Genomic DNA, 57671 nt, shown 5'->3' on the forward strand with positions numbered 1-57671 from the left:
AACTTGAGGTCGCGCGGCCTACCGCTCTCGTGCTGCACCTGAGGCCGGCCGCCGGACGCCGTGGACAGCAGGCGGTGCCGCTCCACCCGCTCTTCCTCCTCGTAGGCGTCGATGGCGGCAGCGGCCAGCGCGATGGTGGAGTGGCGGTGCGACACGAGACGGCCTTCGCCGCGAACACGGTCGATCCAGCCGGTGTCCGCGCTGGCATCGAGTACCTCGGGCTGGATCAGCAGATCGAGCACGAAGCTCTTGTTGGTCACGCCACCCTCGATGACGACCCTGGTCTCCGTCAGTGCCCGGCGCAGCCTGCCCAGCGCTTCGTCACGATCGCGGCCGTAGGCGATGATCTTCGCGATCATCGAGTCGAAGTCGGCGGGAATCGTGTCGCCCTCGCTGACTCCGGTGTCGACGCGGATGCCCGGCCCGGCAGGCAGATCCAGCCGCGCGATGCGGCCAGGGGCGGGCGCGAAATCGCGGTCGGGGTCTTCGGCGTTGAGCCGGGCCTCGATGGCGTGCCCGCGTTCCGCCGGAGGTTCGCCCTCGAGCCGGCCTCCGGACGCGACCAGCAGCTGGGCCCGGACCAGGTCGAAACCGGTGGTGGACTCGGTGATCGGATGCTCGACCTGCAGGCGGGTGTTGACCTCGAGGAAGGCGAACTGCTTGTCACCGGGGTGGTAGAGGAACTCCACGGTCGCGGCGCCGCGGTAGCCGACGGCGATCGCCAGCCGCTCGGCCGACGCCTTGAGCTCGGCGGTCTGCTCGGGGAGCAGCACCGGCGACGCCGACTCCTCGATGATCTTCTGGTTGCGCCGCTGCACCGAGCAGTCGCGGACGCCGAGTGCCCAGGCGGTACCCTGGCCGTCCGCGATGACTTGAACCTCGACGTGCCGGGCGCCGGTCACCAGCCGCTCCAGGAAGACCACGCCGCTGCCGAAGGCACGGGCAGCTTCCTGACGGGTGCGCTCGTAGGCGTCGACGAGTTCGGCTTCGTTCGTGATCACACGGATACCGCGGCCACCGCCGCCCGCGGTCGCCTTCAGCATCAGCGGGTAGCCGATCTCGGCCGCGGCCGCCAAGGCGTCTTCCACGCTCTCGACCGCACCGCGGCTCCATGGCGCGACCGGCACGCCGACATCCTCGGCGATCAGCTTCGCGCCGATCTTGTCGCCGAGTTTGCGCATCGCCTCCGGGCTCGGGCCGATGAAGGTGACTCCGATCTGCTCGCACAACTCCGCGAACGCCGGGTCCTCCGCGACGAAACCCCAGCCGACCCATGCGGAGTCGGCCTTGGTGGCGACCAGCGCGCGCTCGAGTGCCTTGAGATCCAGGTACGGGCGCGCGGACGCCGGACCGAGGTCGTAAGCGATGTCGGCTTCGCGCACGAACGTCGCGTTCCGGTCGACGTCGGTGTACAGGGCGACGGTTTCGATCGGTAGCCCGGTTTCCGCGGCCAGATCTCGGGCGGCATGGATGAGGCGCATGGCGGCCTCTCCCCTGTTCACGATGGCGATGCGGTTGAACACTCGCCGGCTCCTTTCCCAGCACTGGCCCGGTCGGGCGGGTTGCGACTACCGGTCCCGCGTAGTGTGCACCTCCATTTCCGCAGGTGCACAGCGTGCGGCTGTTACCCACGCGTATCGTGGGCAATGTCTCCCCTGAGGTTATGACAGCAGTCGAGGAATTCCTCGGCGCGCGGCCGACGGAACTGTTCGAATGCGTCGGTATACGTCATAGGTATCGCCTCTCGATGTCGTAGCGTTCCAGGTCTTCGAGACCCACCGAGCAGACTCGAGTCCACCACTTGCCAGATGTGTTGACCTACAATGCTTCTCTCGCGAAGGTTTCTCTGGTTTTCCGGGGCCACGCGACAGCGGGCCGTCTACGATCGTCGGAAGTGCGCCCGAGAAGCTCTGGAACGCTCCACCGCAGTGTGGGAGGTGATCTGTGTGCCCGACATCCTCGATGTACTGCACGCTCGCTGTGCCGAGATCGCGGGTGAGGCGATCCTCTCGGGCGAGGAACATCCCCACCTCACCCTCACCACACGCGAGGTAGAGGACCTGCTCGACCACATCGCTGACCTGCACCGTCGCTACCGAAACATCGACCTCGCTTACCGCGAGCTCGACCACCGGTACACCGTGCTACGCCGAGCGGCCCGCGAAGCCACCGAATCGTTGGAGAGGATCCGTGCCGCGCTGGAACAGCGCACCGCGCACCCAGAGGCCCATGCGCGCCAGGCATGCACCATCGCCGGTTTCGCCGCCCGGAATCTCGCCGCGGCGAGCCTGAACACGGACAGAACAGCGAGCTGACGCTCCGCGGATAGATGGTCGAGGCCCTGGTCGCGCCTGCCAGGACATCCGGACGAGCGGCATACCCATCCGCCGTGCGAGTGCCCATTTCGCTGCTTCGGGAACGAAGGGGTTCAGGACTCGACACTGCGCCGACTCCGTGAGCGTCGCTGGTATCGGTAGTCAGTCGTCGACGACAGCGTCTTCCAGGCTGAGCTCGTAGTCGTCGAGTTCAGGGTCGTAGGAGTCGGGTGCAGAGAGGTCGCTGGCGATCGCGCCGGACTGTCGGGCAGCTGCGGCGTATGCGATCCGGTCGTCCTCCGACCCGACCAGCGAGCGCCACGGCGCGATCAGCTGGTCCAGGTGCGCGCTGATTGATGTGTCCGGGGTGGTCGGCGAGGATAGCGGAATGTCTGGTGTGAAGTTCGTGCGACGCGTCGATGGGTTGACCTATGAGTTCGACCGTGACGGGGAAGCGCATGGCTTCCCGTCGTATAAGCGGGTCGACCTCGATATTTGGTGTCGCCGACTGCCCGGCTTCGGTTGGGTGGTGTGCGACGCGGCCGATGAGGTGTCGAGCCGCCCGTTCGACGAGGCCGGGCAAGGCGAGCTTCCGCCAGAGGGCGTGTGGGTGAGTCGCAAGGGTGAACGATCCTATGTCTATGACCTCGTGCGCACCGATGCTCGAGCGGCGACCGATCTTGGATCGCGGTAGGGCTGTTCGGTTTTCAGCAGGGCGTAGAGAACGTCGCAGCTCGGGTCACGGCGGCGGCGAACGTTCGCGGGCTCTCCAGTGGAATGAAGTGCCCCGCATCGTCGACGTGGCAGACCCGTAGGTTGGCGAAGTAATCGGTCAGCCGATCGGCCCAACTCCTGGGGAACAACACGTCGTTCTCCGGCCAGAGCACAGTGGTGGGTACGGCGAGGCGCTGGGTCGGCTCGGGCGCGCGTTCGGCGGCGATGCGGGCGACTCCTCCTGCGCCGACTCGGTACCAGGCCAGGGATGCTGTGAAGGCACCCGGCCGGGAGTACACGGCGACAAGGTGATCGAGATGATCTTCGGCAAGGACGAAGTCGGGTCCGGACCAGTGCGACCAGAAGTGGAGCAGAAAGGCGCGTACGGCGTCGGCCTTGCCGTCGATGAGTTCGTCGGCAAGCCGGAGCTGGTTGAACGACACGTACCAGAACTCTTGTTGCGCTTCGACGGAGAGGATCCGTTCACCGATGCCCGGCAGCGGCGGCGTGAGCACCAGTTCCCGTATCAGATCTGGACGCTGGCGCGCCACGGCGAGCGCGATCCTGCTGCCGATGTCGTGCCCGCCGAGGACTGGCCTGTCCAGCTGCAGTTCCTCGATGAGTCCGATGACGCTGCGTGCTTGCGCGTCGGCGCTGTACTGAGTCGAAGGGTCCTCGAGGTGCTTGTCGGATGCGCCGAAGCCGCGCAGGTCCGGCACGACGACGTCGTGCATCGGCAAGAGCGGGACCACGTCGCGGTATTCGGTCCTGTCGCTGGGCCACCCGTGCAGCAAAACCACCGGGGTTCCAGCCCCCATTCGGTCGTAAGCCAGCCGGAACCCGTCGATCGCAGACGTCCGCTCGACGTGCTGACTACCTGGGCGAGACGACACCCGAATCCGCCATTTCCGCGAGCAGGGCAAGACCTGCGCCGCTGGTTGTCATTCGTGTAAGACAACGGCTGAGGCCCTGATGAGTACGAGCGTCAGTGTCGCACAAGGTTATCGGGAGCAGATGGCCTCGAGCTTCAGTGGGCAGCGGAAGCCGACTATGGCGGCTGTGAACATGCCGATGGTTGTCATCCTGGCGTCCCGATTCCGGGCGAGCAGACGACTCGGTCGGGGTTCGCTCGCAAGTATTTGAGGCCCTGTTTCATGTAGACGCGGGGGTTGGTGTCGAGGTGCTTGGCCCACAGCGGTCTGGGATCGCCGCGCATCACGCTCCAGCAGGCGAGCGCGTAGCCGAACATCGGCTGCGACAGATAGCCCAGCCGCTGGGATCGCCAGCCGTGGCGGCTCTGGGAGAACTGGAACGCCGCATTGGCGTTGAAGACGCCGAGCCCCAGGTACACGGTGACCAGATCGGTGAGCTGCTCGCCATCATGCCGCTCGGGCACGATGCGGTCCTCGCCGAGCAGCCGTTCGTGCGCCAGCTCATGGGCGACGGTCGCTATCAACGCGACCGGCGAGCGCATCTGGGACATCGAGAGCGACACCACCGCGCGGCCGCGCTCCAGGCGGTAGTGTCCCGCCTCCCCGTGCGAGGAACCCTCCAGAAACGCGACATCGTCGGGCAGCACATCGCCGTCCGCGTCGACCTCTACGACGATGCGATCCCGACGGACACCCATGTACCCGCTCACGCGCTCGACCAAGGAACGGACCTCCGGCTCGGTGCCGGAGTACGCGTCCGGAAAGAAGTCCGAAGTCGGCAGGATCACCGGTGTTCGCAGCGTCCTTGGTCCGAATTGCGCTGCGCACCAGCTCAACATCTCCTCGACCCACAGCCGCTCGATCTCCCCCACCGGGCATGTCGGCTTGAAAAATCCCATGCGGCATTATCTCTGGCGACTCGAAGCACCGCGCCGCTGCGCTATCCGTTCCGGATCCGTGACGGGCCGTCGGTGGTGCACCGCTGGGCCATCACCGATGACCGTCGTCGAATACGTCGACGGCAGCGTGATCCGACATCAGACCGAACTGACCGCCTTCAGCACGACATCTGAGCACTCCACCGGGGAATATCCGGCAACCATGAACCCCTGACGACGGAGAATCGGTCGGCCAGAGCTCCGGCAATGTCGTGAAGCGAGCGTGTGACCTGGGGTTATGGCGTTCTGTTCGAAGCGGGCACAGCGACAGCGCGCAATGATCGTGGAACGCCCGACAGTGCCATCTACTCGAGATACCCCCGCTACCCGCGGTGTCATCGTGGGGCGCAGAGTCGGGCGTTGCCCGGAGGTTCTCCATGAGAGGAAGATCGATGGGGTGGATGCGGGGCGTTGGCTCCGCTGTAGCAGGGCTCTGATGATCGCTGACACCATGGGGTGATATTGATGCGAACGGACGGAGACAGCTGGGACATCGTGACGAGCGTGGGTCTCACCGCCCTGGGCGTCGCCACGTTTCGCGCACTCGAGACGATCGATCGCGAGCCGATGATCCACGACGACTATGCGGCGTGGTTTGTCGAGGCCGCGGGTGAACCGCACTTCCTGGAGATGCTGAAGGACCCTGCGTCGGTGGGCGCAATCGGTCTGTTCGGGCGGTTCATGGGGGTCCGGACAAAGTTCTTCGACGAGTTCTTCGCCGCGGCGTGGCAGCGGGGTGTGCGGCAGGCAGTGATCCTGGCATCCGGTCTGGACGCACGAGCGTATCGGCTGGATTGGCCCGCGGGCACGGTCGTCTTCGAGATCGATCAGCCACGTGTGTTGGAGTTCAAGGACCGGGTGCTCGCCGATCACGGTGCGGTTGCCACGGCCGATCGGCGTGCGCTGGCGGTCGATCTGCGCGACGACTGGCCCGCCGCGCTCACTACCGCGGATTTCGATCCGGGACAGCCGGCAGCGTGGTCGGCCGAGGGGCTGTTGCCGTTCCTGCCGGGTCCGGCACACGACGCATTGTTCGAACGCATCGACGCTCTGTCCGCGCCCGGCAGCTGCGTGGCCATCGACGACTTCGGCCGCGGCGTGGACCAGCGCCACTTCGACATGGAGGAAAAGTTCTTCGGCAGCAACAGCAACCCGTTCGGCAATCTGAACGTGCGTGACCTGTGGTACGACGACGCCCGCGCCGAACCCGGGGATTGGCTGTCGCGGCACGGTTGGTCGGTCGACCGCGCCACCCCCTTCGACCTGGCCGCCGCCTACGGCCGCCCGATCACCGATTTGCCCGACGACCTGCCCGCCGAGTTGCTCGACCGGATGCGGGAGGCGCGCTACGTATCCGCCGAGAAGCACCGGTGAACCCACAGGACAGGCACCTCGAAACGCCCTGAGATCGGTGACGGTGACGGCTGAATGGCCCGTGCGGGATGTCGAGTACGGTTCGCAATACCTCCATCGCGGATCGCCGAACCTAGATCGGGAACCGATCTGACGCCAACCACCCGGAAATGCCGCACAGTGGTTCGAAACGGCCACCGCAGCCAGCCGATCACTTATGAGCCGGAGGTCAACGGTGAGCGATTCCCGGCCGTAGGCTGACCCATCGTGAACTACCTTGGATCTATCCGAAATCCCGTGCACAACGGGCTTTTCCTGGTGCTGTGTGATGCGGGGGCCCGGTTCGGCGGCTGGGACGTCCACGGCGACGAGCTCGCCACCGAGGGCAGCACGCAACTGGTGCTCGACGGGTTACGCGTCTACGTCGAGGAAGCCCACGGTGACGGCCACCACGAGGTGCGTCGCAGCGATGACGGAACCCTCTGGATCTCACCACCGGTCGAGCCGGGCGTCCGCCCGATTCCAGACGACGACCTCGAACACGAGCCACGTACCGAAACCCAACCAATGGGGCTCGTCGATGTGCCGAGTGGCACGCTGGTTCTCGCCCTCGCCTATCCGCCGCTCAATATGACGACCGCCGGTGACCACGCAGGCGTTACCCATGGGGAAGGCGAACGCCTCGACGTCGTGGTCGGCCCCGGTGTTCTGGCGATCACACGCGAGCGCACCTCCGTGGGCCAGACGGTGGCCCTGCGGTTCGCGCCGACGCAGGATGCCTGGCGCGACATTTGTATTTCTTTATCCCCCGGCTGTAGTCACCGCTGAAACAAACGGCGGATGCGCCCGCGGATGCCGACGACGTCCCGAGTCACTGGCGCGGCGATTTCGGCGGCCGCTTCGGACGAGGCCACCTGGGCGAATCGCCTGTGCAGTTGTTCTCGGACCTGGTCCGGAGTGTAGGCACGGCGACGGCGCTCGGCGCGCACGACCACCACACCGGTCGCGACCACACCGGCCGCACCCGCCAATCCCACTGCCTTCCACCACCTCATACCGCATAGGCTACGTCCATGACGGGTACGAGCATCAGTCTCGATCGAGCGCTCGAGATCACCAGAACTGGCGACATCTGGCTGTTCCGTGGCCACTCGGCAGCCGACCGTGCGATTCGGATGACGACGAACAGTCCGGTGAACCATGTCGGCATGTCGGTCGTGCTCGACGATCTGCCCGCGCTGATCTGGCACGCGGAACTCGGCCGATCACTGCCCGACATGTGGACGGGAGTCGCGCACCGCGGCGTTCAGTTACACAACCTGCGCGACGCGGTACTGGTGTGGGCACACCGCTACGGTCAGCAGGCCTGGTTGCGCCAATTGAACCGTCCGGCAACCCAAGAGATGGAAGACAGCTTGCTGCGCACCATCGCCCGACTCGACGGAACCCCCTTCCCTTCCACTGCCGGTCTCGCCGGACGCTGGCTACGCGGCCGAGTACGGCTCCCGCGTCGCCGATCGAGCCGAGCGGCCGCCCAGGAGCTGGAAAGCGCGTACTGCGCGGAAATCGTGGCCGCGACCTACCAGTCGATGGGACTGCTGCCGCAACACCGAAGCCCCAACTGGTATGACCCCGGACGGTTCTGGAGCGGTGACGGACTACAACTGAGCGGCGGCTACGGACTGGGTGGCGAAATAGCCGTGCAAACACCCGCCGGGCCGAACTCCTGACGACCGCGGCCGATGGTGTGCACGCGGTGGCCGTGTTCTTCGCCGATGTCATCGACATCGGACTTGCAGGCTTCGACTGGCCCTGCGGGTTACGGGAGTGGCCCCGGCTCGCGATCGGCGGATATTCGCTGGCGGTAACCCGCCTGGACGCGGGATCATTGCTCACCTGTATCGCTCGTTGATTCGAGACGTGAGGGGGGAGCATGAGTTCACGCGCAACGGCGGTCAAGCTGGTGCTGCGCTTTTATGGCCGGGAGATGGCCTCTCGCAAGGCCCTGACGATTCCGGCGCTGCTGGCACCGGCACTCGGCAATATCTGCAACCTGTACATCGCACCGCTGATCGTCGCCATGGTGGTCGGCCGGGTCGCGGTGACCGGGGATACGAGTTTCGGGGCCCTGGCTTCGTACATCCTCGCCTTCGGTGGCGCCCTGCTGCTCGCGGAACTGCTGTGGCGCATCGGGATTCACTGCCTGAACCGAGTCGACGCCTACGGCATCGAGCACTTGTACATACTCGCCATGGACGAGCTGCTCGCCAAGGACGCGGCGTTCTTCCACAACAACTTCGCCGGTTCGCTGACGAAGCGCTCGCTCAGCTTCGCGGCTCGGTTCGAACAGTTCGTGGACACCCTCGCCTTCGAGGTTCTGGCGGCACTGGTGCCGCTGGTGTTCGCCTCGGTCGTGTTGTGGCGCTACAACCCCGTGCTGGTCGTCGTGCTGGTGGGGATGATCGTGGCGACCTCGCTGGTCATGATTCCTTTGATTCAGCGCCGTCAGAAGCTCGTGGACGACCGAGAGGCCGCCATTGCGCAGGTCTCCGGGCATGTGGCCGACAGCCTGGCCAATATGCAGGTGGTGCGCGCCTTCGCTGCCGAACCGCAGGAGGCCGCCGAGCATCGGCGGCGGGTCGCCTCGTCGCGGCGAAAGTCGTTGCGCTCCTGGGATTACGCGAACCTGCGGATAGACACGCTGGTGGCGCCGCTGGTGGTGCTCACCAACGTGATCGGCCTGCTGATCGCGCTGAGCCTCAGCGGCAGAAATGCCGGGGTGGAGGCCATTGTCGTGGCATTCACCTACTACTTCAACGCCACCGGGATCATGTTCCGGTTCAACCAGATCTACCGGCGGTTGGAAACCGTGCTCACCGAGGCGGCCCAGTTCACCGAACTACTGCTGGACGAACCGAAGGTGCTCGATACCGAACGCCCGGAAGCACTGCGGCCCAGGGACTTCGACGTGCGGTTCGAGAGAGTGAACTTCACGCACGGGGGTGCGCGGCAGCTGTTCCACGGATTGGATCTACACGTGCCCAGTGGCGCCAGGGTAGGCCTGGTCGGACGATCCGGCGGCGGCAAGACCACCATCACCCAACTGCTACTGCGATTGATGGATATCCAATCCGGAACCATACGCATAGGCGGGCAGGACATCACCCGGCTGCGGCAGGCGGATCTGCGCAGTCTGATCGCCTACGTGCCACAGGATCCGGCCATGTTTCACCGGACCCTGAGCGAGAACATCCGGTTCGCGCGCCCGGACGCCACGGACGAGGAGATCCTGCGGGCCGCCGAGGCCGCGCATGTCACCGAGTTCGCCGACGCGCTGCCACAGGGTATGGGAACACTCATCGGCGAGCGCGGCGTGAAACTGTCCGGCGGCCAGCGCCAGCGGGTCGCGCTGGCCAGGGCCATCCTGCGGGACGCGCCCATCCTGCTCCTGGACGAGGCCACCAGCGCCCTCGACTCGGAAAGCGAATTGCTTGTGCAGCAAGCGCTCTGGGAGTTGATGGAAGGGCGTACGGCGCTGGTCGTCGCGCACCGGCTGAGTACGGTGGCCGGGATGGACCGGCTGGTGGTGCTCGACCACGGGCGAGTCGTCGAGGAGGGGACACACGAGGAGCTGCTCTGTGCGCAAGGAACATACGCGCAGCTGTGGCGGCACCAGTCGGGTGGATTCCTCGGCGAGGACGTGGTCGCCCGTTGATCGGAGTTCGTTGGAGCTGGATCCCGCCGTAAGCACGTGGGAACTTCGAGACGGTTCGCCGGAGCTCGATAGCCTGTTCATCCACGCTGCGCGCGCCGCAGGGTTTCCGATGAGCGAATATTCAGCTAATAGATTTGATGTCGCTGATCCGAGTAAGAATGGATGCGTCCGTCAGGGCAGTGTGGTCGTGTCACGAGCATCAGCAATCGGCGGCCGGTCAGCGCGGGCCGCGACCACAGGGTCTCGCCGTGGTTGGTATTGATCTCGCTCGTCTGCGCATCTGACGGCCGGCTCGGTACGTGATGCCCCGCGGACGGGTGCGGTCCATGATCCGTCGAACGTGCCGTCGTCGACCAGGCACCTACTACAACACCGATCACCGACTCGGATTGCACACGCCTTCAACGGTTTACATTGTACAGTCCACGCGATTCCGCGCCGCGCGCCGCGTCGGATCTCGGGCAGGTCACGACTGTCTGAAGCATTCGTGGTTTGTCTCGCCGACTTCGTGCACGACCGTTACAGTACCGACGTTCGGGCTGGTTGGAGACCTGGGATGTGGTGTGGCAGTGATGGCTTCGTTGGAGAGGCCCATGCTCGGCGGACGGTTCGGGTTGTGGAGTTTCGCGAGATGGGCCGCGCAACGCCTTCGTGGAGTGCCGCGACCGGGTGAAGCCGCTCGAGACATGCCGACGGTTGGTGATCAGGGCTCCCAGGCACCGAACAATGTCCATGCGCTTCCGCTGAATTCCACACCGGCACCGCAGGATTCGGACAGCGACAACCTCGGTTCGGTACGAAGGCATGGCCGCCGGGATGGCGAGCCGGGAATCGATCACAACTTTTCGAAAGGCCAGACAGATATGACAACTCCCGACGTCCGGGTGACGATCACGGACGACGCGGCCTCCGCCGAGGAGACGACGACAGCTACCGCGGGCGAGGGGGCGGTAGCCGAGCAGCGGACCGCTACCGCGGCCGAGGTCGAAGCGTCTGTCGCAGCGGGCGACGCGGTGTCGGCTGAGGGCGAACCGACGGCTGAGGAAGACGTGACGGTTGCTGAAGGTGAAGCGGCGAAGGAGGTTGCGGAAGCGGTGGCCGAGGACGACACCGTTGCCGAAGGTGGGGAGGAGACCGCAAACGTAGCACCCGAGGCAACTGCATCCTCGGTTGCCGAGAACGAGCCGGTTGCCGAGGCCGAAGCCACGGTAGTCGAGGGTGAGTCCGCCGCCGAGGAGCCGGCTGTCGAAGCAACTGCCGCTGAGGCCGAAGTTGCCGCCGAGGCCGAAGTAGAAGGGGACACAGCCGAACTGGAGGCGGCAGCCGCCGATTCCGAGCCTGCGGGCGAAGGTCACGTGCCGCAGGCCGATTCGGCTGCCGAAGCCGAAGCCGAAGCCGAAGCCGAGATCGTGGACGCGGCCGAGGAATCGGAGGTGGTGGCTGCGGACGGCGGAGCTGCCACCGAGACCGAGGTTGCGGCAGAGGATGCCGGTGATGTTGCCGTCGACGCTGAAGCGGAAACAGCAGCCGAGGGTGAGGCGTCGGACGCCGGGTCGGCTGTTGAGACCGAAGAGATTGCCGAGGAATCGGAGGTAGCGGCTGCTGAAGGCGAGGGTGAAGCCGATCCCGAGGCCGCGGTCGAGACCGAAGCGGTCGCCGAGGTGGAGGCTGCCGAAAGCGAGGAAGCAGCTGAAGGCGAGGAGGTGGCCGTGGCGGCTGCGGCTGAGTCACCCGTTGCCGAGGGTGAGCAGGTCGTCGAAGCCGAGTCGGTGCTCGACGAGGAGCAGGTCGTGATCGAAGTCGAGCCGGCCGAGGCCGAGTCGGTGGTAGTGGTGGTGGAGGCGGTCGTCGCCGAGGAAGAAGCAGCTGAGGTCGAGGCAGCTGCGGCGACGGAGTCACCTATTGCCGAGGTGGCTGCCGAAAGCGAGGCGCCCGCTGTGGACGAGACCGAGGCCGAGGTGGATGCCGTTGAGGTAGCGGAAGAAGAGGGTGGGACCCAACCCCTCGAGTGGGAAGTGGCCGAAGTAGAGGCGACCGCCGTGGAAGCGCCTGCGGTCGAGGAGGCTTCGAATGCGGGGCCGGTGGCTGAGGCAGAGCTGACGGAGCCGCCTCTTGCCGAAGGTGAAGAGGTCGCCGAAGCCGAGTCCGTGGTTGACGAGGAACAGGTGGTGACCGAAGCCGAACCGGTCGAGACCGAAACCACTACCGAGTCTGCGGTGATGGGCGTCGAGGCTGTCACCGACCAAGAAGTAGCAGCTGAAGCCGAGGAAGGCGCCGAGACCGAAGCGGTCGCCGCGGTGGAGGCTGCCGAAAGCGAAGAAGCTGCCGAAAGCGAAGAAGCGGCTGAAGGCGAGGAGGTGGCCGAGGCCGTAGCGGCTGCGGCCGAGTCGTCCGTTGCCGAGGGTGAGCAGGTCATCGAAGCCGAGTCGCTGCTCGACGAGGAGCAGGTCGTGATCGAAGTCGAGCCGGCCGAAGCCGAGTCGGAGTCGGCGGTAGTGGTGGTGGTGGAGGCGGTCGTCGCCGAGGAAGAAGCGACAGCCGACGCCGCGGAGGATGCCGAGACCGAAGCGGTCGCCGCGGTGGAGGCGGTCGAAAGCGAGACGTTCGCTGCGGACGAGACCGTGGCCGCGGTGAGTGCGGTCGATGTAGCCGAAGAAGTGGATGAGGCCGAGCCCTTCGAGGCGGAAGTGGCCGAAGTGCCCGCGGCAGTTGAGGAAGTGCCCGCGGTTGAGGACACGGCGGAGCCGGAGGAAGAGCCGGTGGCCGTGGCAGAGGTAGCGATTGTGGAAAGTGAGAAGGTAATCGAGGGTGAAGCCGTCGGTGAGACCGAGCACATGGCCGACGACGAGGCCGATCCCTCCGAGAGTGAAGTAGCCGAAGTAGCAGCAGTCGCCGAAGACGTCTCGGCTCTCGAGTCCGAGAAGGAAGTGGGTTTGGTGCCGAACGGAACCGGGGACCTGGTGAGGTATTCGAGTCCAGTCGTACTGGCCGACGGGAACGCTCCCGCCGCCGGTGAGAGCGCGGCGGCGGTCATCCGCGACCAAGCGACGACGATCAGCGACCAGGCGCGGATGATCGCGAAACTTCGGCGGAAGGTGATGGTCCTCGAAACCATCATCAAGACGCAGGAATCCCAGTCCGCCTCGATGGTCGGCGTCATTTCGACCTACAAGAACGAATTGACCAGTCTTGCAATAGATCTCATAGATCTCTGATCCGCCGACCGCGGAACGCCGGGAAGTGCCTGCACGCTGATAAGCCTGGGCGCTTCCGGGCGGTTCCCGGCTCTACGAAGTCATGGTGTCGGTCGACCTGTCCGACTGCCACTTCTCATAGACGCCACTACGCCCAACGCAGCGAGGACCGCGAACGCCGCGAACAACCAGCGTGCGGGCGTCGCTCCCCCTGTGTCGGTCGCGTTGACGACCACCCCGGCCAAGCCCGCGCCGAAGGCGCCGCAGATCAGCTGAACGGTGTTGATCGCCGCGGCGGCGCGGCCACCTTCACTGGGGTCGTCGACACAGCCCATCGCCCACGCCGAAAGGTGCGGCCACGCCATACCGATGCCGACGCCGGTGATCAGCAGTGCCACCACCCAGAGGGCGATGATCCCCACCGACGCGTCGTCGACCTGGCCGAACGCCGCCAACACCAGGCCGCCCGCCATGACCAGCGGTGCGACGGCGACGGTCCGCACGATCGCGCGCGACCTCGTCAGCGATGCGCTCACGATCTCACTGATCGTCCAACCGATGGCCAGTGCCACCCCGAGGAAGCCCGCCGCCACCGGCACCAGATGCGCGAGCCGCTGACCGAAGTAGGGCACGTACATGTCGACCATCGTGGCGGCCATGAGCATGCCGAGCGTGAGGTAGATCCACTTCAGTGGGCCGGGCCGAAATGCCGTGGGCGGCAACACCGCCGCCGTCATCCGGCGATCGACGACGATGAACGTGCCAACAAGGCCTGCCCCGATTACGAGCAGGGCCGCGGTCCAGCCGACATTGCGCGGGATGGCTGCAACGCTGATCGCCAACGCCGCCGAACCGAGCAGGAGCAACGACCACACCGGGATTCGGTCCGGTGTCCGCGGTAGCTCACCCGTGCGCGCGGGCAGCGCGAACGGCACCAGCGCTGCGATGATTGCGGTCAGGACCACCAGCGCACCGAAAGCCCAACGCCACGAACCGAACTGCGCGAACAAACCTCCGGCGGCCGGGCCCAGCAGCGTACCGACTCCCCACATCGCCGAGACGAGCGCGGAGGCCTTCGTCCACAAGGACTGTGGAAGAGCCGAATTGATGACCGCATAACCGAGACCCGCGATCATGCCGCCAGCCGCGCCCTGCACTGTCCGTCCCGCCAACAGGAACTCCATCGTTGGCGCCACCGCACACATCAGGCTGCCGAGACCGAACACGGTCAGCCCCGCCAGATACGACCACCGCGGCCCGAGTCGGGCCAGAGTCGCACTCACCGTGGTGGCCGCAATGACGGACGCAACCAGATACACCGTGGTCACCCAGGCGTAGAGGCGCTGGCCACCGATCTCGGCAACGGTGCTCGGCAGCAGACTGATCGTCAAGAATTCGTTGGTGGCGTACAGCGCGACGCCACCGGCCAGCACCGTGGACGCCCCGAGGTTCTTCGGGCCCAGCAGCTCCCGCCAGGTGCTGCTGGTAGTCGTCGCTGTATCCGTCACGCCGCTCACGCTACGAGCTCAACCATCGTTGAGGTCAAGCATCGCGTTCACTGAACCACGCGAACACGCCGAGGCGATCTGGTTCCTCTGACACGGCAGCGCCCTGCCCAGTCGATGCGACAGACTGGACAGGGCCTCCCGGTACACCGGGCCGAGTATCCCGCTCGGGAACTACTTCGCCGGAGCGGCCGGCGGCGGTTGGTTGATCGTGGTGAAGTACTGCACGGCCGCCATGATGGCGACCGGGGCCGTTATCAGCAGCTGACCGGCGATCGTCCCGAGGGTGCCGAGGGCAGCAATGCCACCGAGACATCCGATCGCCGCGGCCGGAATGAACGCGCCGAACAATCCGATGATCGCCGCGGAGGCAACGGTGGCCCCGGCGATACCGCCCAGCACACAACCGACCGCGGCGCCACCGATGCCGCCGACGGTCGTGCCGATCGTCGCGCCCATCAGGATCGTCGATGACAGCCGCGCCCAGGCGGCCTGTTCACGGTCGTACTGCGTCTTCCACGGCGCCTGATCCTCGTACGGCAGAGCCACGGGCTTGTAGGCCGCGTGCTCGAGATCCAGTTGCGGGGTCAGCGTGGCCGTGCGGTCGCGGATTTCCGCGGCAATGGGGAACACGAAATCATCGACCCGGAACGACAATTCCGACCCGCCCAACACCGAACCATTGGGGGCTTTGACTTTCAGCGCCCCCTCCTCCACCACCAGCGAACCGGCGTCGGCACTGATCACCATGGACCGATCGACCACCGACGCGGTGTAGTTCACCGCACCGCTGCGATCGAGCGGCGCGGCCGAACCCGTGCCTGCCGTGACACCCAGTGCGGCGGCAAGCAGCGCGGAGGCCGCGATAGTTTTCCTCATAGGATTCCTTCTTCTCGATACCTCGAACCGACCGTTCGAGAGATCCATATGCGCACCAGCGCAACGCAGTCGACGCCGACAGCGGAATCGGCAACTGCGGTCTTTCCGGGCCTACAGGCCCATCACTAAGCGCTCATTAAGTGGTATGGGCACTAAAGATGCAGCAGGCCGCACGGCGGCGTCAACCCCATCGGGCAAATTTCTACACAGCGCGGTTTTCTTCCGGCAAACACTTGAACTTGACGCCTGATTCAGGTATCAATGGCTTGACCTGCGTCACGTCCGCCCTCGACCGAACCTTCGGCCGTTGGGGCGAAAACCCGACTGCCAGAAGCACTTCGGAATGCCAGATGGCACGTTGCCGATAGCCGCCTGCAATCAATCGGATCGGTGGAGCACTACCCGAACCCAGCCCCAGACCGGTCGCCTCCCGCTGCGTGCAGCACAGTCCAATGAATCTTCCCGGCACGGCCACAGGTGCTGGCATCAATGCCGGCAAACGAGCTCATCGAGGAGAACTCTGCATCCCGCCTCCCGCGATCGGCCGCGCGTCCACACGCCCGCCCACCGTCGCCCGCCCTGGACAGCTGACCCACTTCCACCCCTGATGGGAACGGTAAACAACAGCCGCGAAACCCATTGAATTTGACGCCATATTCAAGTACGGTTCGACCACCGACAGTGACGGCAGTCACATCGGTTCCTTCACCCCACCCTTGGAGATAGCGATGACGCCGACCCCGGTCTCCGCCGCCCCGGACCAGAAGAAATTGCGCAGACTCATGGCCGCCGGCCTGATCGGCAGTTCCATCGAGTGGTACGACTTCTTCATCTACGGCACCGCCGCGGCCTTGGTCTTCGGCAAGCTGTTCTTTCCCAACGCCTCACCGCTGATGGGAACGCTGCTGTCGTTCAGCACCTTCTGGGCCGGCTTCATCGCCCGGCCCCTGGGCGGACTCGTCTTCGGGCATGTGGGCGACAAGTTCGGCCGCAAACCCGCGCTCGTCGCATGCCTGATCCTGGTCGCGCTATCGACCTGCGCGATCGGCCTACTACCGACCGCTGCGTCGATCGGGGTGGCCGCACCGATCCTGTTGGTAGCCCTGCGATTCCTGCAGGGCATCGCGGTCGGCGGCCAGTGGGGCGGGGTCACCCTGCTGCTCACCGAAACCTCCCGTCCGAACCGCAAGGGCCGGGCGGGCACATTCGGCCAGATGGGTGTGCCATTCGGTCTGCTGCTCGGCACGGGCGCATTCCTGCTGGTGGCCCGCCTCGTCAAAGGCGCGGACTTCCTGTCGTGGGGTTGGCGCATCCCGTTCCTTGCGAGCGCCCTGCTGTTCCCGGTCGTGCTGTTCATCCAACTGCGCATCGAGGACTCCCCGGAGTTCCGCCGCCTCCAGGCTCGCGCAGGCGAGGCCTCGGCCGCGATCGCGCAAGCACCGATTCTCGAGGTGCTGCGCAAGCATTCGAAGAAGGTGCTGCTCGGCTCCGGTCTGCTCTTCGGTAGCAACTCCATCTTCTACATCAGCGTGGCCGGCGTGCTCGACTACGGTGTCCGCGAACTCGGACTGGACCGCAACGGCTTGCTGACGGTGTCTCTGCTGTCGTCCGCGGTGGGCATCCCGGTCATCTACATCGCCGGCTCGCTGTCCGACCGCTTCGGGCGCCGTCCGCTCATGCTCACCGGCGCGGCAATCTTGACGGTGTGGGCGTTCCCATTCTTCTGGCTGGTGAACACCGGCTCGCTCACCGCCATCCTGATCGCCACCGCGGTCGGCAGCGGCATCGGCTCCGGCTTGGTATACGGGCCGCTCGCGGCATATCTGGCCGAACTGTTCGAACCCCGGATCCGTTACTCGGGTATCACGCTGGCCTACCAGCTGGCCGCGATCCTGGTCAGCGGCGGCACGCCTTTCCTGATGACCGCATTGCTGGCCGCGACCGGATCGACGGCGGCCGTCTCGGCCTTCATGATGGTCATGGCCGTGTGCACGCTCGCCAGTGCGTGGGCTCTACCGGAAACCGTGCCGCACGCAGCATCGGCTACCGTCGGCGAACCCGCCACCGCCCACCCCTGACCCTCCGAACCGGGTAGGCAGCGCCAATCCCCTCATCAGGGCGCTCGAAAATTCGGAAGGGTTATCCATCGGCGTCGCCGCGGAATTCGCGAACCTACCCGCCGCGGCGACGCCTCCCGGGCGAACCGACACCGGCGAAGAGCCGACGATCGGATCCGCTGAGAGCGATGTGGCGAAAACCCCTCCCTCACAATGCTATTCGATCATCAAGACCGGAGTTGCTGTGCACCCGCTAGTTCCGCGCGTGCCACAGCCACCAGCGACGCGATCGCCGGAGCCAGTGCCTGCCCGGGCGTCGGGGCGAACGGCTTATGGACATCCGAGAAGGCAGCCTGCCTCACCGGGCAGCAGTTCCTGATAGGCCGGGGTGAACCCTGGCAGGGTCAGCACCACCGAGGCGCCAGAACACCGACGGACAATCCGCCGCCGTGCCGAGCAATCCGAAATCCTCACTACCGGTGACCGGATTCGACAGCGGGAGCACCGAGCACACCCATGGCGGCACGCAGCTCGCCCGTGCTCACCGCACCCGTGACCAAGGGCCGATCCGGATTGTGCACCCGGTCGTAGTCCAGGTCTGCAAGTCCGCCGGCGGCGAGCTCGGCCATGACCCGCTCTGTGTGGGCGACCGCGCGGCGAGCGCATCGGTCTGGGAGTCGTCCTTCTGACCATGCGTGGACGCCCGGGCGTGCGGGATCGGCCAGTTCCGGGCGCCGCCGCGTTTTACGGTGCGGCGGTGATGAGCTCGCCAGCCGCCCACCGCGCTGTTCCGATCGGATAGGGCGCAGGCAGGCCGAAGACGATATGTCCGAAGGGGGCGTTGATCGTCTCGTCGATCAACGCCACGCGATCAGCTCATCGGACTCGACGCCGGTCGACCCGAATTCCTGTGGCGCCTGCGCGCGGCATCGATCGCCAGAAGCTATATCCGCCCTGATTCGCTCGAGGTCGATCCGACGAGATCGAACCCGAAGGTCGATACCCGTGGCAGCCACGCGAAGGGCGTTGGGTGGCAGGCAGATCGAGAAAGTAGCCGAACGGGCAGACTGCCGTAGTCCAGAATTTCCGATGCGAAATGGATGTCATCAGAACGGCTTCCGTGCTTCCCCCCGACCGGAACCGTTTCCAGGTCCACACCGTTGTGAACCACCCGACGTCGTCGTCGGGACGGTGAGAGTGTCACACACTCTCACCTGGAGGCGAATCCGCCTGGGGTCGGTCCGGCTACCACAGGCTCGGCGTCCACGGGGGCCGCGGGCCCACCCGCTTCCTCACTCTCGCCGCAGTCCCGAGGGGTGAGAAAATTGCCACGGCAATGTCAACGACATGAGACGCGACCTAGGTGGCTGGTGTCGAACGGGCCTCCGGCGGGCCGCGGTGTTGCGGGGTCGGTCGGGAGTGATCGGTTGGTCCATGCTGGCGGTGGTGCCAACTATCGACCGTTTCGGGTTGTGCCCGTGGCAATTTGGCCTGAGGGCGCCGGATGCCCGGCGCCCTCAGGCACCTGCTGCGGTCCAGCCACTGGTGGTGTAACTGATTCCGAGGACGGCGAGGCGGGCGAGGTTGTGCGCGGCGGCGAGCAAGCCGAAGTCGGCGCCGATCTTGACTCGGCCGCGCAGACGGGCGCGGCGTCCGCCGTGGCGGCGGCGCATCAGGTGACCGATCTTGCGTTCCACCTTGGGCCGGGTAGCACGGTAGTCGGCCTTCCAAGCCGGGTCGCGCTGCCGGTCACGGGCTGTGGCCAGGTATTCCTCGTGGGCGCCGATGGTGATTGTGCGTCCACCGGCCGCCGCGGTGCACTGCGACCGCAGCGGGCAGTCGGTGCAGGCGGCACCGAAGTAGGCGATGCCGGTGTGGCGGCCGGTGCGAGCAGCGAAAGCCGCGGTGACCCCGGCCGGGCAGGTCACCGTCCCAGCGTTCAGGTCGATCGCGAAGCGATCCTTGGAGAAATGCCCTTTCACCGACGGTGAGGGCTGCACCTTGATCAGGTTACGAATCCCGTTGTCGTCCAACCGTTTCAACAACTCTCCCGCCCCATAGGCGGCATCGCCGAACACCGCCGGCCCACCGGCTTCGGCTTCGGCTTCGGCTTCGGCTTCGGCTTCGGCTTCGGCTTCGGCTTCGGCTTCGGCTTCGGCTTCGGCTTCGGCTTCGGCTTCGGCTTCGGCTTCGGAGGGCAGGATGTCGGCGAGCAGCTCTTCGGCGGTGTCGGCGTCGCCGGCATTGCCGGGGGTGACCGTGGTGGCGGTGATGATCTCGCTGTCGGGATCGACGGCGAGATGGCCCTTGTAGCCATCGAACCCACGGGCCGAGGTTTTGTGCCCGTGCCGGGTTTCGGGGTCGACGGTGGAGATCACACGGTCGGCCGCGGTGCCACGCACGATCACGAAATGCCCGTCGGCGTCTGCGGTGACGTCCTGACCCAGCACGGTGGCCAGCAGCTGCGCGGCCTTGCCGGTCGCCTCGTCGAGGTCGAGGCCATCCAGCAGTACCAGCATCGCCGACCCGTCGCGGGCACGAGAGTCGATCAGCTGGGCGCGAGCCGCCTCATCGTCCCAATCGATGCTTGGCTTCGCGGCGGTAGCGTAGTCGTCGCCACTGGTGACTCGCGCCCGCAACGCCGCGGCCAGCTCGGCGTTGGCTGCGCCCAGCAGGCCGCGGATCGCCGACCGGACCAAGGTGATGGTGTCCATCGTGGCCACTGCGTCATACAACGGAGTCGAATCCAGCACCCGACGACGCCCCACCAGCCCGGCCTGACGTGCCACCTCGAGCACGGCATCGAAGATACGATTCGGCCGCTGTGAGCGGGCCAACCGCGCCCGCATATCCACCAAAACGGTGTGCACGAACCCCGGATAGTCGAAATCCAGGCCACCAGCCGCATACTTCCACCGAGCGTCGAACGCGAACCGTTCCACCGCCTCCCGGTCCGACAAACCCTCGACCCGCTGCAGCACCATCACCACCGCCACGATCATCGGCGGCACCGACCGGCGCCCCACATCGGTGAACAGGTCGGCGAACATCTCGTCCGGGAACAACCGCCCGCATTCCCGATGCAGCACACCGTAAATCGAGTCCTCACCCACCCGGCCAGCACAGAACTCCACCGTCGACCGCAACAGATCACCCTGAGCCGGCACACGCCCCAACGTCACCCCGGCATTCTGCTCGACCCGGGCCGGTCACCGCACGAAAAACACCAGCCACCTAGGATCCCCCAATTTCTGCTCTCGGGTGGGTATCGAGATACGGGCGGGGATTGAGCCACGGAGCCAGAGCTTCCAAGTCTTCGGAATTCAGCTTGGCATTCTCACACTCGCGATGACGGCCATTTCTGTAGTCGGACTCCGTACGCATGCGGGTGTTACACACTGGGCAACGCCACGTAGTCATCGCCGTGTCCGTCCTTGTTGCTCTCCAGCCTCATGAAGTAAGACAGCTTCACGAGCTTCGCCCGGCCGTGGAAGCTCCTGGTGGAGCGTGGAACCAAGATTCTGAGTAAGATAGGTCCGCTTTGCCCATTCATACGCGTAGAGCGCTCTTCGCAGCCATCGTGAGGGGCAATCCCGAAAGTAATCACTGGGGTCTTCGAAGTAATCACTGGGATGGGGATCGTCCATCATCAGGGCTTCCATAGCGGCATGAAACCCGGCTCTGTTGACAGCTATTTCGTGAGAATTCATGATCAATCCTTGGTTCAAGTTTAGTGTGAGACACCTCCGGCGATGGCAGTAATAGCAAGAGGCAGCAACATATGGATCGCTTTTACCTGTCTGCTGCGAACGACGACGGCAACCCGCGGCCCGCCGCAAGTCAGAGGACTGGATCGACGTGTTCGCCGTTCTGAAGCCGGTGGTGCGCGAACCGGCGAATGATAGCGAAGGTCTCGTCGCGACAGTCCCGTGCGAAGAGGGTTGGATCGCCAGTCGTACGCGCCGGGAGACACGGCGGAAGTGGGTTCCGCAGCAGGCTGGGCCTGCTGCGGCGCACATCTCACGGGCTCTCCGTCAGTCTCGAGCCTGGAAAGTATGGCGACAGCCCCCAGATGCGACTGGGAACAAGATTCCCTCGTCCCGCCGAGGCGCGAACAGGTCCGTGTGGGTATGTCCGGGCGTACTGACGCGTTGACCACTGGGCCGATGACCTCCGACGCGGTCGCGCGAGCGGTGAGCAGCGGACCACTAGGGGCCGGAGTCTCAGCCATCGCGCATCCTTCCATTCACCAGGAGAGCTGAACACTCACCGGACGTTCGATAGATAGCTGTTCAGGTAGTGACTATGGTCACCGCACCCTGCGAGGATGTCAAGCGATCCGCCGGTACTTCCGCAATCCGAATGGACAAGAGCGATGTATTATGTTCAGCGTGTCTGAACAGACGATCGTGAGTGAGGGTCCCGGCGACACCGGTGCGGGTCAGCTGGTGCGCCGGGCTCGGACGGCGGCCGGAGTCTCGCTCCGCGAACTGGCGCGCAATATCGGAGTCAGCCCCGGAACCCTCAGCGCCATCGAGAACGGCAAAACACCACTGACCGTCGGCCGGCTCGACCGGATCGCTGCCGAACTCGGCGTCGCCACCGTCGACATTCTCGCCACCCGGCTACCGTCAGTCGCCGACGCCGCCGGCTCATCAGCCGCCCGGTCGACAGGCGACGGGCAAACATGGCGCGCCTTCGATCCTCTGGTTCTCGATCCAGCTCTGCACGCGGCGATCGCAGCATTCCTGCAGACCGGTTACCACGGCGCGACGATGAGGAGTATCGCGGCCAACGCCGGTATGAGTGTCGCCGGTATCTACCACTACTACCCGAGCAAACAAGACCTGCTCGTCGCCGTATTCGACCTTGGAATGTCCGAACTGCACTGGCGAATCCCGGCAGCCCGCGACGACGGCGTCACCGCGGTCGAACGATTCGCCAACATGGTCGAAGCCCTCGCGTTGTTCCACACGCACCGCAGTGACCTCGCGTTCATCGGGGCCAGCGAAATGCGCAGCTTCGACGAACCCAGCCGCTCCCGAATCGCCGCTCTGCGCAGCGACATCCAGCGAATGATCGACGACCAAGTTGCCGCCGGAATCCAGGCAGGCGAGTTCACCACCCGCTACCCGCGCGAAGCCGCCCGCGCTGTCGCCACCATGTGCACGTCCCTCCCGCAATGGTTCCGCCCTGGCGGCCCCGTCTCTCAACAACAAATCGCCATCGAATACGCGCAATTCGCCGTCGACATCATGCGCGGAAACACACGGCCCGAGCCGACATGGCCCAGGCTCCATCGGAGGGAGCATCGGGATACCGGTGGATCCCGATCTCACTCCGAGTAGCCGAACCTGAACGGTCGGTGGAAGGACCGACGGCGCTCTTGCCGCCCGGCCGCAATGACTTTACGCAACGCCGCGCTCTTCCATGCGGTGCGCGCGGAGTCCGACTACGGCGGTGACGGGAGTGAGGCCGTCAGCCGGTCGCGGAGTGTGGGCCAGTCCAGGTGGGCCTGTTCGGCCCCGGGTACCGCCAGGAGTGCGGTACCGCGCAACGTGGCGAGAGTGGTGAGCAACCATTCGTGGAAGCCGTCTCGCGCCGCGACCTCAGGAACAAGCTCACCCGCCAGATCTCCGACGGCGGTAGTCGCGAGGTTCGCCATCATGGCCGCAACGTCGGCGACATCCACATCGTTGTGGGCGACGGCGTACAGCTGGAGCAGGGCACGGTTTATCGGCAGGTTGTGGACCTCCCACAGCAAGTCGAGCAGTGCCTCGAACCTCCCGGCACCCGGCGGCAACGGGCCGACCTCGGCCCGCACATCGGCCACGTAACGTTCGACGATGCGCTCGAGAGCTGCCTTCACCAACGCGGCCTTCGTCGGGTAGTAGTGCTGCATCGCGCCCTGGCTGACTCCGGCACGAGCGGCCACCGCCGCGGCGCTCAACGCGACGAACCCCTGCTCGACGAGCATCGCTACCGTCGCCTTCAGCAGCCGATCCTGGGTCTCTGCTCGTCGTTCGGCTTGGCTTCGCCGTGGCTTCGTCTGGACTCTGGTCACAATCCGAAGACTAGTACCGCGCCACTTGCAAGTTGCCAACTTATATCTTACCGTGTGCGCATGCCGTCCCCATCGAGCAATGCGCGAGGACTAGCGAACCGCGCCCTCCCGTCCCTCGCTTCCCTGGTCGTCCTCGGCGCCATGCTCACCGAGTCAGCGCTGCGGGATTTCCTGCTGGTGAACCTCGGCGTCCAGTTCGTCATCTTCGTGGGCGCTGCCTGCATCCCGGGGTGGCGCACTCTCCGGATGTCCTATGTCGACATCGCATGGCCCTGGGGACTCTTTGCCCTCGGTGTCCTGACGCTCGCGATGAGCGACAGATCCCCGCTTGCCATAGCTGTGGCCGTCGTCTTCCTGGTGATGGGCGGACGCATGGGTATCGCCGCGCTCGCCCTCTGGCGCCACGGCGAACTCGACCATGAGCTGCCGCGCTACCGGTTCCAGCGAAAGCGGTGGGCAAAGGCCACCCTGGGCGGCGAGCGGCTCGATCTAGTGGCCGAGATCCTGGTCCAGGCAGTCTCGAACATCACCGTCATGGCGGTACCGGCAGCGCTGGTGATCGCGATCGACGGTGCCGGAATAGGCGCAGTCGCAGCGGCAGGCATCGTCGTGTGGGCGGTGTCGTGGGTGCTGGAGTCGGTCGCCGACCTTCAGAAGATCCGTTTCGTCCGGTCGATGTCGGCGACGAATACGCGGGGGCATTGCGACGTCGGACTCTGGAACTACAGCCGACACCCCAACTACTTCTTCCAGTGGATGCAGTGGAACGCGATCATCGTCCTGTGCTTGCCGGTGCTGCGCCGAGCATTCGACGAATTCACGCCCGCCGCGTCGATCGGCGCCGCCATCGGACTGTTCGCGCTGTCGGCGATCATGTACTGGTGTCTCGTGTTCTACACCGGCGCTGTCCCGGCCGAATACTACAGCGCGCAGAAGAGGCCGGGCTACCGCGACTACCAGGCACAGACCAACCGATTCATGCCCGGATTCCGTCGCCACAAGCCATCCGCCAGCCACACCGTGAGCTGAGGGCGCCGACTTCCGGCTCCGCGGCGGCGGGACTCGGCGCCCAGAACTGCAGGGCAGGCTCGTCCCGGTACGCGCAGTACGGCGACCGCCCGACGGGCCACGGAGGCCGGCTCTAGATCGGCGTCGACCGTCTGCCGAAATCGTTTGATGGCCGACCAGTTGAGCCTCGAGGCCGTTGGTCGGCCGTCATGGGACTGCGGTCGAACGGCCTGGCCCTTATGACAATTCGTATCAGGATGCTCTGTCGATAAACCCATCCCGGACGGGTGATTGTCGATGCGGTCATCATGAGCCGGCGAGTCACCGGACCGCGCCCGCATCGTCGACGACACGTAGACAACTGCGGGCTTGCGGTCGTTGAGGGCTCGGTGGGGTCGGGGTGAGTTCGTGGAGGATGCGAAATCAGTGGGCTTCTCTGTCGAGTGCATCACCGTCCGGCCGCATCAGGCGCCCCCGGTGACCGAACACCAGCGGAAGCTGCCTTCGGCCCGATCCTCGGTATCAACGATGTGCCTGCCGAGGCGTCCGCGCAGGAGGCCGCCGATCTGATCCGCGCACAGCCGGGCGGTGTTTCGCTGATCGACGCAGGCACCATCGAGCGGATCGCCCGGTCGTACAGCGCGGCGGCGCAGACCAGAATGGGATACCAGCGTCCCGTATTCGACGGCGACTTGGCGTATTTCAGCGCGACCGTCGATACCTCCGACGGCCCCGGTCCAGCCGGTCGGCGGCCCTATGTGACCGGCGAAATCATCAGCCACGGCGTCGAAGTCACCCACGACGAACCGACCGCGCCACACATGCTGCCGATCATCGCGCATGCACTCGACGAACAGTTGCGAGGTCGAGGATGACCTCCGGACCCGGAGTCGTCTTCGAAGAAGTCGAGGAGCCGTAGTCCCGGCTGAGGTGAGTTGGTAGCTGCCACAAAGATTCTCGGCGAAGCTCCAGAAGGTGCTTCATTCTGCTACAAAGTTGTAATCATTCGCGTTCCCTACTTGAACGCGAGCGTACCCTACTCCATGTTCATGATCGGATCAGAGAGACTTGATGAAGACAAGCACATCTGCCGCGGCGGCCCGCGCCGTCGCCATGACGGCCCTAGTCGCGGGCAGCACAGTCGGATTCTCCGGAGCGGCCTACGCCGACAACGCGCCTGGTGGAGATTCTCCAGGAGTGATCACAGTGAACTCCACAGCAGACGAGGTCGCGGCCGACCCCCGAAGCGGGCAATGCCGCACGGTCTCCAACACCTGCACGTTGCGCGCCGCGGTGCAGACGGCCAATGCCCGTCCAGGCAGTACGATCGTGGTGCCCGCCGGACGGTACATCCTGGCGATACCCCCCGACCCGAGCAAAGTGCAGGGCCGCAACGCCGATCCGACCACGGGAGACCTGAACCTCACCGCGCCGACGGTGCTGCGGGGCGCCAGCCGCGACCGGACGGTGCTGGACGCCAACGGGATCGACAGGGTGTTCAGTATCGCCTCGCCCGTAACGCTGGCGGGATTGACTGTGACCGGCGGAGTCACCGCCCAACACGAAATCCCGTTCTACGACACCGGCGGGGGCGGCATAGCCAATTCGTCGAACCTGGTACTCGATGACGTTGTGGTTCAAGGTAACAGCGCCGGGTACGGCGGCGGGATCTTCAACGTGCCGGGGTCGGACTTGCAGACGAAGAATACGACTATCACCGGCAATACATCCGGCGAGGCGGGCGGTGTGCGGTGCGATAACACCTGCACCTTCACCGACTCGACGATCTCCAACAACCGCGTGGTCAATCCCGAAAAGTGGTCCCGTCCCGGTGGATTCGCCGGTCGCGGCGGCGGGGTAGATGTCCGAGGCCGGGGCGTGGTGACTTTCGATCGTTCGACGATCACCGGAAACTCTGCCACGGACGCCGGCGGCGGCATCAACGTGGCGCCGGCCTACCTCGACACCCTCCCCCACCAGGTGACCGATCGGGTCAACGTTCCGCTGGGCACCGTGGTATTGCGGAACTCGACTATTACGGCGAATACCTCCGGTACCGCTCTTGCCAACTGCGCGAAGGTGTTCGCGAAGATCGTCTCCGAAGGTGGCAATACCAGCGACGATACTTCCTGCGACCTCACCGGTCCCGGGGACAAAACCAAGTCCTAGTCGACAGGCAAATCCGGCCCGAGCAGCGCGCGGTGGATGTACATCACCGTGTCCTCGAGTTCGAGCAAGTCACCTCCGGCACGCAGGGTTCGACGGACGGCCTCGTTGGTCGCATCGGTCACCGCCAGATAGGCATGATCGGGAACCGACGGATCGACGGGGCCTGCCGTTTCACGCCACGCTCGGATGTATCCGGCAAACCAGTGTTGGCAACGCTCGAACGACTCGATCGCGCGTGATCCGGCCACGGCGGTTTCCAGGTAGAACGAGCGCGCGAACGATGGTTCGTCACGCAACAGAGTGAGATACTCGCGAATGCCGCGTCGGAGAGTCTCGAGGGGCCCCAGCTGTTCGGACAACACCTGCGTCATCGCCCGCTCGAGATGATCGATCATCAGATCGCGACCCGTCTCGGCCGCGGCAAGGAAGCACGCTTCCTTGTCCGGGAAGTGCTGATAGAACGTACGACGCGAAACCTTCGCTGCCGCAGCAATATTCGCGACCGTCACAGTGAGATAGCCGCGTTCCGCGACGACGACCGTCACCGCGAACAGGAGCCGCTGACGCTGCGACCCCGTCACCAGATCACGAGCGAGACCGTGCGGCCCGTGCGGTAAGGCCGTCAGGGTCGGTTCCAGCAACTGCTTATGTTCCACCCACACCTTCATATCAGGTCCAGCGCCACGAGAGTGAATATCGCGTGACAGGTGGCGCCGACCAGGCTCACCGACCACCATCGACTCCATCTGCCCGCTGGGTCCGCCGCCGGATCGGCATCGAGCCCGATGTTTGCCATGGTGATCGGTTGCGGCGCCTGATCGCTCCTCGAAAGTGGTTCGGCGCCATCGGCGTCCGTCCGGTCCGCGGAAACGGTGTCTCGCCTCGGCTCACCGCTGCTCGCGGAACCGCTCGATGACCGGCGCGAGTTCCGCGGCATTGATGATGAGGTCGACATGGCCGCCGGGGTGAAGGTGAACGACAGCATGCGGCAGCAGTCGCCGCATGATGCGGGGATTCGCGAGAGGAATGATCGGATCGTCGGTACCCGCGATGATCAACGTGGGCTGGCGGATGAGCGGAAGAGCGAACAGACTCGTCCACACCGAGCCGGCGAGCAATTGGTGGACGTATCCGACACCGGATCCAGCCATGAGTTGACGATCGAGCAGCCGCTGGACGACCCGTGCCGACGTTGGCTTCGACGCTGGCACCGAGCAACTCGCCGGTGCGAGGATCACCCCGCAGTTCGACGATGCCCTCCTCGAGGAAGGTGCGAATTGTCGCGCTGACCTCGATCGCCCGTTCGTTCATCCGAGCGGCAACCGCCGCGATGTAGCCACCGGCGTCGACGTCATCGTGACGCATGTTCGGGTCTCCTCCCTCCGTGCCCGCCGACCGCGCGGCGGGCTCTCGATCCCTTGTCTCCACGAACAGAACCGGCGGAGACTTCGTCGCCACCGAGCCGGTGTCCCGATGTCCCTCGCCTGTTCGATGGCGCACAAGCATGAGGGTCGGCAAGACACTTCAAGTCGACATCAAGTTCATGCGAGGTGGGGTGAGGAAGCCTCGAGAGTGGCGGCCCCGCAGCCCTTTTCGCCGAGCAGCACCTCGGCCGCGTCGAGGATGGCTCGCATGCGCTCGATCCCGGGACGCCGCACAGGTGCCGGGCGAGCGGTCGCTCTGGGCGCCGGCCAGTAGTCGAACACGATTCGAAATCGTAACGGCTCGGCCGACCAACGCGGGCAGCGAGCGGGGTCAGTCCTTCGGCGCGTAGGTCTCGAGATAGGCAGCGACAAGCCGTCGCGCTTCGGCGATCGTGGCCTGGTCGCCGGTCGGCGACCGCCGGAACGCGACGTCGAACAGCCTGTTGCCCGCTTCGAAAGCAAGCTCGAGGGCGAGTCGAGGCGTGTCGGCGTCGATGAAATCTCGGTCTATCAGGTAGCGCCACAACCGCTCGGCCTGCGCGTCGTCGAAGACCTGGGCCACTTCGGCAATCGCAGGAGTACGCCCCACGTACCAGAGTTCGATGAAGCTCGGGAACTCCCGGTAGTACGCGAGTAGCAGGTCGATGATCACATCGATGGCCTGGCGCAAGTTCTGCGACGCTCGACGTTCCAGCGCCGCCGCGATACGCGCATCCAGCTCTCGGACGTGGCGATGCGCCAGCTCGACGTCGACCTGGTTGCGATCGGCGAAGTAGTGATAGATCGACGCCAGCGGAATGCCGGTCCGTTCACCGATCGCTTTCAGCGTGGCAGCCTCGTAGCCCTGCTCACGCAGCAATCCGTCGGCGGCTTCGAGAATCGCGAGCACGCGCTCGATTCCGCGGCGCTGCACCGGGGCAGGCCGAGCAGAGGTCTGCGGAACCGTCTTGTTCTCGAACACGACTTGGGATCGTAACAGCCGGTTCGGCACCTCTACAGGAGCTCGCCAACCGCCTCGTCACCGATGACGTCGACCTGTTCTGAGCCGGCACCGGTCCAGCCCACCCGCCACGTCTTGAATAGTGTTGCAGCGCAGGCGCCTTCCCTCCAACCAAACACCGACCACCCGAGAGCCCGACTCCCGTCGATCGAGAGAGTCGGGCGTGGAGGCATCTGGAGTCGAGCATGCGCCCGGATCAGAATTCGACGACCCGGCGCACGGCGACGCAGCCGTAGCGTGTCGGCTCCTCGACTGTCACGGTCGGATCAGGCTCGCCAGTACGGCCTTCCCTGCTCGCTCGCCCGACGTGGCCGCGTCCGCGAGCGACGGCAAATCGAGCTGATAGTCGCCGGCGAGGTAGATGCTTCCGAGCGGATCACGCAGGATCGGAAGCGAATCCCTCCCCCCGGGCGCCCAGAAGGGCACGACCCGATGGTGCCGCCGCACGATGCCTTCGCCCAGCTTCCCCTCCAGTTCGGGAAGTACTGTGACCAAGTCCTTCGAGAATCGCGACACGATCTCCTCGTCGGATAGCTCGAACAACGCGTCGGCCTGAGCGCCGCCCGCGAAACAGGCCAGTGCTCCGCCCGGCTTACGAACGCTGCCGTTCCGCAACGCCGCGGCGTGGTTGAACACCGCCTGGAACGACAACTGCGGCGTCGAGACGCCGAAGAAGTCGTCCAAATATTGCGGCCCGACTTCGTTGGTGAAGAAGCCGACCACCACGTACCGACCGTAGGTGATGTCGTGGAATGCGTTGCGCTGCTGCTGCGGCAGCTCCGGGATGATCCGCTCCGCGATATCGCCGGGCACGGTGACGATCGCGCGCTTGGCCCGCAGCCGCGCCGGACGATCGCCGTCGTAGTAGTCGACCACTACGCCGTCACCGTCCTGCCGGACCGATCGCACCACCGAGTTCAGGCGGATCCGGCCACCGAGGTCCTCCGCCAGAACGTCGGTCAACGTCTGGTTTCCACCCACTGGCAGCGAGAAGTTCGGGATCTTTGCCGGGTCGGCCAGCGCGACGGCGACCGAGGTGACGAACTGGGTCGCGGCCGTCTCGTCGACCTCGCATCCCATCCACTGCGCCGACCACGACCGAACGATGGAGCCAGCCAGTTCTGACCGGACGCCTTTGAGCAGGTACGTCGCCAGCTTGGTGTCGAGCTTTGCGCGAACCTTTTGCGCGATCCGGCTCTGCGACTCCAGGAACGGCATGGCCGCGAAGATACGTGCACCGACCATCGCCATGCCTAGGCGGTCCGTCATGGTCATCCGCGTGCGGAACATGAGCGCGACGGGATTCGAGGTGTCGACCAGGCCGCCGTTCAGGTAGAGCGCGACGCTCTTGCCTGCGAGCGAGCCCATCGGAATGTTGTGCCGGTCGAGGGCATCGATCAGAGGGCCTGTGCCCTCGGTGAACTGAGTGCCGACGTTGATCCAGTAGTCGCCCTGCCGGATGGTCTCGACTCGTCCGCCCGCACGGTCGGTGGATTCGAGAACAACCACCTCGGCCTCCGGCGCCAGCGTGGTCGCCGCCATCAACCCCGCCATTCCGGCACCGACGACGACCACCTCGGTGGCCTCTTCGTGCACATCATGCGTTGGCAAATCAACTCCTGACTCTGGATCGATCAAAGGGAAGGTCCGGCGAATCGTCGTCACTGGCCGGTGGCCGATCAGCGACACTCCGAAGCGCGATGGGCGTCATCGGGCGCGCTGTATCGCTCTCGCGGCGTAGGTGAGCGAGCCGCGTCAGCGGGCTCGCTGCCAGACACCACGGGCACCGTCGTCACCGACAACGGACTGCACGTCCTGCGCGCCGTCGCCCTACTCCATTCCGACGTCGGCGAAAAGCCAGCACGCCACGTCATGAGGTCATAACTCGAACTCGATTCGAGTTTAATATCAGGGTGTGACGCTGTCAACAGTCGATAGACGACGGTTTCGACAACTGGGTAGCGCAGAGCTCGCCTCCACGCTAGGTTTGCATGAACTCGAACTCGATTCGATTTCGATAATCACACTCGGGTCGCATGCGGCCCTCGACCCACAGGAGTACAGCCATGGGCACCAAGCGAATTGTCTTCATCGGGGCCGCAGGAGAGATGTGTCGGCTTGCTATCCAACGGTTCGCCGTCGCTGACGGAGACTGGGAGATGGCCCTCTACGACATCCGTCCCGAGCTGCTCGATCAGCTGGTGCGCCAGCTGCCTCCCGGCCGGGCGAGCGCCGCGCGGCTCGACCTGTACGACCGCGAAGGGCTTCGCCATGCCATCGAGGGGGCCGCGCTCGTGGTGCTCGGTGCCGGTCCGTACATCCGCACCGCCGGCCCCGTGATGGAGGCGTGCCTGGAGGCCAAGGTGCCCTATCTCGATTTCGACGACGACATCGAGAGCACCCTGCACGCACTGTCCTTGCACGAAGACGCCCTAGCGGCGGGGGTGCCGATGTACATCGGCTGTGGTGCGTCGCCCGGCTTCACCAACGTGCTGGTCGCCGACGCCGCCGCCGAGCTGGACAGTGTCGAGAACATCGACGTGTATTGGGTGGTCGGCGATGAGCGCGGAGCCGTCGGCCGCGCGGTTCTCGATCATATGCTGCGGGTCGCCGCCGGTCCCTGCATGACCTGGGAGAACGGCGGACCGGTGATGCACCAGTCCTGGCTGGAGACCCGCTGGACGGAGCTGGGCGGCGGACTCGGGCTGACCATGGTGCACGAGACCGCGCACCCGGAGCCGGTGACCTTGCCGCGAAAGTACCCGGATGCCAAGAACATCCGCTGCTTCGGCGGGCTGGATCCGGCCCCCTACAACGGTATTGTCCGCGGCGTCGGCCTGGCCGTGCAGAAGGGCCACATGTCCATGCAGGAGGCAGTGGACTTCTTGGAGGCCTTGATGACCAACAAGGGCGGCAGCTCGAAGGGCTTCCGCCACGCTCTTTCCGGATTGCGGGACATCGCGCGTACCGGGGAGTCGACGCCCACCGAGCTGATCAAGTTCCTTGCCTTGGCGGCGGTGGGCCATACCTTCCCCCACAAGTCCGCCCTGAAGGTCGAGGTGACCGGCCTCCGCAACGGCCTGCCCGCGGTGGTCAGCCGCCGTACCCCGGTGAGTGGACCTGGCACCTATCTGTTCACCGATATGGCCGCGGCGACGGGAACGGCCTGTGCCGCGTTCATGGTGGTGGCACTCGACGAAGAACCCGGAACCCGCGCAGGGGTATTCACGCCCGAAGAATGGGCCGAGCCGGAGCGGTTCTACAAGGGCCTCGAACGTGTCGGCACCCCGCGCGACGAGATCTACGAAGTCTCGCACTAGCCGCCTCGGTTCGTCGATACATCGAACACCGGACCTCGCACAAGGTTGATCATGGATCTCAAAACAACACTGTATGCACTCGCCGATCTCTTCATGATCGTCGCCGGGTTCACCTACGGCTGGAAGTTCATCAAGAACTACAGAAACTACTTACTCGGTCTCGAATGGATCATCGTCGCGAGTTCGGGAACCAACTTCCTGGTTTACGGGGTGGTCGGCGCGAACGAAACCAGCCCGATGTATCACCTGGCATTCTTCTTCGACGCGTTCTCCCGGTCGGTCGGAATCACCGTGATTCTCGTCCTTGGTTTGATGAAGGTCACCCACGGATTCAAGCCGCCGCTCGCCGTCGATATCGGTGTCTTCGGGCTCGCCATCGTGGGTGGCCTGTTCATGTCCGCCTTCGCCGACGACCTCGGGCTGGCTGCGGCCATCTTCTACGTCGTGATGAACGCCCTGACCACCCTGTTCCTGCTCTACTTCGCGTGGCGGCTGTGGAATGCCGGTGAGCACCGTCATGCGATCGCGGTAGCGGCCATCAGCGCCGCAGCAGCCGCGATCGCCGGGGTGTACGACTTCTACCGCATACCCGGCGACGATGAGCACCACACGATCTTCTACATCTTGGCCCTCATCACCTGGGCTTGCCAAATGGTCGTGTACTACTTCGGCTATCGCGCGCTGCAAAATAGCAGCGACCGAATTGCAGCTGATCGAGCACCAGGGTCCCCGGTCGCGAGTTCGGTAGCAGTTTCCGACTGAGTGATACCGACTGGGATATCGACGGCGTCCGTGACTACGTGCGCGGCTATGTGGCCGATCGGCTAGGTAACCGCGATGCGGTACCGATCGCCGACGACACCGGGTCTGAAAAGGGCGTCCGCTCGGCCGGGGTGCAACGCCAGTACTCCGGCACGGCCGGACGCACCGAGACTGCCAGATGCGCCATGCACGACCGGAAATGGCGGACCACATCGGCATGTGTCGTGGCGTGAACAAGTCAGCGTGCCGTCCAACATCGGCGCATCCACATGGCGCAGCGACGAAAGATCCGACCGATGCCACCGCTCGTCACACGGCGAACCGGCGCGGGTCTCCCCGGCACCTGCACAGCGTGCAGGTGTACACAACACGCCACCCCGCACAATCTGTCTTATCGCTGCGCTTTGCACATCGCCGGTCAGAGCGGATCCGGTCCCCGCCTATCGGGCCGCGATCATTGGGCCGCGGACTTGGCCGCCGGTGAATCCCCGAACAACCACATTTCAGTGGCGCTCTTCGAGTCCAACAGCTTCCCGGAGCCGCTCCGCGACCGTTCGAAGCTCGGAATCGTCGAACGCGGACGACGCCAGCAGCGCCGCCAGCGCCTCGGCGATGACATTGAGTTTCTCCTGCGCGGCCTCGCTTGCCCGGCGACTGGAGTTCTCGAGCAGCACCACCAACAGCAGCGTGAAAACGCTCGCAACGGTATGAATGGCGACTTGCCAGGTCTTGAGGTCCGTCCACCATGGCAAGCTGATCAGCCACGCCACGACGATCCCCGCACAGACGAAGAAGAACGGAGCCTGACTCACTCGCAACTCGGCCTGCTCGACGAACCGGTCGAACGGCGACCGGCGATCACCTCCGCCACGACTCCGTGCGGCCTCGCTGCGTCGCTCCATCACCGGAATTTTAGTCACATCCCACCCCCACCACATCCGGACGATCACGCTCGCCGACGCGCATCGCCGGCAACGGCATTTCCTTCGCGACATGCACGGTAACCACCGACTGCCACGCAGCTTCCGCGCCTTCCCCCGACCCCTCGCCCGACGAATATCGGTAACAATCAGCCCTCATTCAGCACAACCTGGCCGCCACGTTCGTGGCCGAAGCCATCGCTCACCGACTCGACATCGCCGACCTGCAGGTTCTGCTATGGCTCGACTCCGCACCCACCATGCGGCAAGCACCCCTTTCGTCCTCCCTGACTCGGGTTATAGCCTCGGCGAACAGACAAGGGGTCGAAATTCGGATGCCGCGCAGTGATCAGTCTTCACGTGCCGTCGACTGCGGCGGTGGGGCCCGCAGTTACTACCGTGGCGATATCCTCGAAGTAGTCATCGAGAGGCGAGCAGGACAATGATGCTGTTGCCATGGCGTGGATCGGGTGAATCGGTATAGGTCGATGACCGGCGCCGATCCGCTCGCAACGCAACGCGACGCGTCTGGCTCGGTCGCGGCGGAACTGGCCGCGGCCGGGTTCGACGACGCCATGGAGATCGGCCGCGGCGGGTTCGGTGCCGTCTACCGGTGCACGCAGGCCGAGCTCGACCGCGTGGTGGCGGTCAAACTGCTCACCACCGGTCTCGACGAGGACAATCGGGCGCGGTTCTTCCGCGAGCAACGCGCCGCGGGCAGGCTGACCGGGCACCCCAATATCGTGCACGTCCTCCACGCGGATGTGACCGGCAATGGTCGGCCTTTTCTCGTGATGCCGTACTACCCGCGCGGTTCCCTCGACGCGCGGATCCGCAGCGACGGGCCACTGGAGCTGCAGGAGGTGCTGCGGCTCGGGGTGAAGCTGGCCGGGGCGCTGGAGACGGCGCATCGCTTCGGGGTTCTGCATCGCGACGTCAAGCCAGCGAACATCCTTTTCACCGATTACGACGAGCCGACGCTGGTGGACTTCGGAATCGCCCATTTCGCAGGCGGTTTCGTCACCGGCACCGGCATCGTGACAGGTACGCCGGCCTTTACCGCGCCGGAAGTGGTCGCCGGCGAGTCACCGAGTCCCGCCACCGACGTCTATGGCTTGGGCGCGACGTTGTTCGCCGCGATCACCGGTCATGCCGCTTTCGAACGCCGCAGCGGTGAGCAGTTGGTGGCTCAGTTCGTCCGGATCACCTCCGAGCCGGTCCCTGATCTGCGGGAGCAGGGCATCGCCGAGGATGTCAGCGCCATCGTCGAACGTGCCATGCACAGCGACCCGCGCAGCCGCCCGTCCGCCGCGGAACTGGGTGAGCAACTCCAGGCCTCGCAACGCCACCATGGACTTCCCGTCGACGAGATGGCTCTGCATACCCCGTCCGAAGCCGAGCACGAACCCACGCCACCCACACGCGGGAAGTCTTCCTCGACAGTGTCGAATCAGCGCCGACCGTCGCAGACTTCTCGACCGGGGAAGGCTCCGTTGGAGCTGACCAGTTTCGTGAATCGACGTACCGAGCTGACCGAAGCGAAGAACTCGTTGTCGACCGCGCGATTGGTGACGTTGACCGGGATGGGCGGGGTAGGCAAGACCCGGCTGGCGGTGCGGGTCGCCACCAACGTGCAGCGTGAGTTCGCCGACGGTGTGGCATTCGTGGAAATCGGCGAGGTGCGTGACGAGTCGCTGCTGGCGAGCATCGTGGCGAACGCGCTGGGATTGCAGGACCGATCGGCGCGGCCGCTGCGCGAGGTGCTCGCCGAGTTCCTGGCCGACGGGGAACTGCTACTCGTGCTGGACAATTGCGAGCAAATGGTCGCCGCGGTCGCCGAGCTCGCCGAATCACTGCTTCGCGCGTGTCCCGGGTTGCGAATTCTCGCGACGAGTCGCGAACCGATCGGCCTCGACGGAGAAGCGGTATTGCCGGTACACCCGCTTGCCGTTCCCGATCCCGACCGGCTACCGAGGAGCCCGTCCCGAAACGACGCGATGAGATTGTTCGCCGAACGAGCAACCACGGCCGTCGCGGGCTTCGAGATCACCGACGACAACACGGCCACCATCGCCGGGATCTGCCGGCAGCTGGACGGCTTGCCGTTGCCGATCGAGCTGGCGACAGCCCGGCTGCGAGTCATGTCGCCGGACCAGATCTTGCAGCGGCTGACCGATCGATTCGCATTGCTCACCCGCGGCAGCAGGACCGCCCCGCCACGGCAACAGACGTTGCGCATGTGCATCGACTGGAGCCACGACCTGTGCACCCCGACAGAACAACGAGTATGGGCCCAGCTCTCGGTGTTCGCCGGAAGCTTCGAACTCGAGGCCGCCCAATACGTCTGCGGCGACGATCCCACGGCAGAGGATTTCCTGGACACGGTGGCCTCCCTCGTCGACAAGTCGATATTGATACGGGAGGAATCGGATACCGCGGTCCGATTCCGAATGCTCGACACCGTGCGCGACTACGGTCACGAAAAGGCAAGAGAGACCGGCGAATACCTCCAGTACCGACGCCGCCACCGCGACTGGTACGAACGGCTTGCCCTTGACGCGTATGCCAACTGGCCCAGTAACCGGGCGCTCGAGTGGATCTCCCGGTTGCGTCGGGAGCAGCCGAACTTGCGGCAGGCGCTGGAGTTCTGCGTCTCCGACAACCCCGAAGTCGGGATCCGGATCGCCGCCGATATTTGGCCGTTCTGGTACTCCCAAGGCTCGCTGAGTGAGGCGCGCCGCTGGCTGGACCGTCTTCTGGCTCGCCGCACCGGCCAACTCACCATCGACCAGGCCGCGGCGATCTACGCCGCCTGCATGATAGCGGCGGTACAAGGTGACCTTCCCGCGGTCGAGGGTCTCGTGCGCAAAGGGCGCCCGCTCGTAGAGCAGACCACCGCCCCGTTTGCCCGCGCACACATCGACCTCGCCGACGGAATTCTCGCGATACTCAGCGGAAAACCTTCTGCCGCAAGCCCGTACCTCGAGAAGGCTGTCCAGGCGTATACGAAACTCGACAACGTCTTCTTCCGAGTCCACGCGTTGACACTCCTCGGATTCACCCAGGAACTGCACAACGATACCGAAAAAGCCGTCGAATGCTACGAGCACGCGCTCGCCATCGCCGAAAAGCACGGCGAAACGATGTACCGCCCTTACGTGCTGTGGTCGCTGGCGGTGGCGTCGTGTCGGCAGGGCGACCTCGCGCGGGCGACTCGACTACTCGCGCGGGCACTGCAGGCGAGCCGGACGGTGAACGACCGCACGAACACGAGCATGTGCCTACGCGCATTGGCGCGGATCGCCAACGACCAACAGGATGTCGAGCGTGCGGTCGTGCTGATGGCAGCCGCTGATCATATCGACCGGTCGGTGGGCGCTTCGCCGAGCTGGTACTCCGACCTGCTCGTCCCCCACGAAGAGTCCGAGCGCCGGACTCGCCAGGCAATGAGCGAGCAGACATACGCTGCAGCCCAAAGGGAGGGCGCCGCGCTCAGTTTCGACGCCGCGATCGCCTACGCCCTGGGTGAACACGCCCCTCCCGCACCCGCAGACAGCGCCGGTCGCAAACTGACCAAACGGGAACGACAAGTCGCCGAACTGATCGCCGAAGGGCTCACCAATCGGGAGATCGCCACTCGCCTGGTCATCTCACCACGCACCGCCCAAGGACACGTCGAGCACCTGCTGACCAAGCTGGGGTTCACCTCCCGGGCACAGATCGCAGCATGGATCGCGGCATCGCAGAACAATGCTTCGGAAGCATGAGCGAAGATGACGCGCTATCCAGCGTCAACCGGCCCGGTCAGGATGACCGACTCACCGATCGGCAGCCACCGCAGCGCTGCCAGGTCACGGATCTGCGCAGAGGGCAGTTTCGGGCTCGCGGCGAAGTCGAACTCCTCCAGAGCGACCTGCTGCGGCGCCGTCTTGTTTCCCCAACGAAATCCGCTGTTCCGAGGGTCTCCGATCTAACCACGGAGCCAGTTTTCCCGCTGCCCGGTGAGGCGATGCTTCCTGGTGGGCGCTGGCACAGCCAGGGCGCGATTTGAGGCAAACGCCTCATGCGACCACGGCGGCGGCGGACCGATGATCAGGGCATGACGAAGCGAGTTCAGGAATCACGGAGATCACCGGTCATGACCGAATTGACATTCGAATCACCGACCGTCGAGCGGTTCGGTACGCCCATTTCAGATCACACACCTGGAGTGCCGGACGGCGGGCGAATCGATGCAGTCAACGTAAGCCGGTGTGTCGGGGCGCGGCAGATTCTCCAAGAGCTGTCGTTGTCGGTCGAACCAGGCGAGTTGGTCGCCATTGCCGGCGGCAGTGGAGCAGGAAAGAGCACATTGCTGGAGATCCTCGCGGGACTGCGACCACCGTCTGCCGGGGAGGTTCGGCATGACGGCGTCGTTCGCGGGGACCGAGTCAGCGCCGATTCCCGTATCGGCTACGTGCCCCAGGAGGACATCATCCATCTCGAGATGCCCCTGCGCCGCACGCTGCGCTACGCGGCGCGGCTTCGGCTGCCCGCAGGCACATCGGCGGCCGAGGCGGACCGGGTAGTCGAGGAGACCATGCATGACCTCGACCTGGCTGATCGGGCCGAGGTGCCGGTCCGTGCGCTGTCCGGCGGCCAGCGCAAGCGGGCCAGTATCGCCGTGGAGCTACTGACCCGGCCACACCTGTTCTTCCTCGACGAACCCACCTCCGGGCTCGATCCGTCGACCGCAGCCGACGTGATGCGCCTGCTGCGCCGACTCAGCCAGCGCGGAGTCACAGTCGTCCTCACGACGCACGAGCCGACCGGCATCGACCGGTGTGACCGGGTGGTGTTCCTGGCGCGCGACGGCCACCTGGCCTTCACCGGCAGCCCGACCGAGGCTCGGCGCTACTTCGGCGTCGAGGATCTCGCCGAGGTGTACGACCGGCTGGCTCGTGAGCACACCCCTCAGATCTGGGCGGAGCGATTCGCGGACAGCGGTGGGAGGTCGACAACCCGGCCTGGCTCGGCGCTACTGCCCATCCCCGCCACCCGTTCCGACGTCAAGCGCACAGACATGGTCCGGCAATGGTGGCTACTGACACGACGCAATGTCGATGTTCTCCTTCGCAACCGGCTGACCTTGGCGGTCCTGCTCGGCTCACCGGTGCTGGTCACTGCGATGATGGCGACCCTGTTCCAGCGAGACGCGTTCGATCCGCGTAACGAAGCCGACCTCGGCCCGGTCCAGATCGTGTTCTGGATCGCGTTCGCAGGCTTCTTCTTCGGCCTCACGTACGGCCTGCTCCAGATCGTCGGGGAGATGGCCGTCTTCCGGCGGGAGCGCCTGGCCGGGCTCAGTGTGAGCGCCTACGTGGCATCCAAGGTGACAGCGCTGCTTCCGGTGCTGGCTGGAGTGAGCGCGGTGCTTCTCGGTGTGCTGCGGGCGCTCGGTCGGCTCCCCGCCGTGGGATGGGACGTGTCCGCCTTCCTGTTCGTGACGATTGTGATCGAGGCGACCTCGGCACTGGCCCTCGGATTGCTCGCCTCGGCCGCGGTCTCCAACGCCGCGCAGGCCGCCCTCGCCCTGCCGATGCTCTGCTTCCCTCAGGTTCTGTTCGGTGGCGCCATCGTCCCCGTCGACGAGATGGCCCTCCCGGGACGCCTGATGAGTCTCGGCCTATCCAACCGCCACGCGTTCGAAGCGCTGGGTCGCGATCTGGATCTCGAGCGGTACACCACCACGCTGCCTGCCATGTCCGCCTACGGCGACACCTTCCACGGAGGCACCGGCGCCAGTCTCCTCGCGCTCGCCTCGTTTGCCGTTGCCCTCATGCTGGCCACGATATGGGTCTTGGACCGGCGGTCCCGGCCCAGCGCATCCCGGCGATGAAGGCACGGTTGCCGAGCTGATTTACCTGGCGCAGCGGATACTTCAATTTCCGACGGTCGCATTGACCGGGAACCCCGCCAGACCCCGGTCGATCGCGGCGAGACTGGCCTGCGTGCGGTTGTTGACGCCGAGCTTGGCGTAGACACGTTCGACGTGGTTGCGTGCCGTCTTCTCGGCGATGAACAGTTCGGCGGCGATCTCTCTGTTCGATCGGCCCTGCGCGACGAGTCGCAGGATCTCGACCTCGCGGTCGGTCAGCCCGGCCGGCCAGGGCGTCCGCCGCGAGCTCCGCGGACTGGCCACCGCAAGCACGGCCGCAGCCGACTCGGCGTCGAGGCGTCCGGCGCGCGCCTCCTTTCGTAACCGATCGGCAGCGCCGCGAGGATCGAGCGGCGGCCGGTCGGGACGCGGCTCGAGCAGTCGTTGATAAGCGTCCGCCGTGGCAAGCAGCCGGTCCTGCGCGGTCAACTCCGCGCCGGCGATCCCCCGGGGAAAGCCGGACCCGTCGATCCTTTCCCGGTGCTTCATCGCGATGGGCACCACCGACTCCAAGCCGTTGACTCGACCCAGTATCCGACCGGTCAGATCCGGATACATCCGTACCCGTTCCCATTCAGCCGTAGTGAGCGGCCCCTTCTTCTCCCAGATCCGGTTGGACACTCCCATTTTGCCAAGGCCGTGCACCAGGCCGGCACGGTAGAGATGCGTGATGTCCGACGGCGACATGCCCAGGTGTCGAGCTGCCCCGGCCACCAGGTTCGCGACGCCACGCGAATGCCCCAGAGTGAATGGAGATTTGAGATCGGCGAAATCAGCCATGGCCTCGAGTAACTCGTCGCTCTCCTCGGCCGTCAGGGTTCGGTCACGATCCGGTGCCTGGGCCAATGCTGCTGTCCAGACGTCGATTTCGAGCAACCCGTCCACGATCGCCGCCGCGTCGCGATCGAACACCGCCGCCACGGCTGGGCTGAACTGACTGCCGCGCCGAGAACGGACAACACCCTTCGCGTGCTCGAGCCCACCCGTCCGCAGGTGCACCTCGACGACGTCTGCGACGTGAGCGATGTGGATCTCGACCGGGATATCGTCTCCGCGGGAACCGTTGGGCAGCCCCCGGCCGTCCCAGCGTTCGAAGGTGTGGGCCAGCGCCTTTCCGACCTGCTCGTCCAAGCCCATCCGATCGGAGAGAACCCCGGCGGAACTGCAATGCGACTGGATCAGTGTGGCGACCTGGCTGCGAGCCGTGACCAGAAAGGCAGTGGCACGGATGCCGCGCTCCCAGCCCGGCAATCCGCGTCCGACATGACTCGTCATCAGCCGCAGAAACGGCAGGCCGGTCATGTCCACCGTGTAGGTGTCGGCCCGGAAGGCGATGTCGTCGCCGAAGAGCGCCGAGAGTTCGTGGGAGTCGGCGTGACAACCGATCCACCCGACCAGATTGGCGTAGTACACGGTCGCCCGCTGTTGCCGGTCGAGCCTCATCCGATCGGCGATCCGTGTCGCGATCAAGGACGACCGAAGCATGTGTTCCATCGGCTGACCCAGACCGAGGTCGATCGCAAGCGATATCGCGGCGAGCAGTTCGGCTCTGCTCAGACCCTTTCCCGAGCCGGGCAACGTCCCGTGCGGGTGCATTCTCCCATTGTCCACCCGAACAACGGCCATCTCTGCGCGAAGGACGAGACCACTGTGTATCCGCGCCGCAGCACGCGCGACCGCGGGCCGTTCCGACGATGCGTGTATCGCGCCGGTGATCGTACGTCGATACTGCCCAGCCGCCCGGCGTACGCACCGGGCGTGACGTTCCGCAAGGCCAGTGTGTACGACGATCAGGCGTCGACCAGCCGATAGATCGTGCGCAGGTACGCCTCGCTGCGCGGCGAACCGATGATCCCGGGACCCATCCTGTTCATCGCGTAGGTGACGGTCATGCGACGGTCGAGATCCATGACGACCATCGATCCGCCCCAGCCGCCCCAGAAGCAGATCCGTTCGTCCGGGATGTAGGGGAGGCTGACCAGTTGCGGAAGGCCGTAACCGATGCCGAAGCGCAACGGAAGTCCCAGCACGAGGTCGTTTCCGTTGGACTGCTCCTCGAAAATCAAGTCGATCGTGCCCGGTGTCAACAACGTGATGTCGTCGACTGTCCCGCCGCGGGCGATGACAGAAAGGATGCGGGCGAGCGAGCGGGCGTTGCCGTGTCCGTTGTAGGCGCCCAGATCGGCGCGCCGCCATGACGCGGTGTTCGCGGCGGCCGCATCGAGCTGCGGAGTGCCGAGGGCGAGTCGTGTCAGGTTGTCCTCGGGAAGCACGGTCAGGTCGATTGGAAGCGGCGGCGGCGGAACGACTTCGGCGATACGCGGCCAATCCGATTCGCGAGCGCCGATCTGGAAGTCGGCGCCCAGCGGTCCGGCGATCTCGTCGGCGACGAATTGGGCGAGCGTCTTGCCGGTGACTCGGCGAACGACCTCGCCGAGCAACTGGCCGAAGTTCTGTGCGTGGTATCCGGATGCGGTTCCCGGCTCCCACCGCGGAGCTTGGCCGGCCAGGCGGGAGCTCGCCAGTTCCCAGTCGTAGAGCTCGTCCATGCCGAACGGCGGCTCCCATCCGGCGACACCGGAGGTATGCGAAAGGAGATGGCGGAGCTCGATCCGGTCTTTCCCATGGGCTGCGAATTCAGGCCAGTACTCCGCGACCGGTGCGCGGACATCGAGCCGGCCACGGTCCACCAGCATCAACACCGCCAGACTCGTGACCGTCTTCGTCGACGACCACACGTTCGTGATGGTGTCGGACTTCCACGGTCGGGTTCGTTCGCTGTCGCAGAACCCGCCCCACAGATCGACCACGACATCGCCGTCGATGTCGACGACTACCGACGCCCCCAGCTCCTTTCCCGAAGCGATGTTCTTCTCGAACTCGGTTCGCAGCTCGACGAATTCGGGGCTGCAGTACCCGCGCGCAGTCATGACGAAGTCCCTTTCGGTGTATAGGTGGCATCGCCGAGCAACGCCGCCACCGCGATGGCGGCTTTCGCGGCGTCGGGGTCGTCTCCGGTGATGAGATCGGCGTAGATGAAGGATTCGGTGATGCGCGCGATGAGGTAGGCCAGGTCACGCGCCGACATCGGATGAGTGAGGTGGCCGCGGTCCAGTTCCTGTTGCACCACACGTTCTGCGGCGCCGACCATTTCGTGCTGGACCGGGCTTTCCTTGGTCGTGAGCAGGCGCAGCGCGCGTTCGGGTTCCCGACGCAGGAACGTGCGGAAATACGGTGCTTCGATGAGTGCTTGGCCGAACGCGCCTGTCGCGTCGGCGATCCGGGCGGCACCATTGCGCGTGGTCGACGCCACCGCGGCGCGGTATGTCGGCTCGGCAAGCGACCACAGCACGGTCGCGAGCAGCCGGTCGCGATTGCCGACCCAGCGGAACAGCGTCGACCGGTCGACCCCGAGTTCAGCGGCGAGTTTTTGCATGTCCAACCGGTCGCCGGCGAGGAACTGGCGACGGGCGACGTCGATCGCCTGATCGCCTCCAGGACTGCTGTGACTGGGACCACTCATGGATGCAACATACTCACAAATGGTGCAATGAATCAAGCATCTGTTGCATACCCGCTCAGGCGAGACGCCGCTACTCGCCCCTGGCTACGCCGGCTCGTTGCGGCGAATGAGCGCACAGCCAAAAACGTGGGGTCAGCGTGGGGTCTTGGCTAGCCGCGCCCGGCATTGCGCGCAGTGCCGCGGTGGGCGGGCATGGTGGTGGGGTCTTCCGGCCAGGCGTGTTTGGGGTAGCGACCGCGGAGGTCGGCGCGGACTCGAGGCCAGCCGGTGCGCCAGAAGGATGCCAGGTCCGTAGTGACCGCGACCGGGCGTTGGGCGGGTGAGAGCAGGTGCAGCACGATCTGGACGCGGCCAAGGGCCAGGCGTGGTGCGTCCGTCCAACCGAAGACTTCCTGCACTTTGACCGCGAGCACCGGCGGGTCGGTCGAGTAGTCGAGGCGGGGGCGGCCGCCAGAAGGGACCTCCAATCGTTCCGGCGCCAGTTCGTCCATCCGGACGGCGTCCGGCCAGGGCAGCAGGCGACTCAGTGCCTGTCCGGCGTCGATGCGTTCGAGGTCGGCGCGGCGGCGGGCAGTGGCAAGTTCGGGGCCGAGCCAGGTGTCGGTGGCGGCGAGCAGCGACTCGTCATCGACCGGCGGCCAAGGGGCGCCGAGGGTGCGGTGCAGGAAGTCGAGGCGCTGACGTAAGGCGATCGCATCGGAATCCCAGCGCAGCAGGCCGAGACCGGTCGCGCTCAGTCCGCGACGCACCGCGGCGCTGAGCAATTGGCGATCGGGGTCACGAATCAGCTTCTCCGACAACACGATCGCTCCCAGTCGTTCGACCCGCCGAGCGACCACATCGCCGTCGATCCAATCGACCTCGTCGATGGTCGTCAGCAGGCTCGATGCGGCACGGCGGGCCAGCTGTTCATCGGCGACCGCAGCCAACCGTATCCACCCCTCGGAACGACCCGGATCGCGCGTCGCAACGCCGACCGCCAGCCACTCCGCATCACCTATTCCAGAGCCGGGCGGCAGCGTCACCGCAGTGCCGCCGACCATGAGATAGCTCGCCGAGCCCGGGCCGCGCCGTCGCGCCAGCCGCTCCGGATGAGCCAGCGCGACAACGTAAGCCGGATCGTCGACACCGTCCGACGCCTCGACCGATCGTACCAGCCGCTCGACCTCCCGCCGCCAGCGTGCCGGCCGCTCGCGCCGCAGCACACGCAGACCAGCCGTGAGATCGACTCCGGAGGCAAGAGTGTCGTCGTCGAGGACAGTGACCACTTCCGCAGCCGCCCGAGCACCGACCTCGGCCGCCCCGTCGAGCAACGCCCGCGCCAACCGAGGATGCAGCCCGATCCGAGCGATGCGCCGCCCACGGTCGGTGACAACACCGTCTCCGTTCACGGCCCCCAACGCGCGCAATACAGCCCGGCCCGCAACCAACCCACCGGGCGGCGGAGCATCCCACCAGGCGAGGCCATGACCGTCAGCCGTGCCCCAACATGCCAGTTCCAACGCCAACCGAGTCAGGTCCGCCGTCCGAATCTCCGGCTCCGGGTAGGCAGGCAGCGTGCCGTGCTCGTATTCCGGCCAGCATCGCCACACCCGCCCCGGACCCTCACGCCCGGCCCGCCCGGCGCGCTGCTCGGCCACCGCCACCGAGACTCGAACTGTCGCGAGCCCGGACAGCCCACGCCCCCGATCGATGCGTGGGACCCGAGCCAGTCCCGAATCCACCACCGCTCGCACCCCGGGCACCGTCAAACTGGACTCCGCCACCGCCGTGGACAGCACCACTCGCCGCCGCGGCCCTGGCCGCAACGCTGTGTCCTGCCCCGCGGCGGAAAGTCTGCCGTGCAACGGAACGAGATCCACGCCGTCCACGTCGGCCAGAAGTGCTGTCGTCCGGCGGATTTCGGCTGCCCCAGGCAGGAAGACGAGCACGTCGCCCTCGGTTCCGACGAGTGCGGCCCGGGTGGCGCGTGCCACCTGTGCTTCGACGCGCTCGCGTGGCAACGGCGCAACATACGTCGTATCCACGGGATGGGTCCGCCCCTGGACCTGCACCACCGGCGCCGCACGATCCCCACCCAACAGCGCCGAAAGCCGTTCAGCCGCAACAGTCGCCGACGTAGCAAGCACCCGCAGATCCGGCCTCAACCCAGCCCTGGCATCGAGCAGCAACGCCAACAACAGATCCGCGTCGAGATGCCGCTCATGGCACTCATCGAGCACAACCACATCAACCCCCGCCAACTCGGGATCGCTCTGCAACCGTCGCACCAGCAACCCCGACGTGACGACTTCGACCTGAGTGTCCCGCCCTGCTCGCCGATCCCCTCGGACCGAGTACCCGACGGTCTCCCCCACCGACTCCCCAAGCAAAGAAGCCATCCGCGCAGCTGCGGCTCGAGCCGCCAACCGTCGAGGCTCAGCCACCAGCACCCGCTGTGCAGTCCTCGCCGCCAACGCCAACGGCACCAAGGTCGTCTTCCCAGTCCCCGGTGGCGCGACCAGCACAGCAGTCTCGCGCTCGGCCAACGTCTCGACAATTCGGTCGAGAACGCCACGGACCGGCAGATCAGGAAGCTCAGGCAGTTTCATTACCCACCAGTCTGCGGCCTCGGCTCCAATCGACGACGCCCTACCCCACCGCACGGAGTGCGTCTCACACCAGCACACCTCTCGCACGAGTGGAACACCCGGCCCCGGCCGCCGCGCGGGCGCCTCCCAAGGGGCACCGCTAATATGAACTTGAATTCGACATCAACAAATGAGGTCGACGCCGACCAGCGCCCATGCACCGATAGGTACGTACTCCATGACACTCGCTACCGCATATGCCGTCGCCGCCCCCGATGGCCGCTTCGAGAAGACCACCGTCGAACGCCGGAAACTCGGGCCCGACGACGTGCTGATCGACGTCAAGTTCGCCGGAATCTGCCACTCCGACATCCACACCGCACGCAATGAGTGGCAGGGAACCAGCTATCCCTGCGTGCCGGGACACGAGATCGCGGGCATCGTGGCCGCGGTCGGGTCACACGTCACCGGATTCGCTGTCGGCGATCGAGTCGGTGTCGGCTGCCTGGTCGACTCCTGCGGCGAATGCGAGAACTGCCTGGTCGGGTCGCAGCAGTACTGCTTGCGAGGCGCGACGTGGACCTACAACCACAAGGTTCCCGAGTCGGTGCAGGACGGCGGCATCACCATGGGCGGGTACTCGACGCAGATCGTGGTGACCCAGGGCTTTGTGGTCTCGATCCCGGACGGTATCGCGCTGGAGCACGCCGCGCCGCTGCTGTGTGCGGGAATCACCCTGTTCTCCCCACTGCGGCACTGGAACGCCGGGCCCGGTAAGCGGGTCGCCATCATCGGCATGGGCGGGCTCGGCCACATCGGTGTGCAGATCGCGGCGGCACTCGGCGCTGAGGTCACGGTGCTGAGCCAGTCGCTGAGCAAGCGGGACGACGGGCTGCGGTTCGGTGCCCACCACTACTTCGCGACCGCGGACGAGACCGTCTTCCGCACCCTGCGCGGCCACTTCGACCTGATCATCAACACCGTGTCGGCCGAGCTGCCGATGGTGAAGTACATCAGCCTGCTGAAGCTGGACGGCACCCTGGTCGTGGTGGGTATGCCGCCCGGGCCGATGCAGATCCCTGCCTCCTCCCTGATCGCGGCGCGACGCTCGGTTGCCGGCTCACTCATCGGCGGCCTGCCGCAGACCCAGGAGATGCTGAACTTCTGCGCCGACCACGGCATCGGCGCCGAGATCGAGGTCATTGCGGCCGACCGCATCGACGAGGCGTACGACCGCGTCCTACGCAGCGACGTCCGCTACCGGTTCGTCATCGACACCGCCACCTTTTAGTTGTGGCGCGTGTCGGCCTCGGCGGCAGCCGCAGGGGGCGAATTCCCTCGGCAGCCGCGACATCGGCCATCTGCACCCGAGCCCGGCTACGCCGATCGGCGATTCCGCAGGGCGCGGTACTCCCGAAGGGTGCGGCGGCTGTCGGTGGCGGCCAGCGCCCACGCGACGAGCAGCGGTTGAAAGACCAGTCGCACAGCACGTTTGGTGTCGGTGTCGAGACCGAAGGCGTCGGCGTGGTTGACCAGCTGCGCGATGTTGCCGGGGAAGATCGCGACGAAGAACGCCGCGACCGCGCCGCCGACAAGGGCGCGGCGAGGCTGTTTCCAAGTGGCGAGCAGCGCGCTGCCGAGGCCGATCTCGACGACCCCGGACGCGACGACGACAACATCGGGGTCCAGCTGCAACCAGTGCGGCACCTGCGCCCGGAATTCCTGGCGCTGGAACGTCAGATGACCGGTGCCGGCAGTGACCAGCAGCGCGCCCAGCGAGGCCTGGCCCAGCGCGCGAAAACCGTTCGAGCCGTTAAAGTTCCGTGACATTGACAAACTCCTCTAGGACAGGCCCGCGGACGCCGATATCGTCGTGGGGCTATAGATTTTCGTGTGTATTCCCGGGGATACGCCCTGTCCGCAGCCGGGTAGTTTCGGCGAGACGTCGTGCGAGGTCGTTGATCTGGTCCCGGAGGTCGGATCCTGTGGCGACAGTCCGACATCAACGGCGACGGTTTCGATCATGCATCTGACCTGATCCTCGAGTGCCCTGCTCGCCGCGGTGGGACGCAGCACGACCTCACGTTTGTCGGCGCCGCCCGGGTCGCGGTCTACCAGGTCGGCCGTAACCAGGCGTTCGACCAGTGCTGACACCGTGCCGTAGTTGAGGCTCAGGCGTGCGCACAGCTGTTTCATACTCGATCCCGGCTGCTCCCACGGCGCCAGAAGGACCAGGCACCGCGGGTAGGTCACCCCCATTCGGTCCAGGAACGGCCGGTAGGCCGCCGCAACCAGGCGTGATGTCGCGTACATGGCGAAGCACAGCCCATTGTCCAGCGCCAGCGATATCTCGAAGGCGGACTCTTGGGCCGCCACGGAGGTATGCGCTGTCGACCTGTTCATGGCTCCCATCCGGCGAGTATTCGCATCACCGCGTCCGACGCCGATCGGTCGGCGACGGTGATGCGGACTCCAGCACCATCGTAGGATTTCACCGCGATGCCCCGGGGCAGTGCCGCGGTCAGACGCACTATCCGGTCGGTGTCGCACGGCAGCTGCCAGCGCGCGATCCGGTCGACCAGGTCGGGTGCGGCGACGCCGTACCCGATACGCAGCGCGGCGAGTCCGTACGTCTTGACGAACGTCCGGAGCACCACGACGTTGGGGTGGCGCGGCTCAGCACGTCGTGAATGTCGAGCCGGTGGCGCCGATACCGCCCGAGCGGCCTGTATTTGCTGGACGAGCCGGAAGCAGCACTGTCGCCACGCGGATGCAGGGCGGGGTGAGGACGAACAGCTTGGCGCCGCCGGTCACGGCCCAAGGAACAGCCGTTCGCAGGGTAGGCGCGGCAGCAGACAACAGTCCCCGATGGCCTCATGGATCAATTCGACTGTGCACCAATGCTTTCGCATGCAATCGTGGATCAAATGCGCTACCGCCACGGCGGTGGCCGTATAGTCGAAGGCCACTCCACCCAGCCAGATCCGCAGGTGCATATCGCCTGCAGACGGGAACCATCCCTCGGCGATCATGGCCTACCCTCCTGATACGGCGCAACGCAGATAAACTTTCAGCTCTCGACGTTCCTTCGGAGTCACGCGCGGACGAACACCTCTGGCTCGCCACCGCGGCGGGATCGCCACCGGCGGCATCAGCGGTAAGTCACGATCACCCGTCACCCCGGACTGCCAGATCAACCTTTCCGGACGAGGCAGCAGAACCTTTGCGGGACAAGTTCGGGCATTCGGGGCGTCAGGAGAGCGACTACTGCCTATGCGAATACATTCTCAATGACTGGGTGTCACTGTCCTGACGTTCCGGGCATCGTTGCCGGGAAACGCGGCTCCATTGCCGGTCCGAACGCCTCGATGACAAAGTTAGTGGCTGACCGATTCCGGAGACTGTCCAAGTTTTGGACAGTATCTTCACAATGCCCTGGGCGAAGGCTGGCGCTCGAAACCGGACCCCGCACGGACAAACGCGACCAGATGAGGCGGCGGACGCTACCGAGACCCGGATCGTGGCACCGGTGGCTGTCCGTCGGTGATACGTAGAGCCTTGAGCCTGGCGTACAGCGTGGTGCGGCTGATACCCAGCTCATGTGCCGTCTTCTGTTTGTTGCCGTTGTAGCGGCGCAACGATTCGATGATGACGTCACGTTCGGCTCGTTCGCGACCGGACAGGCTCCGCGCGCGCGACGCCACACGGTAGCGGTCGGGCAAGTCGCGGACCGTGACATCGCCTTGGTGGCGGTGTTGCAGGATGTGCGCCAGCACGGCCTTGAGTTCGTGCAGGTTACCGGGCCAGGGTTGGGCGGCCAGCAGTTCGATCACGCTCGGGAGGAGCCGGACGTCGGCGGCCGGATCGAGTTCGCGCAGCAAGTCTTTGGTAATCGCGGGCAGTTCCGCGATGCGATCACGCAGCGGCGGTATCTCCACGCGTTCCGCGCACAGTGCCGCCAGCGCGGCGTGTGCGCCGTGCGCGTCCCGCAGCGGAAGTGAGCTGAGGATGATCTTGGGACGGGGCTTGGACTTGATAGCGCCGATCAGCTGATCGACCACCCGCTCCGGCAGGGCATCGACACCGTCGAGGCACACGGCGCCGGCCGGGCGGGCAAGACGCTCTTGCAGTCGGCGGACCCACGTCTGCTCGCCGCACGTCGCGATATCCGCACACTGGTGGAACTCCACCTCCTCCGGGCGCGCCAGCCGACGGGCCGCGGTGCTGCGACCGGTGCCATGGTCACCCACGACCAGAACCGGTCCGGCGGTGGTCGGCGCGTGGTCGGCCAGCCGGGTAACAACTGGCCGCGCCGCCACGGTGACGTCGAAGTCGGCGATCGGTTCGAAGTGGAAAAGCATGCCGGTTTCTGCCCCCGTCACCTGTGCGATGTGAAGGCGGACCGCCGCGCCGGAAGCCAGGCGAACGTCCGTGCTGTGCGGGCGTGCGGGCGCCTGTTCTGCCAGCATGTGCAGCAGGGCGTAATCCGACGGGCCGAGCAGATCGACGGCGCTGTTGTTGGTCAATACGATGTCGTCCCCGACGGCCGCGACGGCCCGGCGTTGCCGTGAGATCGTCTGGAATGCGGCCAGCAGCGCGCGTTCCGATGCCTTGGCCTGGTCGAGGAGTCGATGTTCGATGTCGTTCACCGCGCGCTGCAGAAACGGAGCGAGTAGCGGGTCGGCATGAGAATTGGTGCTGGTGATGTCGAGGACGCCCGCCAGCCGCCGGGTGACCGGATGGAGGATCGGGTGGCCGTAGCAGGTGAGCCCTTTGAAGCGCTCGATGTAGTGCTCGGAGCCATTGATGATGATGCCTCGCCGCGTTTCGAGCGCAGTGCCGAGCGCATTGGTGCCGATACTGTCCTCGGCCAGGTTGGCGCCGTCCCGGATTCCGAGCGTTTCCAGCGCGGTTTCGACCCGTGGATTATCGAACCAGTGATAGACGAGTCGGCAATCGCGATCCACGAGCAGCAGACTGTATGCGGTACCGGTGAGCGTGGCCGCGATCTGATCGAGGACCGGGGCCGCGGCGTCGAGAAGCCTGCTGCGCGGGTCGAATTCCGTGACCGACAGATCGGCGAATCCAGTGAATTCCGGCTGCACGCCGGATAGTTGCGAGCGCCGCCACGATAGCTCGATTTCGCGACGCAGCGCCGACATGGGTGCGCGGTTGCACTCCAATGACGTCATCTGGTTCCTACTCCTTGCCCAGCACGCGGTGCCGGAGTCGGTGCCGAATGCCGTTCGATCTGTCGGCTTCGGGTCCGCGTCCCAGACTCAGCCTACTCGTCCGTGTGTTGTGGATCACTTCTCGCTATTCATGGGCATAGTGTGCGCGATGTTCGCTGCGTCGCGGTGTTTAGAAATTGGACACCCCTGGTCGGAAGTTGGTCACCACGGAGGTTCTGTGAGACGCGCTGTCCATCGGGAGCGCAGATGCGGCGCTATCCGATGTGCGGTCGGGTTCTGACGGACAAGCAGTGAGAGTTGCTCGAGCTGCCGTTACCCGGCTTCGTGACCAGCCGGGTGAGAGCGTGGTGTCGATCGGCGGGGCGGGCCTGGCCGCGGACGCCATCGCCGAGGACCTGATCGACGAGTACCGCCAGTTCGTCAAACCGGTCATCCTCGGCAGCGGCACCCCGTACTTCCCGCCGCTCGCCGAACCCCTCGACCTGCGGCTGATCGAGTCCCAGGCCCTGAGCTCCCGGGTCGTCTACCTTCGCTACCAGCGCATCCGCTGAGTTCGGCGCTCGGTGGAATGAGTCCATTGAGCCGAACCAGATCCTCCCGGCCCACATTGCTTCGGCCACAAGATGTTTCAATGCACGATAGTGGCTCCCCTTCAGTCGAGACGCGGGCCGGATTCGATCTCGATTTTCGCGAGCATGTCGTGGATCGATGAATCTGGTCCGAACTCAATGAATCTGGTACAGCGACTCAGGTGTCTGGCATGTGGCTCAACTTTTCCGGCCCGTGTCGCATGATCGCCGGGATTCGATCGACGTGCAGGGGTGGCGTGTGGATGCCGGGCTGCGGCTGTGCAGGATCCCTCGAGGAAGCCCGCGTAGTCAGGTGGTGTACATCACGACACCGAGCTTGGACTCCGCGGTCTTGGCATAGAAGGCAGTGAGTCCCTCGAGTTCGGCGACGATGACTCCCGGACCTTCATCGGGTGTGATCAGCTCCAGTTCGTAGATTTCGTGCTCGTCGATCAACTCCTCGAAATCGGCTTGCCTGACAGCGGTTTCGACGGCCAACACGTCAACCGTGGCGAGACGTGCAGCGAGCTCGGTCGCCTGATCCGGCGACACCACCGAGAAAGCCCCGTTCTCCAGGGTCGAGCAGGCGATGCTGTCGGCGCCCCCGACCACGGGCCACAGTTCGTGGTCCTCAGGGCTGGGCCAAGCCTCCCCGGTGAGGAAGTAATTGAGCGCGGCCCCGTAGTGGGTGCGGTAGTGGTCTGGCTTGTCGAGCCTGTTGATGCTGGTCGGATCCTGCCGGAGCGCGTGGATCTCCTCGCCACTCACCGCTTGCAGCCAGGTTGCCTGTGCCACAAGGCCCTCCTGTTTCACTCTCTTGTTCGACACGTGCGCAAAGGTCGTCAGGGCCACGCAACCGTGCCCGGACGGGGCGCCTTTGTGTTCAATCCTGGCCACCGAGACGCGCAGTCTATTCTGTGGCCGGGATGATGCCTTGTTTTCTCGCCGCGGACTACTCTTCTCGAATCTCGACCCCCCATACCGTGTCCAGCACGACGGCGGCGGCGACGAGTGCCCCAGCTGCGATCGTCTGTACCGAGATCCGCGAGCTGTCCACCGCCGCAACCACGCTCGCGGCCACCACCGCTTCGTTGAGCCCAAGCACCCCAGCTGTCGGCGCGCTCAGATGCGCAATTCCATACCAGTAGGCGGCGAACCCGGGGCCGAGCAGCGCGGCGCCGAGTGACACCTCGATGGCCATGTGTTGCCAACTCCCGGTTGCCGTCGTCACCAGCAGCGGGGTGGTGAGCAGCCCGGCCACGGCAAGCTGCAGCCCAGCCGAGACGATGGGATCACCACGGCGGGACTCCCTCGCGACCAGAATGATCAACGCGGTCACCGCGGCCGCGCTGCCCAACGCTAGAACACACCCGAGCAGCGCTGCGGTAGTGGAGGTTTCGATGCCAGGACGCATGGACACCACGGCGACAGCGGCGACGAGCAGCCCGGCCTCGATCACGATCGGTGTGCTCAGCTTCCGCGCTCCGCTCATCACCGCCCCAGCCAACAGCAGGATCGGAGACGCCAGGTGTAGCGCGACGACCACCCCGACAGGGCCGATCGCCAGTGCCGCGACGTACATCGAGATGTTCGCCGCCTCGAGAAATCCCAGCCTCAGATAGGTCCCGGGATTGGCCCGAAGCTCCCGCCAGGGACGTCGGCCACCGGCGACCGCCACGACCAACAGCGGGACCGCCGCACCCAACGCCACCAGCGGCGCGGCGCGCTGCGAACCCAGCAATGCCAACCCCGCCGAACAGCATCCCCACAGACTCGTCGCCGCCATCAGCCCTGCCAGGCCCGCACCGGACCATCGCTTCATCTCGCGCTGCTCAGCCGTCACCAGATCTACGGTATGAAATCGGTTGCCCAACAACAGGTACAGCAGGGAGCTCCTGGTCATACCGTTCCGTCTCGCCCGCGCTGTCCGTTGCCCGGGTTGTCGCCTGCCAGCCTGACCTTGTTGCCAGTCGTGGGACCACCGTCGGCAAGCGATCCGACGAGCGAACGTGTTCCAAGATCTATCCGCCAACCCCATCGCGGTGATATCAGCCAAGTGCTCGGTAATGCCGATGTGATATTTGCTGGCCAAATTCGCGTCCCGCAGCAGATGGCGAGAGGGCGGGCTCTCGGTCGAGGAGGCGCGGATAGGGCGATTCCGACCGCGGTGTCGGTTGGCACGCGGGGACGGACGATTGCCCAGCGCCTGACCGCGACGGTCTTCACCAGCCGGTTCCGCGTACCCGCCCGCCTTCGGTGTGACCGCAGGCCAGCTCCGGCGGCATCCTGGTGCTGCTGCGCTGCTAGTGCGCGCCAATGTCGACACGCCGCGGCTGCAAGGTTCCCGGGAGCGCTCAGCCCTCGCCGTTGAGGGTCAGCACGACCAGTGGAATCGGCCGGTCGACCTTGGACTGGAAATCTGCCAGCAGCGGGTTGTTGGCCAGCACCCAAGCCGCGAACTCGTCGTAGTCCTCGCCTTCGAGCACCTTGCCGATCGCCTGGTAGGTCTTGTCTCGGAGCTCGATGGTGACCTGCGGACTTGCCTTGATGTTGTACCACCAAGCCGGGTACTTGTCCTCGATGAACGAGCTCACATACATGGTGTCGCCCCGGTACAGAGGTCCGAGCGGAGTCGTGTGCCGCCTGCCGCTCTTGGCTCCGGTGGTGGTGAGCAGGATGAGGTCTCCGCCCGCGTAAGCGCCGCCCACCTTGCCCGAGTTCTCCCGGAACTCCTTGATCACATCATCGTTCCAGTTGGCGATGCCGCCTTCCTGGTCCCACGCCTGGTTCCACGGCGCGTTCGGGTCGTTGTAATCAGTGATTTCGATCTGATCCGGCTGTCCCGCAGTCGATTCGATTTCGCTCATGATTCGAGTATGTCGGGGACATAGGACAGTTCCGGTCCTAATTCAATGAGAAATCTCGACGCATTTCGCAAGCCGACGCCCTGCCATGCCGTAGTCCGGTCGTTCGAACAGGCCCAGTCGACCAGGAAACAGTGCGAGAACCGGTTCCGCTTCTGCGGCCCCCATGGTGGTCTGACAGTGGTCCCACGACTGGCAACGCGGTGGTTCCTCGACGGTGGCAAACGACACCCGGGTGCAGCGGCAGACCGTGTACGCCGCCCCGCGAGGATCTGCGCCCACACCGCCAGATCGCGTGCTCGTCAAGGTCGTGCGAAGCGGGGCCACGGCCAACTTCCGCGAATCGCGCACGCGCTACACGGCTGCACCCTGTCGCTTGGTTCAACCAGGAGAACTTCGGAAAGGGGTAGAGATAGAACTGCACCAACTGGTACCGCCAAGCATGCAGGAAACACACCTCCCAGCACGGGTGCGGCCATTTGTCCCTTGGGTGGGTGGATTTCGTCGCGGCTGCGGAGGATCGGCATGATTTCGCCGTCATCGAACGGTCGTCACGCAATGTCTCCTTCGCCGGCGCGGCCGAGTAGCTGAACGGTCGGCGATGCCCGGCCAGCCACCGCATGTACTGCGCCAAGGCCCGGCTGTGACAAAGAGCGTTAGTTGGCCAGGGTCCGTGCCGGTTTCGCAGGTAGCCATGGTGAGACGGGCGATAGTTGGCCACGATGTCGGGCGTTAGTTGGCCAGTGACGGGGATGGAGCAGGCCGTTACGGAGTTACGGTTCAACCGGCAATCGGCTTCGGGCGTTATCCGGCTGGAGAGTCGATCTTGTGGGCGAGTGTTGTTGCAAGACTGTCGAGTTCGGCCTTGAGCGTGCTGTAGTAGGGTCCGCAACGGTGGCTGTGCATGTGGTGCCAGGAGCTTGTGAGCTGCCGTTTCCATGCTTGCTGGATCTCCGGTGGCTGCGTGACTCGGATGGGTTGCGGCGCGAAGAGGTGTTCCCCATTGGTCAGCTGGACCCAGACGTAGATGGAGGCCAACTGCCGTTTGCGGTCTATGAGTTCAGGTTCTGGCCGTGAACGGTGATCGGGTGGAAGCCGGAGGATCAGATCGTTCCAGGTGCCCGTGTCGATGAACCAGGTTTCCAGCGCTCGGCGTCGGCTCTGATAGTTGACCAAGAGTGTGGCGGGTTCGTCGAGTTCGGCTGCGAGAGCGGTCAGCGCCGATTCGAAGCCGAGCGGATCGGGCTGTTGTTTCACGCTGACGTGAACGCGATGCGCCCCGGAGTAGATTCTGCCGTTGTGCAGCAGCTCTGTGTTGTGCCCCGTTCCGAGTCCGAGATATTCGGCGGCCTCGCCGAGGGAACCGCCAGCAACCATCTGCACCAGCTTGAGTGCGGCGGTGCGGCGCGTGAACATCGGATTGACGTCGGCAGGTGCTTCGAAATGCCGTTCGTACCAGCTCTTGGGCAAGAACGCCGGGATATGTTCGGGCCCCCAGTGTTGTGGGCGGACGCTGGCGGCGCGTCGGCCCCGTGACCCGCCCGCTTTGGCGAAGCCACGGAGCAGCGGTTCGCAGGCGGCTTGCATTCCTGTCGACAGCGGGGTCTGTGATCGTAAAAGTCTCTGTGCCCTGGCGGTCTTGCCCGCTCGGCTTGTGGTGGCCGGGAGTAGCGGGCGCAGGTATTCGCGGACCGTTTCCGCGTTGCCGCTGAGCAGGATTCGATCGGCGATATAGGTCAGAGCGGCTCTGGCGGCGGCGTCGGCAGGCGGCGGCCCGAAGATGGTGCGGGGCCTGACCGAGGGGGTCTTGGCTGACCGGTCGGCAGCTCTGCGCAGCAGAGTCGTGACATGTTCGTCGATTGACGTTGCGGTTTCCTCTGACGGGCTCATGTGTCGCAACGCAGGCCAAGTCTGGGTGGCCAGCATCGTCACTGCTTGCAGATCAGCGAAGTAGCTGATCGGCTCGGTCAAGTGCCCGACGCTGAGCGTGCTGGCAGGACCTTCGAATTCGAGCAGTCCAAGAATCTTGTCCTGGAGGGCGACCAGTTCGGGACCGGCCGAGCGGCGAAGTCGAGGACGGTCGAGTCTTGTGCCGCAGCAGGTGTCGTGGGCTCGGCCGTTGCGGAGGTTGAGCACCTGTCTGCATTGCGCGGGGTGGAGCATGACACCCATCGCGGGCAGCAGACCGTGACGGCCGGGCCGACGGTCGTGGACGAGTTGATCGCATTCGGGGCATCGATGTTCGAGCAGGCGCTGGTGCTTGGTGCAGGCGAAAACGACCGGCAGACGCCAGGCTCTGCGCCAGGCTCCTCCGAAAGCTTGCTGAATAGGAGTTCCGTCGCCAGCGAGGCATTCCGGGCAGTATCGCGTCGCCGGGGTCAGGAACCAGGGAGTGTTCAAAGCCTGCACGCCACTCGCGGCAATGTCTGTTGTCGTAGAGGGGAGCGGATATCGCCCGCGCAAACCGTTCAAACCGAGCTGGGTGACCGCCTCGATCGGGAGCCTGGTCGTATGCGCGAAGGTCTGCCGGGATGGCTCGGGGATTTCGGTCAGCAGGCCGACCGTCGAAAAGACTCCGCTGCGCCGCTCCGTTGCCAGTCCCGTCACCTCCATCAGACGGGCCGGCGACTGATTGATCCGGTAGGACAGCCGGAGAACGAATCCCGGCAGCGACTCATCCGGTAGCGGTAACAGGCTTCTTCCCAACGGTTCGGCGGTGGGCATGTATCGCTCAGCCTGCGCTTCCAGTTGCGGGGACGCCCTTGTC

General features: G+C 65.5%; 47 protein-coding genes and 3 pseudogenes (2 of these 50 cut by a window edge). 21 read left to right on the plus strand and 29 right to left on the minus strand.

The window, feature by feature from the left end; all coding sequences use genetic code 11:
* Positions 1-1523, minus strand: partial view of a carboxyl transferase domain-containing protein gene (locus ACRWNM_RS30080; protein WP_431971508.1) — the beginning only. Its footprint begins 3940 nt before the window's first position; 1523 of the gene's 5463 nt are visible here — the first part of the coding sequence; its start codon is at positions 1521-1523; the stop codon falls past the left edge of the window.
* A 423-nt stretch (positions 1524-1946) separates the two neighbouring features.
* On the opposite strand from ACRWNM_RS30080, the gene ACRWNM_RS30085 reads away from it, so the two are divergent.
* Together ACRWNM_RS30085 and ACRWNM_RS30090 are read left to right on the plus strand one after the other, a co-directional pair.
* On the plus strand, positions 1947-2315 hold the full coding sequence (locus ACRWNM_RS30085) for a hypothetical protein (protein ID WP_431971509.1): 369 nt from the start codon (positions 1947-1949) through the stop codon (positions 2313-2315).
* Positions 2316-2703: 388 nt separating this feature from the next.
* Positions 2704-3009: a hypothetical protein gene (locus ACRWNM_RS30090; protein WP_431971510.1), complete on the plus strand. Its 306-nt coding sequence runs from the start codon at positions 2704-2706 to the stop codon at positions 3007-3009.
* Positions 3010-3022: 13 nt separating this feature from the next.
* Here the strand turns inward: ACRWNM_RS30090 and ACRWNM_RS30095 are convergent, their stop codons facing one another.
* Together ACRWNM_RS30095 and ACRWNM_RS30100 are read right to left on the minus strand one after the other, a co-directional pair.
* Positions 3023-3829, minus strand: a complete 807-nt coding sequence (locus ACRWNM_RS30095) for an alpha/beta fold hydrolase (protein WP_431971511.1) — start codon at positions 3827-3829, stop codon at positions 3023-3025.
* A gap of 278 nt (positions 3830-4107) precedes the next feature.
* Positions 4108-4659 carry a hypothetical protein gene (locus ACRWNM_RS30100; protein WP_431971512.1) on the minus strand — a complete coding sequence of 184 codons (552 nt, stop codon included), beginning with the start codon at positions 4657-4659 and terminating at the stop codon, positions 4108-4110.
* Here ACRWNM_RS30100 and ACRWNM_RS30105 point away from each other — a divergent pair.
* The 3 genes from ACRWNM_RS30105 to ACRWNM_RS30115 all read left to right on the plus strand — a co-directional run bounded on the left by ACRWNM_RS30105 (position 4658) and on the right by ACRWNM_RS30115 (position 7080).
* Complete coding sequence (locus ACRWNM_RS30105; RefSeq protein WP_431971513.1) at positions 4658-5074, plus strand: hypothetical protein; 417 nt, start codon at positions 4658-4660, stop codon at positions 5072-5074. The genes ACRWNM_RS30100 and ACRWNM_RS30105 overlap by 2 nt on opposite strands.
* Before the next feature lie 287 nt (positions 5075-5361).
* Positions 5362-6273, plus strand: coding sequence for a class I SAM-dependent methyltransferase (locus tag ACRWNM_RS30110; protein WP_431971514.1), 912 nt, complete (start codon positions 5362-5364; stop codon positions 6271-6273).
* 246 nt (positions 6274-6519) lie between these two features.
* Complete coding sequence (locus ACRWNM_RS30115) at positions 6520-7080, plus strand: hypothetical protein (RefSeq protein ID WP_431971515.1); 561 nt, start codon at positions 6520-6522, stop codon at positions 7078-7080.
* On the opposite strand, the gene ACRWNM_RS30120 is transcribed toward ACRWNM_RS30115, so the two are convergent.
* Entirely contained in the window at positions 7071-7307 is a 237-nt protein-coding gene (locus ACRWNM_RS30120) for a hypothetical protein (protein ID WP_431971516.1), read from the minus strand. The two genes, ACRWNM_RS30115 and ACRWNM_RS30120, sit on opposite strands and share 10 nt — an antisense overlap.
* Positions 7308-7325: 18 nt before the next feature.
* Between ACRWNM_RS30120 and ACRWNM_RS30125 the strand changes: the two genes are divergently transcribed.
* The 4 genes from ACRWNM_RS30125 to ACRWNM_RS30140 all read left to right on the plus strand — a co-directional run bounded on the left by ACRWNM_RS30125 (position 7326) and on the right by ACRWNM_RS30140 (position 13182).
* Positions 7326-7982, plus strand: a complete 657-nt coding sequence (locus tag ACRWNM_RS30125; RefSeq protein WP_431971517.1) for a hypothetical protein — start codon at positions 7326-7328, stop codon at positions 7980-7982.
* A 26-nt stretch (positions 7983-8008) separates the two neighbouring features.
* A complete protein-coding gene (locus tag ACRWNM_RS30130) occupies positions 8009-8164 on the plus strand; it encodes a hypothetical protein (protein WP_431971518.1) in 156 nt (51 codons plus the stop codon).
* Between the two features lie 21 nt (positions 8165-8185).
* Complete coding sequence (locus ACRWNM_RS30135; RefSeq protein ID WP_431971519.1) at positions 8186-9967, plus strand: ABC transporter ATP-binding protein; 1782 nt, start codon at positions 8186-8188, stop codon at positions 9965-9967.
* Between the two features lie 863 nt (positions 9968-10830).
* A complete protein-coding gene (locus ACRWNM_RS30140; RefSeq protein WP_431971520.1) occupies positions 10831-13182 on the plus strand; it encodes a hypothetical protein in 2352 nt (783 codons plus the stop codon).
* An 80-nt stretch (positions 13183-13262) separates the two neighbouring features.
* Here ACRWNM_RS30140 and ACRWNM_RS30145 read toward each other — a convergent pair whose 3' ends face one another.
* Complete coding sequence (locus ACRWNM_RS30145; protein ID WP_431971521.1) at positions 13263-14669, minus strand: MFS transporter; 1407 nt, start codon at positions 14667-14669, stop codon at positions 13263-13265.
* A 171-nt stretch (positions 14670-14840) separates the two neighbouring features.
* Complete coding sequence (locus ACRWNM_RS30150; protein WP_431971522.1) at positions 14841-15545, minus strand: hypothetical protein; 705 nt, start codon at positions 15543-15545, stop codon at positions 14841-14843.
* A 728-nt stretch (positions 15546-16273) separates the two neighbouring features.
* Between ACRWNM_RS30150 and ACRWNM_RS30155 the strand changes: the two genes are divergently transcribed.
* Positions 16274-17623 (plus strand): MFS transporter, encoded by a 1350-nt coding sequence (locus tag ACRWNM_RS30155; RefSeq protein ID WP_431971523.1) that lies wholly within the window; start codon positions 16274-16276, stop codon positions 17621-17623.
* A 452-nt stretch (positions 17624-18075) separates the two neighbouring features.
* On the opposite strand, the gene ACRWNM_RS30160 is transcribed toward ACRWNM_RS30155, so the two are convergent.
* From ACRWNM_RS30160 to ACRWNM_RS30170, 3 genes are all read right to left on the minus strand, one after another.
* Positions 18076-18231, minus strand: coding sequence for a hypothetical protein (locus ACRWNM_RS30160; protein ID WP_431971524.1), 156 nt, complete (start codon positions 18229-18231; stop codon positions 18076-18078).
* A gap of 115 nt (positions 18232-18346) precedes the next feature.
* Entirely contained in the window at positions 18347-18469 is a 123-nt protein-coding gene (locus ACRWNM_RS30165; RefSeq protein WP_431971525.1) for a hypothetical protein, read from the minus strand.
* A 650-nt stretch (positions 18470-19119) separates the two neighbouring features.
* Entirely contained in the window at positions 19120-20784 is a 1665-nt protein-coding gene (locus ACRWNM_RS30170; RefSeq protein WP_431971526.1) for a transposase, read from the minus strand.
* A 1209-nt stretch (positions 20785-21993) separates the two neighbouring features.
* Between ACRWNM_RS30170 and ACRWNM_RS30175 the strand changes: the two genes are divergently transcribed.
* A complete protein-coding gene (locus ACRWNM_RS30175) occupies positions 21994-22950 on the plus strand; it encodes a TetR family transcriptional regulator (RefSeq protein ID WP_431971527.1) in 957 nt (318 codons plus the stop codon).
* 104 nt (positions 22951-23054) lie between these two features.
* Here ACRWNM_RS30175 and ACRWNM_RS30180 read toward each other — a convergent pair whose 3' ends face one another.
* Positions 23055-23666: a TetR family transcriptional regulator gene (locus tag ACRWNM_RS30180; protein ID WP_431971528.1), complete on the minus strand. Its 612-nt coding sequence runs from the start codon at positions 23664-23666 to the stop codon at positions 23055-23057.
* Between the two features lie 177 nt (positions 23667-23843).
* Here ACRWNM_RS30180 and ACRWNM_RS30185 point away from each other — a divergent pair, with 177 nt between their 5' ends.
* The 3 genes from ACRWNM_RS30185 (at position 23844) to ACRWNM_RS30195 (ending at position 26843) form a co-directional block, all read left to right on the plus strand.
* On the plus strand, positions 23844-24695 hold the full coding sequence (locus ACRWNM_RS30185; protein WP_431971529.1) for a DUF1295 domain-containing protein: 852 nt from the start codon (positions 23844-23846) through the stop codon (positions 24693-24695).
* A 509-nt stretch (positions 24696-25204) separates the two neighbouring features.
* Positions 25205-25549: a hypothetical protein gene (locus tag ACRWNM_RS30190; RefSeq protein WP_431971530.1), complete on the plus strand. Its 345-nt coding sequence runs from the start codon at positions 25205-25207 to the stop codon at positions 25547-25549.
* 322 nt (positions 25550-25871) lie between these two features.
* Positions 25872-26843 carry a CSLREA domain-containing protein gene (locus ACRWNM_RS30195; protein WP_431971531.1) on the plus strand — a complete coding sequence of 324 codons (972 nt, stop codon included), beginning with the start codon at positions 25872-25874 and terminating at the stop codon, positions 26841-26843.
* Here the strand turns inward: ACRWNM_RS30195 and ACRWNM_RS30200 are convergent.
* The 4 genes and pseudogenes from ACRWNM_RS30200 to ACRWNM_RS30215 form a co-directional block, all read right to left on the minus strand.
* Positions 26840-27511, minus strand: coding sequence for a TetR/AcrR family transcriptional regulator (locus ACRWNM_RS30200; protein ID WP_431971532.1), 672 nt, complete (start codon positions 27509-27511; stop codon positions 26840-26842). The two genes, ACRWNM_RS30195 and ACRWNM_RS30200, sit on opposite strands and share 4 nt — an antisense overlap.
* A 219-nt stretch (positions 27512-27730) precedes the next feature.
* A pseudogene (locus ACRWNM_RS30205) lies at positions 27731-27988 on the minus strand (alpha/beta fold hydrolase); the annotation flags it as partial.
* A 610-nt stretch (positions 27989-28598) separates the two neighbouring features.
* The gene (locus ACRWNM_RS30210; RefSeq protein WP_431971533.1) at positions 28599-29228 is read right to left on the minus strand and encodes a TetR/AcrR family transcriptional regulator; all 630 of its coding nucleotides are present in this window, start codon (positions 29226-29228) and stop codon (positions 28599-28601) included.
* A 294-nt stretch (positions 29229-29522) separates the two neighbouring features.
* Complete coding sequence (locus ACRWNM_RS30215) at positions 29523-30878, minus strand: flavin monoamine oxidase family protein (protein ID WP_431971534.1); 1356 nt, start codon at positions 30876-30878, stop codon at positions 29523-29525.
* Between the two features lie 455 nt (positions 30879-31333).
* On the opposite strand from ACRWNM_RS30215, the gene ACRWNM_RS30220 reads away from it, so the two are divergent.
* From ACRWNM_RS30220 to ACRWNM_RS30230, 3 genes and pseudogenes are all read left to right on the plus strand, one after another.
* Entirely contained in the window at positions 31334-32587 is a 1254-nt protein-coding gene (locus ACRWNM_RS30220) for a saccharopine dehydrogenase family protein (RefSeq protein ID WP_431971535.1), read from the plus strand.
* Positions 32588-32638: 51 nt separating this feature from the next.
* Positions 32639-33349, plus strand: a complete 711-nt coding sequence (locus tag ACRWNM_RS30225; protein WP_431971536.1) for a transporter — start codon at positions 32639-32641, stop codon at positions 33347-33349.
* Positions 33346-33528, plus strand: a pseudogene (locus ACRWNM_RS30230) (transposase); the annotation flags it as partial. The gene ACRWNM_RS30225 and the pseudogene ACRWNM_RS30230, both read left to right, overlap by 4 nt.
* 324 nt (positions 33529-33852) lie before the next feature.
* Here the strand turns inward: ACRWNM_RS30230 and ACRWNM_RS30235 are convergent.
* The gene (locus ACRWNM_RS30235) at positions 33853-34251 is read right to left on the minus strand and encodes a low affinity iron permease family protein (protein ID WP_431971537.1); all 399 of its coding nucleotides are present in this window, start codon (positions 34249-34251) and stop codon (positions 33853-33855) included.
* Between the two features lie 506 nt (positions 34252-34757).
* Here ACRWNM_RS30235 and ACRWNM_RS30240 point away from each other — a divergent pair.
* Positions 34758-38036, plus strand: a complete 3279-nt coding sequence (locus ACRWNM_RS30240) for a protein kinase domain-containing protein (RefSeq protein WP_431971538.1) — start codon at positions 34758-34760, stop codon at positions 38034-38036.
* Positions 38037-38053: 17 nt separating this feature from the next.
* Here the strand turns inward: ACRWNM_RS30240 and ACRWNM_RS30245 are convergent.
* A pseudogene (locus ACRWNM_RS30245) lies at positions 38054-38185 on the minus strand (ATP-binding protein); the annotation flags it as partial.
* 147 nt (positions 38186-38332) lie between these two features.
* Here ACRWNM_RS30245 and ACRWNM_RS30250 point away from each other — a divergent pair.
* Complete coding sequence (locus ACRWNM_RS30250) at positions 38333-40147, plus strand: ATP-binding cassette domain-containing protein (RefSeq protein WP_431971539.1); 1815 nt, start codon at positions 38333-38335, stop codon at positions 40145-40147.
* Between the two features lie 42 nt (positions 40148-40189).
* Here ACRWNM_RS30250 and ACRWNM_RS30255 read toward each other — a convergent pair whose 3' ends face one another.
* The 4 genes from ACRWNM_RS30255 to hrpB form a co-directional block, all read right to left on the minus strand.
* Positions 40190-41782 carry an HD domain-containing phosphohydrolase gene (locus ACRWNM_RS30255; RefSeq protein WP_431971540.1) on the minus strand — a complete coding sequence of 531 codons (1593 nt, stop codon included), beginning with the start codon at positions 41780-41782 and terminating at the stop codon, positions 40190-40192.
* A gap of 194 nt (positions 41783-41976) precedes the next feature.
* Positions 41977-43116, minus strand: coding sequence for a serine hydrolase domain-containing protein (locus tag ACRWNM_RS30260; RefSeq protein WP_431971541.1), 1140 nt, complete (start codon positions 43114-43116; stop codon positions 41977-41979).
* On the minus strand, positions 43113-43709 hold the full coding sequence (locus tag ACRWNM_RS30265; protein ID WP_431971542.1) for a QsdR family transcriptional regulator: 597 nt from the start codon (positions 43707-43709) through the stop codon (positions 43113-43115). The genes ACRWNM_RS30260 and ACRWNM_RS30265 overlap by 4 nt, the downstream gene beginning before the upstream one ends.
* A gap of 149 nt (positions 43710-43858) precedes the next feature.
* The gene (gene hrpB / locus ACRWNM_RS30270; protein WP_431971543.1) at positions 43859-46300 is read right to left on the minus strand and encodes an ATP-dependent helicase HrpB; all 2442 of its coding nucleotides are present in this window, start codon (positions 46298-46300) and stop codon (positions 43859-43861) included.
* A 217-nt stretch (positions 46301-46517) separates the two neighbouring features.
* Between hrpB and ACRWNM_RS30275 the strand changes: the two genes are divergently transcribed.
* Positions 46518-47570 carry an NAD(P)-dependent alcohol dehydrogenase gene (locus tag ACRWNM_RS30275; protein WP_431971544.1) on the plus strand — a complete coding sequence of 351 codons (1053 nt, stop codon included), beginning with the start codon at positions 46518-46520 and terminating at the stop codon, positions 47568-47570.
* Between the two features lie 86 nt (positions 47571-47656).
* Here the strand turns inward: ACRWNM_RS30275 and ACRWNM_RS30280 are convergent, their stop codons facing one another.
* The 4 genes from ACRWNM_RS30280 to ACRWNM_RS30295 form a co-directional block, all read right to left on the minus strand.
* The gene (locus ACRWNM_RS30280; RefSeq protein WP_431971545.1) at positions 47657-48109 is read right to left on the minus strand and encodes a DoxX family protein; all 453 of its coding nucleotides are present in this window, start codon (positions 48107-48109) and stop codon (positions 47657-47659) included.
* Between the two features lie 12 nt (positions 48110-48121).
* Positions 48122-48691, minus strand: coding sequence for a MarR family winged helix-turn-helix transcriptional regulator (locus ACRWNM_RS30285; protein WP_431971546.1), 570 nt, complete (start codon positions 48689-48691; stop codon positions 48122-48124).
* The gene (locus ACRWNM_RS30290; RefSeq protein WP_431971547.1) at positions 48679-48936 is read right to left on the minus strand and encodes a hypothetical protein; all 258 of its coding nucleotides are present in this window, start codon (positions 48934-48936) and stop codon (positions 48679-48681) included. The genes ACRWNM_RS30285 and ACRWNM_RS30290 overlap by 13 nt, the downstream gene beginning before the upstream one ends.
* Before the next feature lie 846 nt (positions 48937-49782).
* On the minus strand, positions 49783-51246 hold the full coding sequence (locus ACRWNM_RS30295) for a sigma-54-dependent Fis family transcriptional regulator (RefSeq protein WP_431971548.1): 1464 nt from the start codon (positions 51244-51246) through the stop codon (positions 49783-49785).
* Positions 51247-51761: 515 nt separating this feature from the next.
* Here ACRWNM_RS30295 and ACRWNM_RS30300 point away from each other — a divergent pair.
* Complete coding sequence (locus ACRWNM_RS30300) at positions 51762-52022, plus strand: dihydrofolate reductase family protein (RefSeq protein ID WP_431971549.1); 261 nt, start codon at positions 51762-51764, stop codon at positions 52020-52022.
* 327 nt (positions 52023-52349) lie between these two features.
* Here the strand turns inward: ACRWNM_RS30300 and ACRWNM_RS30305 are convergent, their stop codons facing one another.
* The 5 genes from ACRWNM_RS30305 to ACRWNM_RS30325 form a co-directional block, all read right to left on the minus strand.
* Positions 52350-52937, minus strand: a complete 588-nt coding sequence (locus ACRWNM_RS30305; RefSeq protein WP_431971550.1) for a DUF1877 family protein — start codon at positions 52935-52937, stop codon at positions 52350-52352.
* A gap of 55 nt (positions 52938-52992) precedes the next feature.
* Positions 52993-53943, minus strand: a complete 951-nt coding sequence (locus tag ACRWNM_RS30310; protein ID WP_431971551.1) for a hypothetical protein — start codon at positions 53941-53943, stop codon at positions 52993-52995.
* A gap of 451 nt (positions 53944-54394) precedes the next feature.
* On the minus strand, positions 54395-54907 hold the full coding sequence (locus tag ACRWNM_RS30315; protein ID WP_431971552.1) for a nitroreductase/quinone reductase family protein: 513 nt from the start codon (positions 54905-54907) through the stop codon (positions 54395-54397).
* A gap of 801 nt (positions 54908-55708) precedes the next feature.
* The gene (locus tag ACRWNM_RS30320) at positions 55709-57628 is read right to left on the minus strand and encodes a TniQ family protein (RefSeq protein ID WP_431971553.1); all 1920 of its coding nucleotides are present in this window, start codon (positions 57626-57628) and stop codon (positions 55709-55711) included.
* A 7-nt stretch (positions 57629-57635) separates the two neighbouring features.
* Positions 57636-57671 carry the 3' portion of an AAA family ATPase gene (locus ACRWNM_RS30325; protein WP_431971554.1) on the minus strand. Its footprint extends 1074 nt past the window's final position, so the window shows 36 of its 1110 coding nt (coding positions 1075-1110); its start codon lies beyond the right edge, outside the window — the gene reads right to left on this strand; it ends in the stop codon at positions 57636-57638.

The organism is Nocardia sp. bgisy134, assembly GCF_965341865.1.
Lineage (GTDB): Bacteria > Actinomycetota > Actinomycetes > Mycobacteriales > Mycobacteriaceae > Nocardia.

Excerpts from the sequence above, each read along its gene's own strand:
- ACRWNM_RS30090 (WP_431971510.1), top strand. The coding sequence starts at position 2,704 with ATGTCTGGTGTGAAGTTCGTGCGACGCGTCGATGGGTTGACCTATGAG.
- ACRWNM_RS30105 (WP_431971513.1), top strand. The coding sequence starts at position 4,658 with ATGTACCCGCTCACGCGCTCGACCAAGGAACGGACCTCCGGCTCGGTG.
- ACRWNM_RS30100 (WP_431971512.1), bottom strand. The coding sequence starts at position 4,659 with ATGGGTGTCCGTCGGGATCGCATCGTCGTAGAGGTCGACGCGGACGGC.
- ACRWNM_RS30120 (WP_431971516.1), bottom strand. The coding sequence starts at position 7,307 with ATGAGGTGGTGGAAGGCAGTGGGATTGGCGGGTGCGGCCGGTGTGGTC.
- ACRWNM_RS30125 (WP_431971517.1), top strand. The coding sequence starts at position 7,326 with ATGACGGGTACGAGCATCAGTCTCGATCGAGCGCTCGAGATCACCAGA.
- ACRWNM_RS30135 (WP_431971519.1), top strand. The coding sequence starts at position 8,186 with ATGAGTTCACGCGCAACGGCGGTCAAGCTGGTGCTGCGCTTTTATGGC.
- ACRWNM_RS30140 (WP_431971520.1), top strand. The coding sequence starts at position 10,831 with ATGACAACTCCCGACGTCCGGGTGACGATCACGGACGACGCGGCCTCC.
- ACRWNM_RS30150 (WP_431971522.1), bottom strand. The coding sequence starts at position 15,545 with ATGAGGAAAACTATCGCGGCCTCCGCGCTGCTTGCCGCCGCACTGGGT.
- ACRWNM_RS30155 (WP_431971523.1), top strand. The coding sequence starts at position 16,274 with ATGACGCCGACCCCGGTCTCCGCCGCCCCGGACCAGAAGAAATTGCGC.
- ACRWNM_RS30160 (WP_431971524.1), bottom strand. The coding sequence starts at position 18,231 with ATGGCCGAGCTCGCCGCCGGCGGACTTGCAGACCTGGACTACGACCGG.
- ACRWNM_RS30200 (WP_431971532.1), bottom strand. The coding sequence starts at position 27,511 with ATGAAGGTGTGGGTGGAACATAAGCAGTTGCTGGAACCGACCCTGACG.
- ACRWNM_RS30220 (WP_431971535.1), top strand. The coding sequence starts at position 31,334 with ATGGGCACCAAGCGAATTGTCTTCATCGGGGCCGCAGGAGAGATGTGT.
- ACRWNM_RS30225 (WP_431971536.1), top strand. The coding sequence starts at position 32,639 with ATGGATCTCAAAACAACACTGTATGCACTCGCCGATCTCTTCATGATC.
- ACRWNM_RS30235 (WP_431971537.1), bottom strand. The coding sequence starts at position 34,251 with ATGGAGCGACGCAGCGAGGCCGCACGGAGTCGTGGCGGAGGTGATCGC.
- ACRWNM_RS30240 (WP_431971538.1), top strand. The coding sequence starts at position 34,758 with ATGACCGGCGCCGATCCGCTCGCAACGCAACGCGACGCGTCTGGCTCG.
- ACRWNM_RS30250 (WP_431971539.1), top strand. The coding sequence starts at position 38,333 with ATGCGACCACGGCGGCGGCGGACCGATGATCAGGGCATGACGAAGCGA.
- ACRWNM_RS30255 (WP_431971540.1), bottom strand. The coding sequence starts at position 41,782 with ATGCACCCGCACGGGACGTTGCCCGGCTCGGGAAAGGGTCTGAGCAGA.
- ACRWNM_RS30260 (WP_431971541.1), bottom strand. The coding sequence starts at position 43,116 with ATGACTGCGCGCGGGTACTGCAGCCCCGAATTCGTCGAGCTGCGAACC.
- ACRWNM_RS30265 (WP_431971542.1), bottom strand. The coding sequence starts at position 43,709 with ATGAGTGGTCCCAGTCACAGCAGTCCTGGAGGCGATCAGGCGATCGAC.
- hrpB (WP_431971543.1), bottom strand. The coding sequence starts at position 46,300 with ATGAAACTGCCTGAGCTTCCTGATCTGCCGGTCCGTGGCGTTCTCGAC.
- ACRWNM_RS30275 (WP_431971544.1), top strand. The coding sequence starts at position 46,518 with ATGACACTCGCTACCGCATATGCCGTCGCCGCCCCCGATGGCCGCTTC.
- ACRWNM_RS30280 (WP_431971545.1), bottom strand. The coding sequence starts at position 48,109 with ATGTCACGGAACTTTAACGGCTCGAACGGTTTTCGCGCGCTGGGCCAG.
- ACRWNM_RS30285 (WP_431971546.1), bottom strand. The coding sequence starts at position 48,691 with ATGGGAGCCATGAACAGGTCGACAGCGCATACCTCCGTGGCGGCCCAA.
- ACRWNM_RS30310 (WP_431971551.1), bottom strand. The coding sequence starts at position 53,943 with ATGACCAGGAGCTCCCTGCTGTACCTGTTGTTGGGCAACCGATTTCAT.
- ACRWNM_RS30315 (WP_431971552.1), bottom strand. The coding sequence starts at position 54,907 with ATGAGCGAAATCGAATCGACTGCGGGACAGCCGGATCAGATCGAAATC.
- ACRWNM_RS30320 (WP_431971553.1), bottom strand. The coding sequence starts at position 57,628 with ATGCCCACCGCCGAACCGTTGGGAAGAAGCCTGTTACCGCTACCGGAT.